Raw genomic sequence first — 43,349 nt, 5'->3', positions numbered from 1 at the left:
ATTGTAGTATTCTGGTTTTGCTTTTGTTGCTGTTACATCTGTTGTTGTCGCTGTTCGAAGCGCGTCTTTGTTTACTTCCTTCGACGCTACTGTTGCTGCATCACTAAAGCTTGAAGCACGAATACCAGGATTAGTATTCATTTCATTATTAATTTCTATAACCGATAAAACAAAATATTTCCCTTCTGCAAGAGGTTTTAAATAGTCTCCGCTTTGTATAGTTACAGTAGTTTTATTTGTTTTCGGATCGACTCTTCCATAAGGAACCTCTACTTTCGCTGTCAATCTAGTTGGTCTAGGATTATGATTTTCCGCCCACTCATCTCCATCATATACTCCTTTATCACGGTCATTATCATGAACCAAATATACTTTCATTTTTGCATATGACGGAAGATTTGGGACCACAGGAACTTCTACATCAATTGTCGGGGTAGTTTTCTGCTTACCTTTTAAATACTCATCAACAGTAGACTCCTTTTGCCCAGTAGGAACTTTAATCGTTGGTTTGCCAAGTGAACGATAAACTCCAATTTGAGCTGTCTTATCTCCTCCTGCAGTTTTTACAGTAAAAGATAAGATAGCATCAGAGACTCCTGTAACATCTGTTTTTGCTTTAACAAAATATGTCGTTGCATTGTTTGGAAATTTATCCATTTTTTCAAGAGTCACACTACGACCTGTACTACTCGTTGCAGTTACACTCGTAATATTTCCACTTTTAGATACAAATTTGAATATTCTAGTATATTGATTAGATGATAATGTATCAAAATATCTATCAGTTCTACTATAATTCCCATCCCTTTGACCATTCGATATTCCAAACTCTACACCTGACACTTCCTCTGGAGTTGCCCTAAACCCACTACCTTCAGATCGAGTAGTCCCATTCATACTATGATTATGTCCTGCAATATTTGTGCCATTTGGTTCAGTATTTTCTGCGTTTATTCCTACTGTTTCTTTACCATTTGTTGTATCTGGTTTAGGAGTGTTATCTTGTGATAATTTTGGAGTTTTTTTCACTACTAATTTGCTATTTTTATAAGTAAATAGCGTTCTCCACGCAGCTTCAACTTCTTCTTTATTTTGAGCTGTTTCAAAGACCTCTTTTGCTTTAGCTAATTCTGTTTTTAACACTTTTACAGATTCTTCTGTATATTTTTCTAAGTTTAATCCTTCAACTTCTTTTATTAACGTTTCTAATTTCGCTTTATTAACAGTAGCTTTAGGTTTTTCTGGCTCTATTTTTCCTTCTTTAGCCGGTGTCGAATTAGATTGAGCTCCTGTAGCTGATTGATTTCCTGTTATTGCTCTTTCTTCACCTTTGGGTACTACAGTTGTATTGCTTTCTCCCGTTAGTACTGATGCACCTGTTTGTTCTCCCGCCATCGCTACCGCACCTGCACCGAAGAACACACTACATCCTATGGCAACAGAAGCTATCCCTACTTTAAATTTTTTAATTGAGTAGGTTTCTACTTTTGTCCCTTGCTTTATTTTTTTTACATACTGATTATTTTTTCCTACCAAAATAATCCCCTCCTTAAATTTCTTTAAATAGAATTATATAATCGACATACAAACTACTATTATTTTATAGCATGTAATAACTAAATCATATTTAACCACAATTCCCTTTTATTTTTGATTAGCTATACAACCTTATAATATTGATAAAAATATAAAATATTTTTTGTATATAAAATTAAACTTATAATGGATTAATAATAATTTATTTATATAGAATACAGTTCGATATATATATATATATATATATTAGCACTTTCTCTAAGATTTTAAAAGTAAAAACTAAAAAAATATACGTTTTTCGCATTTATATTTTATTCGATAAAAATTAAAATATATGTAAACTTTATAAAATGAAAAATATCGTAATACGCAAATTTAAAGTGAAAAAAGAACGATTCAAGAATACCGTTTCATAGAAACTGATTCTATTACTTCGTTATTTGTAATTCATTAGATTCATCAATCACTTTCATAAAAGAATTCATGTGCTAATAACACACCACAAATACCTCTATATAAAAAGAGGTTCTACAAAATTTAGGACTGATGAGAAGGGTCATGAGCTTTAAGCTCATGATTCCTTTTTTTTTTAAATAGATATTAAAAAGATAATTTTTTGATTGAAATTAAGTAGTTATACATTATAAATTAAATTTTAGTTCTTGAATTTTATCTTGTCAAGAAATTATATATTATAAACAATGGATTTAGTTATAAGAATCATATAATTCAGTTTTAAGCAGCTAAATTATCATAATCAATTAGTTGTTTAACATTTCTATCAGTATTAGAATATCCTAGGTTGAATACGATCAAGACTCTAGCTTTCAAACTGAAGAAATTTCTATAACCATAACCTGTACGCTTTATATTTTTAACTTTATTAATGATACCTTCTATTGGTCCATTAGACAGATTATATCTCAATGAGTTTTCAATATATGATTTATTATTAATAAATGTTTTAAAAGCAGCTGAGAATTCTTCAGCGATAGTATCTCTATTTGAATTTATAATATCAAAGAATCCTTTATAATTTCGTGCGTCAAATGCATCATAAAGCATTTGAGTCGTATAGTATGCATCCTTTAATGCTTCATCTTGATTGATGAGATGTCTAACTATCTCTCTACTTGTAATCCATTGTTTAAAATGATCTTTTTTCCCATAATCATCAATAGAAACCTCATCTTCACGTTTTAATAGTAATTTCCAATATGCTTTGAATCGTTTATAAATTTGTTCTTTTTCTTTGATTTTATCTTTAGTATCATCTTTTAAAATAGTATTAAAGCTTTTCATAACACGTATTCTAAGATTATTTAATGAATTATTTAAAGCTTGTATTATATGGAATCTATCAATAATGACAGAGGCATTAGGGAAGATCTCTTTAATCATAGCCATATATCCTGCATTCATATCTGTGCAGACCATTTTTACTTTTAAACGTTCTTTTAGTGGATACCTAGATTTAAAATGATTTACTATAGTGGATTTTCTGTGATTTGTAAGTATATCAATTACTTTATGAGTTAAAGCATCACAATAAATAAAACTTAAATGACCTTCAACATCATTAGTTGACCTAAATTCATCAAGACATAAGTATTCGGGTAATTTAGAAGACGGTCTCTTAGTTACTGATTCAAACAATTCTTTTTGAATATTATAAACAGTCATATCGCTTATATTACATTCTCTAGCGATAGATTTTCTAGATGCTTCTAGTGTTAATCGGTATATAACCTCTCGTTTTAATTCAAGTGAGATAGTAGATTTTCCTTTAGTTATAGATGTTTCAGCTGTAGAGTATTGATTACAATTTCTACAGTAATAACGTTGTTTATCTAAGTGAAGATATGTATTCGAACCTCCACATTTTTGTAGTTTAATGTGGCTAGTTTTACATCCATTTTTAACAACTTTAGAATTGCATTTAGTACCACACTTTTCACACATATGATGTTTGTATTCAAGTTTGGCATAAACGATTTTGAATAAGACTTTAGGAGGAAGAGGACTATCTTCATGTTTTGAACAAGTCACGTCTTCAACTCCATTAATTTTAACATTATTGTCGATTACCCCTAGTAATTTTTTTATATCTATACTATAATTATTCATGACACAAATATTCCTTTCTTTAGTTTTCGTCGATTAAATTATAATGGATATTTGTGTTTTTTTCTATGCTTTTTTCACTTTTGTATATAATTTAATCGGACTGATTTTTTCCATCAGTCCGATTTTTTGATGAGCCTAAAAAGAGAGCGACACGAAACATGATTTCTAAGAAATCACGATTTTCGAATCGCTCTTTTTTTAATTATCTCTAACTTTTAATTTAACCATAAGCATACTTATTAAAGTTATTCCTATGACAATAAGGAAAATAGATTTACTTTGTGTGAAACCAAGTAAGCCATTTTTAACATGTTTAGCTATCCAAACATACACATAATCTCCGTAATAAATACCTAATGCGAAGAATGCTTGATAGATTCCCATACTTACATTACGATATTCTCTATCGAAATATTGCATAGCAAGGGAAATAAGTGCATTATAAGCACCACCATATCCTAATCCATTTAGGATATAACTAAAATAAATAACATACGGATTATTAACATATAATGCTATAATATAGAACGCTAATGAACATCCTAGTAAGAATAATAGAGTTTTTTGAATCCCCCATTTTCTCGTGAAATACACTCCCACAAGAACTCCAGCAATAAGCTGTGGTACAGCAAAGACTGCATCCATATATGCTAGCATTAACGGCGTCATATTTAACTCTGTTTTACCATAAGCTATCATGTTAGCTCCACTTGTAGCAAACTTAATAAATGAAAGCAATAACGCTATTAAACAAATATAGATAAAACTCTTATGTTTAATTACTACCTTCACCTTATCAAATGAAAAATCACTATCGACAGGGCGATAATCTTTCATCATAAATGATAATATAAATGTAATTACCGCAATAATACCAGCTACTATCCACATATAATCAAAGTGTTTATATGTATTCATAGTAAAGACATATTGTATCGGTGCTGCGATAAATTCAGCTAATAACGGTGCAACAGATAGTATCGATACCGATACCGCTGCCTTATCTTTCGAAAAAGTTTCTGAGAAAATAACATTGAATAAAGCAAGCATTGTGGCACTTATCCCCAATGATAAAGAAGATAAGTATAAAGTTATATAGCTACCATTAAATGCTACTAAAAATGAAGTAACTATTAGTAAAAATAGAGAAATTTGAACGAATATTTTACGCCTTTTGAAAATATCGCTCGCTAAAAACATCGGCAACCTCACTATTAAACTCATAAGTCCATATCCGGCTGCTATTTGAGCTGCGAGTACTGGTGTTAAAGAAAGTCCACCTTGCTCTATCGGTGTAATCGCATATAACTTTCTATAAGCACGTATAATACTTATCGCAGACCAGAATAAAACTAATATCCAAAATATAATAATTTGATCCTTATTCAATTCGAATTTCTTAGATAAAAAGATTACCAGGATTAGAATTAATGCGATCATTATAAGTGAAAATAAAATTTTTGTTTTAACCATCTCCTAACTATATAATTTTTATAAATTTTTTATAAAGTATTGAATCTAAAGTTGTATAACTATGTATAAAATTCAACTTTAACATTATACCATAAAATCGTATGTTGTTTAGAAAAAAAACACTCATATTATTTGTTAGGTTACTTTCGATAACGTTAAAAAGCTTATTTTTATATTTGGATAGGATTCTTTTATGGTTTTAGCACATCCCAATAATGTACTTCCACTCGTATATATATCATCTATTATCAAAAGAGTTTCAATACCTTTCAAATCAAGATTATCATTCAAAAAATGATATCTATTTTCCATCCTTTTTTTATGAAGTTTCGATTGTTTTTCTCTATATTCACTACCTAAAATTTTTACAAACTTCACATCACATAACTTACAAACTTGTTCAATATGATTAAATCCTCGAATAATCTCCCTAATCTCGTTTACTGGAACTATCGTTACTAAGGCAAAATTATTTAGAGAAAAAAACTTATCTAGAAGATTTTTAAATTTTACTGCGCAAGCCACATCTCCGAAATATTTTATAGAATAGATTTCATCTTTTAAAAATTCATAGTCAGCAAAATAATACAAAGTATATTCTCCTACTTCCAGGACGTTGATATCAATATGTTCCCTACAGCTATCACAAAGATAAAAATCCTCTTTTTTTGCAAATAATGTATCGAACCCTAACTTTTTCTTTGATTCCAAACTACAAAAACTACACTTCATATCTTACCTCCTATTTAACTTCCTATATCTTGCAAGATTATTCATATACTCAATCTCTTTAATAGCTGCTTTCATATCCCTACTTATATTATCCGCTAAAAATACGACATCACCAGAATTATCATAGTCCTTTCTACCTACTCTGCCTGATATCTGAATTAATGCAGCCTTCGTAAAATTTACATGTTTGGCATCGAAAACCACTACATCTAAATAATCAAATGTCACACCACGTTCTAATATCGTTGTCGTAATAAGAACATCTATTTCTCTATTATAAAACTTCTGGATTTTCTCACTTCTATTTTCATCACCACTATAAACAAAATCTACAATTATTTCCTTGGAAATATATTTTTTAAAATATAGCACAGCAGTCTCACACATACCTATTTCAGGAACAAATATTAAAATTCGTCTCCCTTTCTTTAGTTTTTCTTGAATGAATTTTTCTAGAAATCGTGATTTTTTCGAAAAATCAAACACTTCGGGCTTTTCAATTTTTATTTTCGGAATAGGTAACAAATATCTATGATACCTTATTGGGATTTTTATAACTTCATCAACACTAGATTTAACTATTTCAGATGGCGTAGCTGATAAAAACACAAGAGCACCCTTATCTTTCAAACTTGTTTTAGCTCCATTTTCTAAGCACTCATCACCTGAGTATGGGAAAGCATCGACCTCGTCAATAATAACGACATCAAAATAATTATAATATTTAACGAGTTGATGCGTTGTCATAATATAAAAATTCGACTCTTCTAAAATCTTCTCTTCTCCATGTAAGATACTAATAGGATATCCTTTAAAATCACGAGCAAATCTTTCGGATAATTCTTTTACAACATCTCGTCTAGGAATTGCTAGACAAATATTTTTCTTATCTACAATTGCTCGATATATTGCTTCATAAACTATTTCCGTCTTACCCGCTCCACATACTGCCCAGATTAACGTGCTCTTGCTATTTTCAATATTTCTAACTAAAGTAGTACTTGCTTCTTCTTGAACATCGCTTAACTTAACACTAGGTCTTTCAGGTACTTTTAAATTCGACACTGGGATATTTATATGAAATTTTATAAAGTGGTCATCACTTCTCCCAAAATCTATACATCTTCTACAATATGTAACTTCCTGATTTTTATCAACAAATGTAAAAAATTGTTGCTGATCTTTATTATCACATTGCAAACAGTGGAATTTTCCTTTATCTTGATTTATTGAATACAATTTACTAATATATTGACAATTATCTAAACAATGAAGCTTAATATTCATTTTTAGTAATTTGGATATAGATAAAAGCAGTCCATTATAACTCCTTAAAAAAGTTAAACCACTCTCTTTTAGAGTATAGACTGCCCCTGTCGTTATTTCATTGTATATTTCATCAAAATCTGAATTGATTTCTCCAAAATCATCATAGCTCTTTTTTATTTTTCTATAATTTATATTTTTGTCATTATTATCCATCTTTGAGTAATAAACTATATAAAGCGCCTCTATAAATTCACAGTATTCCCTAAAAAACATTTTCAATTACCCCTTATCTGTAAATTTTTATCAAAATTATTTTCAGTAAATTTCCTCATTTAGTTAACATTTTAAGCTTCTAATATTCCTAGCTAACTACATAACATCTATATTTAATTTAATTTTAACAAAAATATATTTATAAAGCAAAATAAATGTACATTTTATAAAAGTGACATTTTTATGCAAACTATATTGCTAACGTTATCAAAAAGTGGTATAATAAAACTATAAAAGAAGGGGGAACCCCCTATAAAGTAGCTAGACTGCTTTATGAAAGGAGTGCTTTAAAATGTTAAGATATCAAGTACGAGGAGAAAATTTAGAAATTACTCAAGCAATTAGAGAGTATATTGAAAATAAAGTTTCTAAATTAGAAAAATACTTTGCTGACAGTTTAGAAGCAAACGTTTACGCTAATGCTAAAGTATATAAAAATAATAAGAAAAAAATCGAGATAACTGTACCTCTTAAAGGAGTAACACTTCGAGCTGAAGAAACTAACGATGATTTATACGCTGCTGTTGATTTAGTTGTTGACAAACTTGAACGTCAAATGAGAAAACACAAAACTAAAATCAATAGAAAAGGTCGTGAAAAAGGATTCGCTGAAGAAAACATCCTTACTAGCGAGTTAGAAGAAACAGAAGAAACTGCATTAGACCTTGGTAAAGTAAAACAACTTAAAGTTGAAGCTATGACAAGGGAAGAAGCTGTATTCCAAATGGAACTTCTAGGACACGATTTCTTCGCATTCTTAGATAACACTACAAATGAAATTTCTGTAGTATATAAACGCCGTGACACTGGATACGGAGTATTAGAAATTTCTAAATAATTAATATTGAGTTTAAACACAATCAACCATCTTCCGTAGGTGGTTGATTTTTCTTTGCAAATACAATAAAATTAAAATAAAGAAATAAAATAGGTATAGAATTTCTCTTGTATTTTTTTATACTCTTATAGTGGTGAAGGACGGAGCTGACCAAAAAGTACTAGATTTTATAAATAGTTTACATGAAAACTCATAGACGCAGTGGTTTATTGATATCTAAATTCACTTTATAAAAGCTTTTTAGATATCTAATAAACTGTGCGGGGGTGACTCGACAAAATCGATTTCTACGAAATCACGATTTTTGAGTCACTCCCTAGTAAAAGAGCCTACAGTCTCTTTACTCCTTACAAAATTGCTATGCAATTTTGATCTCACCACTATAGAGTACTTTAGAAGAATATTTTAAGAGTAGACTAATTTTATTATATCCAATTAGTTTTTATTTTCCTTACTATTTTATAGTAGCTAAAGTAAAACACAATAGTGTTTTACTGCGAAGAAATAAGACTACAGGCTTATTTCTTAACCGGAATATCCTTTTGCACAACAAAAGATATGGAGGTGTCGCAAGATACATAAAAAAATAGTAAGAAGAGAAAATATAAACTTACAAAATACCTTTTCTATAACTACACACAATACCCATTTGGAGGATTTTTTATGACTAAAAAAGTTGCTTTATTCGTTGAAAATGGAAGTGAAGAATTAGAGTTAATTGCACCACTAGATATACTACGTCGTGCAAATATTCACGTTGATCTAATCTCTGCAAACAACGAAGACTATATAACTAGCTCACATAATGTGAAAATAATAGTAGATAAAAAAATTAATGATATCAATAATATTCTTAATTATGATGCAATAGTAATCCCAGGTGGAATGCCTGGAAGTACCTTACTTCGTGATAATGAGAAAATAATTAAATTTTATCAAGAAATGTATAACGCTGGTAAATTAGTTGCTGCCATCTGCGCGGCTCCTATCGTACTAAGCAAGGCGGGAATTCTAGAAGATAAAGAAGTGACTTCTTACCCTGGATTCTACAAAGAAATAAACTGCAAAACATACAATAACGAAAAAGCGATAATCGTTGATAAAAATGTAATCACTGCTCAAGGACCAGCAGTAGCTATTCTATTCGGTTATGAAATCGTTAATTACCTACTTCAAGATGATACTGCCAAAAATATTAGTGATGGTATGCTAGTTCCAATATTAAAAAACAACTTATAAAACTCAAAAATTAAGACCTCAGATTAAAGCATCCGAGGTCTTTTATCATTTAATTATTTTGTTAATTCTTCTAATTCTTTCATTGCAGCTACTACAACTTCTGGTGTACAAACATCAACCGCAAGTTTAAATGTTTCTTTTTCACTAGCTGCAAACTCAGCAATTTTTTGCATTTTTTCTTCAACATCTTCTGTTACATTAACACAAGCTAAATTATAAGCTAGATCATTAGCTTTATAGAATGGGACAAGTTTCTCAACTTCTTCTCTCTTACCTTCAGCAAGTAATTGAACCAAGATACCATAAGATACTTTTGTTCCATGTAATACAGAATGTGTTTCTTTAACTAAACTCATACCATTGTGCACTGCGTGAGCTCCTGCCATACGTCCGTAGTGAACACCGAAACATCCAACACACCCTGAGATAGCAAATACTGTATCTACAGCATTTTTGAAGCTTTCAGTTACTTCACCTTTTTCCATAGCTTCTAATGCACCGTTAGCATCACGTAAAAGAACATCTCGAGTGATTTTAGCTGCTTCTAATCCCATTCTTACAAATGGATCATTAAACTTGTTATTTCTCTCTACTAATACTACTGCTTCATACCATTTAGCTAAAGTATCACCAATACCAGCTACGAAGTATTCTTTTGGTGATTCTAATAATAAGTCTAAGTCTGCGACACAAGCATATGCTGTACGTTTAAAATATGCTACCTCTCTAAATGTATGGTCTGGGTGATAAACGGCTGCTACAGGTGCATAAGGTGCACAAGTTGCGATTACTGTCGGTACTGTCATGTACTCAACATTTAAGTTTTGCGCTACACCTTTAGCAGTGTCGATAACACGTCCTCCTCCTACTCCAAGAACTACGTCAACACCTTCTCCATATTCATCAGCAATGCGTTGCATGTCTTCAAAAGATGCAGAACCATCATATTTTGCTACTCTAAACTCTCTATTTCCTTTATAAAACTTTGTAAATGCTGCGTAAGATTTTTCCCCAGTAACAATCAAAGGAGTCTTAAACCCTTCTAATCTATTATCAAGTGCAGACAATGCCCCACTTCCTGAAATATATTCACTTACCCCTGGTCTCGCTACATTTGCTAATTCAAACATTTTACATCTCTCCTTTGTTGTTAAAATTTATATTTTTTATTGTGTAATTATGATTATAACATTTCCGAAAACTAAAATCAATAGTAAGTTAAAAATATTTTATTTTCTGACAATTGCTATAAATTCCCAAAGAAAAGCTCCCTTATTTTATACCGGAAGTTACCTTGGAAATATTTTTTTGTTATTTCCTTTTTTCCTAGCTTAACTTCCACTTTGATTTTTTACTGGAACTTACTTTGAGAATTTACCTTTCTAATAATTCTAACAAGAAGCACCTTAAACTTTCATCTATATAATAAGAAAATCAAGGTAATTGATGCAGTAAGTCTTACCACACTCAATTACCTTGATCTTTAGGTTATCTCGGGAAAAATATAGTTCCCTCTTTCTTAGTCTGTCCTTTAGTTATAGATTCCACTATAGTACTAGCTTTTTCTAAGGCTACTATATCACCATTTAGTTTTTCAATTAATATCTTTCTACCTTTATATGGACTATAAACACTTGCTTCTACATTCTCAATCCTTAAATAATAACGCTCATCCAAGTTATTTTCCGTAAGCATATTTTTTATTTGAGCCAGATTTTCTTCATTATAATCCACATACTCAAATAAGTTTCTGTTTTGCAATCTTCTTGCTAGATCAGCAGCAATTTTATCCTCTTTATCTTGAATAAGAGCACAACAATATAATAGTGAATTTTCATCCAATTTAAAATATTCATCTACACTCACTTCAGATTTTTCTAAAAATGGCACCAACACCTTCATATCTTCAAAATAGTCTTTATCTACTTTGAAAATATCCTTCAACCTATTAAATAGTTGAATGAATACCGCCTCATAACTTCTAGCTACAGGATGATAATAAACTTGCCAGTACATTTGATATCTTGCCATAATATAGTCTTCTACACTATGAATACCAGTGTATTTAACGACAATTACCTTTCTTCCCTCAGCTGTTTTTCTTACACGCATTGTACGTAATATTCTTTCAAGATCAAACTGTCCATAACTCGTCGCTGTAAAATAAGAATCACGTAATAAATAATCCATTCTATCAGCATCTAGTTGACCTGAAACAATCTGATTAAGTATATCATTTTCATGAGTATGTTGAATAATAGAGACTATATCTTGTGGCAACTTTTCTGAAACAGCTCTTAAAATAGCATTAAGTTCTGTATTCCCTAATATTATTTTTGCTGTATATTCTTCGTGACTATGATTAGTAATATTCTCAAATGCATGAGAAAACGGACCATGCCCCACATCATGCAGAAGTCCCGCAAGCATCACACAAACTTTCTCATATTCAGTTAATTCAACGCAAAGCGACTTAACTTCAGTAACCATTCTTCTAACAATCTCATAAACTCCTAGAGAATGAGAAAATCTAGAATGTTCAGCTGTTGGATATACTTGAAAATCTCCCCCTAATTGTCTTATACGACGTAATCTTTGAAACTCCTTACTATCCAGACAATTCCAAATTACTTCATAGTGAATATGAATATAACTATGAACTGGATCTTTTAACACTTTAGTTTCGTCTAATTTTTTTAATTCCATCACTTCTTTCCCCCTACTATAATCGATATTTTTTACTATATTTCACCTATTATTATATCAAAGCATAAAAAAAAGACAAGCCTAAGCTCATCTTTTTCACTCTTATTCTTATTTTTCGTCTACTACGTATGGTAAAAGTGCCATGTGTCTAGCTCTTTTAATTGCTGTAGTTAACATTCTTTGGTACTTAGCTGAAGTACCTGTTACACGACGTGGTAAGATTTTTCCACGTTCAGAAATGAATTTTTTAAGTAATTCTACATCTTTGTAGTCGATAAATTCTACGTTATTTTTAGTGAAATAACATACTTTTTTACGACGACGCATGTTGTTACGACGATTGTTAGTTACTGCCATTGTGCATGTCCTCCTATGTAATTTTAGTCTTCTTTAAACGGATTTACTACATCCTGCATGAAGTCATCATCTAGGTTACTTGGGAAGTTTTCCCCAAAATCAGAGAATGATGAACTATCATTAATAAAATCTTGCATAGCTGAATTAGCTTGTCCAAAGTTTTGATTAGTATTGTTGTTATAATAATTTTGATTATTGTTATTATACGCTGGTTGTGATTGAGGTTGATTAAAACTCATTGAGTCAAAACCATTGTTTTGTCTACTATGTGAGCTATTTTTAGATTCAAGGAATTGAACACTATCTGCTACTACTTCAGTAACATACACTGTGTTTCCATCTTTACCTTGATAATTTCTAGTCTGTATTCTACCTTCAACAGAAATCAGACTTCCACGTCCTAAGAAACGTGCCATATTTTCTGCTTGCTTTCTAAAAGTTACACAGTTAATAAAGTCTGCTTGTCTTTGACCATTTTGGTCAGTGAATGTTCTGTTTACAGCTACTGAGAAATAAAGCATTGGAATATTCGAATTAGAATATCTCAATTCTGGATCTTTAGTTAATCTACCTACTAATACTACACGATTTACCATAGTATTTCACCCCTTATTTTTCTAATCTTACTACCATGTGACGGATAATGTCATCGCTAATTTTTGCTAAACGATCGAATTCTTTTGTAGACGCATCTGTTGCTGAAGTTAATTCTACTACATAGTAGTAAGCATCACTGAAGTCTTCGATTTCATAAGCAAGGCGTTTTTTACCTAAATCTTTAACTTCTACTGCTTCTGCACCTTCTGAAAGAATATTTACGAATCTATCAACCACAGCTTTTTTAGCTTCTTCATCGATACGTGGTTGAACAGCAAACATTACTTCATATTTTCTCATGTGTGTGTTACCTCCTTTTGGTCTTTGCGACTCTCTAATCTACTAGAGAGTAAGGAGTAATAAAATTACTCTAGCGACTATTATATCAAGTATAAAAATAAAAATCAACTAATAACTATATTTTTTGGAATTTTTTTTGAATAATTTTTTCAAATCTTCTTCATTATTTAATTACTAAAAAAATCTTCTATTAACTACTCAATACACCCCTACTAAGCAAGAAAAATAAGTATCCCATTAGAAAACTCTAAGGGGATACTTGGAAATTACTCTTTCACTTTAAATGAATACATCAAAACTATAATTAATAATAGTAATAAACTATATAATGCAAATGATGCACTAATAGCGTTAGCGAAAAATAATATTACTGTTGTTCCTATTGGTACTGAAATAGTAATAACAGTACTAAAAATACTATATATTGATGTTTGTTTTTCCTCAGGCACTGATTGTAAAATCAATGCATCTAGTTTTGGATTCGATATTCCAGAAAAGTAACCTATTATTACAGTTAAAATAACAAGTATAAATTTATTTTGAAGTATCAATAGATTTCCTACATACATAATGAATAAAATTATTTCTAATATAGCATTATTTCTCAAACTCATATTTTTATAAAAACTAATTTGGTAGACTCCTCCGATAATTGTACTAACTACTTCCACAATTTCTAATAAAGTAATAGTATACGCTACATTCCCAAATAATAAGCTCTCGTTTTTTACTAAAATTACTAGAAGTAAAGCGAACATCGCAGATGAGTAAAAATTCATCCCTAAAAATAGTATAACAAAATTATATATTTTCTTTATTTCACGAAGTATTTTAAAGTTTTCAATAGTGTCCTTTAAAAATCTTTTAGTACTTACCTTCTCTTTATTATTAATTTTAAAACTGCCAATTTCTGCTTTCATCACGTTTTTATATTTTGCCAGTATTAAAAATGCTATCAAGAATAGCGCTGCATTCAACATACCAAAATATGAATAGTTATAACTTAAAAGACCTAGAATAAATACACCTACAGCCTTTCCACCAAGTGAGATTGTATTGTTTATAGAACTGATAAATGCTAATGCTTCACTTAACTGTTCCTTACGCACTAACCTAGTATTAATCGACATTGATAAATAACCATTATAACCACCTAGAATATCTGCAACTACATTTACAAATACTAATACAATAAAAATCCACCATTGGACTCCATAAATACACACTAAGGCGAATAACGAAAATAATAAAAACTGATAAAATCTTGTCGATAATATTCTGTTGTACTTATCTTTTGCCTGATCTGCGAAATACCCTAGGATAAAAGAGATAATATAAGGTAATGTCGTGGCTATTGACACTATACTCACAGCTAGTTCTGGATTCGGTAAACTCGTCGCATAAATAATAAACGCAATATCAAATAACGTTCTACCAGCATTACCAAATGCCGATGAAATAGTGAATAACCTATAGAGTTTATTTTTCAAGAAAATATTCATAGAATATCACCTCCTATATTATTTTATATTTTACATTGATACAGTTAAATTTTCAATATATTGTATAGTTTTTTTTGAAAATTTAAAACATTTATCATCAAATTTTAAGTTCCTCACGATTAATAAAAAGAGCAACTATTCGGCATTCAGAAATGATTCAAAAATCGTGATTTCGGAGAATCAAGATTTTGTCGAGTCAACTCCAACCTTTTTAGTTACTCTCTATTCATATATATTTCTTATATTCTATCCCTCGTGAAATATTCGTACATATCTTCACGAATTGGTGTCTGTATTTTATAAAAGAACTGAATTACAGTATCTCCGCTTCTTTCTCTAGATACTAATTTAGGTTCTCCTGTCGTCTTCATCTCACCTAGGAAATAAAATATTCGTGCTCCATCCTTATCATCTTTATTTTTCCTCATAAATAGATAAATTTTTGTTTCATCATTATAAAAATAGTCGCACTCTTTCGATTCTAAGTTCCTTCTCGGCTTCGACATTGAAGTAAAACCATTATCTGGTAAAAATCCATGCGTATAATCACGGTTAAATGAATTTTCATCAATATCGTAGTTAATAAATACAGGCAAAGTCTTTGTTCTTTCATCATACTTATAGCCACCTATAGCGAGTGGCACATAGTTAATTCCCCATGAAAATAATTTGCAAATATCCTCGAAACTATATTTCTCATACAATACAAAATTAGTATCTTTGTATAAATTATCTTTGTAATATTTATTATATCTGTAAATTCCATAGTCTACCAAATCTTGTAATAATTCCCTAAAAATCTCTGATTGTAGCTGTTCTTCAAATTCTTTAGACATTCTTATCTCAGCAACATTCTCTTCAATAAATATACAATCATGAAACTTTTTCTTAGTGACACTACTAGTTACGAAATTGTTAGTAAGTATCTTTCTACTAACATCCAACTCATAATCTGCGATAAATTTATTATAATCTTTCAACATAATTTCTTCAAAAGCTGTAAGAATATTACGCTTCTTATCATCTAATAACAAACGTAAAATTATATGTTCTTCTATCTTTTTACTCAATATTAAATTAGTAGAAACGAAATTTAGCATATTCTCTGCGGTCTTCGTCAGTTTTCCACTATATTTAAACTGTTTTTCCTTCTTGGATAAGAATGAATAATAACTTCCAGCCACTTCGAAAATCTTTCTAACATCAATAGCATCATAGTTTTCAAAATCTGAATAAGTAGGTATTCTACCAAGTTTATTTTTTAGCTTATTATATTCATCAGTAACAAATAGCCACGTGTTTAACTTCACATTGTCTATCGCGCTATATATTCTTTGTTTAGAGATTTCATCAAAATGAATAGTCGACATCCCAGGAATATACCTAGTCCCCTGAGATAAAAACTTCCTTACGGTATCTTTATCATAACTATTGTCTCCAGATAGAGCCACAGGTATTAAAAAGTTATTCTTGTAATTGGCAATAAAATCTATTATTACTACAAAATCCTTATTCGCAGATTTTCGCAAACCTCGACCCAACTGCTGAATAAAGATAATAGAACTCTGCGTAGGTCTTAACATAATTACCTGATTAACCTCTGGTATATCTACCCCTTCATTGAAAATATCTACAGTAAATATATAATCTATCATATTGCCATCATTCGCAACTAACTTAGAAATCTCCTGTTCACGTCGTTCCTGACTATCTTCACCTGTTAAGCTAGTAGTATTATAACCACGCCTATTAAATTCTTCACTAAGCACCTTAGCTTCTTGTTTTGACGAACAGAAAACTAGACCCTTTACCCTATCTCCTGAATAACCATAATAATTAATCTTACTTATAATATGCTCAACACGTTCACTAGAAACTAAATTTGAAAAATCACTCAATTCGTCAATAACCTTACCATCAACTTCTAAATCACTAATCCCGAAATAATGAAATGGACATAATAATGAATTTTCCATCGCTTCTTTTAAACGAACTTCATAAACGATATTATTGTTAAATAATTCATAAATATTAAAACTATCCGTTCTATCCGGACTTGCCGTCATCCCTAGATAAAATGTCGGTTTGAAATAATCCATCAATCTAAGATAACTGTCAGCTCCTGCTCTATGTACCTCATCTATTATAATCTCATCAAAATGACTATCGTTAAAACTCTTAAAAACATCTTCTTTAGACATAGTTTGAACAGTAGAAAAAATGAAATCCGCTTCTATATTTTTCTCTTTACCTGTAAGTAAACCATAGCTGCGACTAGTTCCAAAAATAGTCTTGAATGTCTCTAACGCCTGGCGAGCAATCTGTTCTCTATGAACGATAAACAACAATCTCTTAGCACCTATACTCTTCATCGCAAAAGCAGCCGCAAATGTCTTACCAGTTCCTGTCGCAGAAATAAGAAGACCCTTGTTATCTTGATTACGAAGTTTTTCGAAATTTTCTATAAAACTTCTTTGCATCTTATTCGGTTTAATTTCCTCGGAAATAATTTTCTTAGTAACAGTCTCAATCTGATTACTAGCGAATTCTTCAACATACTTAGCTTTTATTTCAAAGTAAGACTTAGATTTATCCCATAAACTATTAAACTCATCTAAGATATCATCTGTTAGCGTCCTATCCCCTTCAATAAAGGTATTCCATTCTTTATTTATTGTCAGTGCTGCACTCGTTAAGTTCGAACTTCCCATCAGCACTTTCCATGAATCACCATATCTAAATAAATAACCTTTAGTGTGGAATCCATGTTTATTTTCTGCACAATCATAAACCTTTAGAGAAATATTTCTGAAATTAGATAATTTCTCTAACACTTTAGGAGTATTAAAATATAAATAATTCGTCGTTAAAATCTTTCCACGGATATTTTTTTCTTCCAAATTCTTCAAAGTCTGAAGTAAACTAGTCAACCCACTTTCTGAAATAAACGCCACGCTGAAAATAAATTCATCACACATTTCTAATTCACTCTCAAGCGTACTAAGAACTTTCTTCGCTTCTAAATGATTGTTATAAACAAATGTATTCTTCATTTTAACCTCCTTTTATTAGATTAGCCATTAATTATTTCATATGTTATTAATGCTTCTTTCATAACTTTTACATTATGAACACGTACCATTCTAGCTCCTCGTTTAACCGCTTCTAATGATAATGTAGCACTTACTATATCTCTATCCTTCGGATTACTATTACCACCTAGCACATAATTTGTAGTTCTCTTTCTACTCACCGCATATAAGATTTCACACCCTAGTGAATTAAGTAACTCTAATTTTCGTGTGATTTCCAAGTTAGCCTCTGCAGTTTTACCGAATCCCATTCCAGGATCGACAATTATGTTTTCTTTCTTCACACCTGCATTTAAACAAATATCAACACTCTCACCTAATTCACGTACAACTTGCTCAATCTCTTGCCCTTCTTCTACACCACCATTGTGAATAATAAAGATAGGAATATCATGTTTAGCAGCGACATTAGCCATAGTACTTCCTTTAGCACCATTGACATCATTTAGTACATCTACTCCTGCTTCAATCATGTATTCAGCTACATTAGGCTTATACGTATCAACGCTAAAGCACACATCAGGGAATGTTTTTCTTAATGTTGGAAATACGATTTGTAATCTAGCAAGTTCATCCTCTTCGCTAACTACAGTAGAACCTGGACCAGTCGATTCAGCACCGATATCAATAATATCCGCACCTTCAGCTACCATCTTACGAATACCTTCTATCGCAGCTTCCACATCATAAAAATCTCCTCCATCCGAAAAAGAATCCGGAGTAAAGTTCAATATTCCCATAATTAAATATTTTTTTTCATTTAATAATTTTTTTAATTTATTCATTCTATCACCTTATAGTTTTATTTTACATACCCTACTATTATATCATGTGAGTATGGGGTTTGCACTAAAAAAAGAAGCAACCCTAAAATTATGATTTTAGAATTACTTCTTAATTTTACTGATTGGGTGTGCCTTCCCAACTTACTATTCACTCTTTTTCTTCAACGAACGAATAACTGGTTCTTTTCTAAATGCATAATATAGCTGAGCAGCCATTATAACCCATAGAATAGGTTCTACAAATATTACTCCTAAATATCCTGCACTTGGAATAATAAATATTACAAATAATATTTTTCCTAGCATTTCTATAATACTTGAAACAAGTGGCATCATCTTTTGCCCTAAACCTTGTAGAGCATTCCTCAATACTAAAAGTATGGCTAAAAATGGATAGAATGCAGAACTAATCTTAAGATATAATGAAGCCTGGTAAATTAATTCTTCATCATTACTTCCTGTAATAAGTTCATTTAAATATGGACCTGCGAAAAATAGCGTAATACAGATGAAGACTGACCAAATTATCGTAACAAGCGCACCCTTACGTAATCCTTCAACTATACGACTATATTGTCTTGCTCCGAAGTTTTGCGATGTAAAAGTCGTTATAGTCGCACTCATAGACCCCACAGGAAGCAGTCCGAACATCATTATTCTTCTAGCACTTGTCTGCGCACTGATAATTACTGGACCTAAGGCATTAATCGATGTTTGTAAGATTACTGTACCAATCGAAACAACAGAAAACATAAGTCCCATCGCCAACCCTTGGCTAAATAAATCAGAATAAAGTTTTTTATTCCATGTAAAATGTTTTTTTGTTGGAATTAGAAATGGTGTTTTTCTACGAATATAGTTAAAACATAATACTGCAGAAATACCTTGTGAGATAATTGTTGCAACTCCAGCCGAACGTACACCCATGTGTAGGTATGCTATAAAATATATATCTAATACAGTGTTAATAATTGCTGAAAAAATTAAGAAATATAATGCAGCCTTACTATCTCCAACTGCTCGAAGTAGTCCCGCACACAAATTATACGTAAGAGTAACACCTACAAATACTACTATAAGATAACTATACTCATAAGATTGATCAATAATATTACTTGGTGTCCCTAGTAATTTCAGTAATGGATATAAAGTAAAATTACCTAATAAGGCAATCACAATACTCAGAACTCCACCTATAACAAACGTGGCAGCTACAGCGCTCTTTAACTTTTCATAGTTCCCAGCACCATAATAACGAGCAATAACTATCCCCATACCATTTCCTATACCTAATGCAAAACCAACTACAAGTTCAAATATCGCAGCAGTAGCTCCAACAGCAGCAAGGGATTCTTCTCCAAGGAATCTACCAACAATCATAATATCTACCGTATTATAGAGTTGCTGAAAAATATTTGCTATCATAATCGGTATCGCAAAAGCAATCATCGCCCGTAAAATCGGACCTTCTAATAAATTTACTGATGTTTTTTTCATAAATAATATTATAGCACTTTGAAATAAAGATTCAAGAAAAAACCTGAAAACTATTCTGAAAATGGAGAAAGGCTCATCGAAAGATGAGCCATATATTATACTGATTCGAAACTAAGAATTTTCTCGTCCTTTCGTCCTAAAAATTCTAGTTTCTGTAGCATGTGTTATTCGTACATTCTATCTGCATCCTTTGGACTTGATAGAATTACGACTAACCGATGAAAAAAATATTATTAAGTTTTGTTATGTTTATATTATATAACCCAAACCTTATATAAACTTAAAGCTATAATTAAAATGAAACTAAAATTGAAAAATTTTGAAAATAAGCCCTAGAAATGGAGAAAGGCTCGTCGAAAGACGAGCCATATATATTATACTGATTCGAAACTAAGAATTTTCTCGTCCTTTCGTCCTAAAAATTCTAGTTTCTGTAGCATGTGTTATTCGTACATTCTATCTGCATCCTTTGGACTTGATAGAATTACGACTAACCGATGAAAAAAATATTATTAAGTTTTGTTATGTTTATATTATATAGCCCAAACCTTATATAAACTTAAAGCTATAATTAAAATAAAACTAAAATTGAAAAATTTTGAAAATAAGCCCTTGAAATGGAGAAAGGCCCATCTTTCGATGAGCCATATATTATGAAAAAAAATATTATTAAGTTTTGGTATGTTTATATTATATCCCACTTACCTTACACGAACTTTAGACTATAATTAAAATGTAATTAAAGTTGAAAAGTTTTGAAAATAAACCCCTAAAATGGAGAAAGGCCCATCTTTCGATGAGCCATTTATATTATGAAAAAAAATATTATTAAGTTTTGGTATGTTTATATTATATCCCACTTACCTTACATGAACTTTATACTATAATTAAAATGAAATTAAAGTTGAAAAATAGATGATTTTCTGAAAAATACTTTATCCTAAAATTTATTTCTCAAATATATCTCTTATATTGATAATACTAAAAATAATGGTATATTTTTATAGTAAGGTGATAATATGCGAAAACACAACATAAATTTTATTACAAATAAAATTTTTTAAAAAACATCTAATTATATTCCAAAAAGTTACAATTCCAGACAAATAAAGAACGATTAGAGGCTAAATTACTACTGATAGGAATTAAAGATATCGAAAATAATAACCTTATTGATGGAGAAAAGATTCTCTTAGATTAAAAAAATAAATATAATAAATAGATATAGTATAAAATTAAGAGTAACTCAAATAATTTTTTTGAGCTACTCTCTTTAGTTTAAACTAATTAAAAACGAACTGATTATTATTCTTAAATTTATAAATCAAAATAACTTCTAAAAGTATCTTTTAATTTTATAACATCTGATTCTTCTAAATCATAAATCTTTCTTCCTAAAAATCTACTTTTATGAATTTCTCTTATTTTTCTAATTTTTATAAATGCCTTCTCATATGTCGGATTTTTTTGATATTTTGTACAATCTATAGTTATTCCACCCCTATATTTCATGCCTTTTTTCTTACTTGTTATAGGCGCTACAATAAGTGTATCATCTTTCTTTGACATCTTACTCATAACAACAGCATAGTGCTTCCCAGAAATTTCCCCACCAATATTTTGTTTGAAATCAATAAGATATACTCCAAAAACATCAAACATCACAATACTACCTCTTATCAAAAAATTAGGCATATCAAATAGATATGCCTTTTGGTATCCTTAACTAATAAGGCTTTCTCTTCTTCAAGTATCTCTCCTTAACTAATAAGGCTCTTGATACAATTTCATAGTATTACAAAATTAGCTTCATGTCAAGTCGGAAACCTATAAATTTTGAAACCTTTAATAGTATGTCTATTACTCCATACAACCAACATGGAGAAAGTCCCATCTTTCGATGAGCCATTTATATTATACTGATTCGAAACTAAGAATTTTCTCGTCCTTTCGTCCTAAAAATTCTAGTTTCTGTAGCATGTGTTATTCGTACATTCTATCTTCATCCTTTGGACTTGATAGAATTACGACTAACCGATGAAAAAAAATATCTATTATCTAAATATTTCAAACTCAAAATCAAAAATTACCCATAAAATGGAGAAAGGCTCATCTTTCGATGAGCCATATATTATGAAAAAAATATTATTAAGTTTTGTTATATTTATATTATATCTCACTTATCTTATATGAACTTTAGACTATAATTAAAATGAAACTAAAATTGAAAAGTTTTGAAAATTATTTTCTAAAATGGAGAAAGGCCCATCTTTCGATGAGCCATTTATATTATGAAAAAAATAATATTAAGTATTGTTATGTTTATATTATATCTCACTTACCTTACATGAACTTTAGACTATAATTAAAATGTAATTAAAGTTGTTAATTTTCATATTTAATTTCAATAATACTGTATAAAATTTAAAATCAATATAACAATAACTAATTTATAAGAATTAATTACAGTTAATTTTTGTTTTAATTCAAACCCTCTCCTGTAAATTCACCAAAATTATATCCTTTACAATTCATCTTTATCATTATAAAATTAAGTGTATATTATTAGAAATGTTGGTGTTTATTTATGAATTTGAATTGTAAAATAAAATTTGAGAAATATTTAAAAGAGAATAATTTAGAAGATAAAAATAATACATTAGAACTTTTCAGTCAGTTAAGTTTAGAACAACTTGCTGAAAAACTTCTGACTTTAGATGAAGATGAAATTGTGAACTATGCAATTGAATGTACTTGCGAAGAACTTCTTATTACTTCATCATATAAAATAGAACGTACTGGGATGAAACTTGGTCTTCACAGAATGGAACATATTCTTGAACTTTTCGATCATCCTGAAAAAAATCTTAAGGTAATTCACGTTGCCGGTACTAATGGTAAAGGTTCTACTTGTTCTTATTTAAAAGATGTCTTAAAAACTAAGTATAGAGTTGGATTATACACAAGTCCTGGTATGCTGAGTTTTAACGATAGAATTCGTGTTAACGATGATTTTATTTCATATAAAGAAGCTTATCGTTTATTCAAACTAGTTCAAGAAACTTATGACCAAAATAATCCAGATCCAAGTGATAAACTATCATTCTTTGAAATTATTACAGGTGTAGCTCTATTGTACTTTAGAGAGCAAAAAACAGATTTCGTAATTATGGAAGTTGGTCTTGGTGGAAGATATGATGGAACAAATATTTTTAAAGAAAAAGTATTATCTATCATTACAAAAATTGGTCTAGATCATACCGCTATTCTTGGAGATACTCTTGAAAAAATTGCTTATGAAAAAGGTGGAATTATCCAAGAAAATGATAATGTTCTAATTTATCCTGCTGGCGAAGGTGTTGTAAATGTAATAAAAGATATCTGCCAAGATAAAAATGCTAGCTTAAGTATTTTAAATGAAAAAGATATTGTCGTAAAAAAAGTTGAAGCTAGAGATAATGAATTTTCGTATAAAGGTGTAGATTATTCTACAAAAATGGTCGGTGCTCACCAAACTTTTAACGCATCTCTAGCTCTAGAGGCATTATCAAATCTGAAAAAACGCAATATTATCGATATAGAAGATAGTGTCATAAAAGAAGCCTTAAGTAAATCAGTTTGGGTAGGACGTTTAGAATGGATTCGTGAAAATATTCTTCTAGACGGCGCCCACAACAATGATGGAATAGATAGTTTAGTAGCATACCTAGATAATCAAAAATTCCCTAAATTGAAAATTCTACTTGGTATTCTTGAAGACAAAGACTACAAAGACATGATTGAAAAATTAAAAACTATCCCCGCTGAATTCTCAGCGACAAAAGTTCCAATCGAGATTAAAGAATCAAATCTTGATAATCTAGTTCAAAGTTTTGGTGATACTCATGTCACTAAATATGAGAATTATGAGGTTGCTTTAAACAGTATTATTCCAAATCTACAAGACAATGAAATTTTTCTAATTACAGGTTCACTTTATCTTATCTCAGCGGTAAGAGGTGAAATATTAGAGAAATACTAGAAAAATACTAAAAAAATTAAAAATCCAGAAGGTAACTTAAAAGTTAGCTCTGGATTTTATTTATTGATTTTAATACATGGGATAGAAAAAAGAACCAGCATCGCTGCCGGTTCTTTTTTCTATTCATAGTTTTCTATAAAATGTTTTATCGCCGCTGCAAAATCTTCTACTACGTGTGTAGCTTGTCCTTTTACTTCTTGTGGCGCGCGATTCATACAGTATGAAACATCAGCTACCTTAAACATATCCACGTCATTTCCTGAGTCTCCTAAAGCTATTACTCTATCATACCCTGAACTGATAGCTTCAATACCACTAGCTTTAGAAATATTTTTTGCTGTGATTTCCATACGTGTTGAACCAGATTTATAAATTTCTACTTCTGGAAATTTCTCTTTCATTACATCGTAATGATAATCTAATTGTTCTTTTGTTGGTCTTACGTTAATCTTATAAATTATTTTTCCTTCTAATATTTCAAAAGGATTTTCGACACAAATTAGCTCCATGTTCCATAATCTATCTTTTTTCTCATGGTCAAAATTACCAATACGCTGTTTCCCATCTAAAGCATCAAATATTAATTTGCTTTCTTTTAGATATTCGAATATTCCAGTTAAATCTTTAGTAGGAATATATTTTTCAAAAAGAACTTCATCTTGTCTTGTTACGACCGCTCCGTTAAACCCTATCATGTGTGTAACATCCATATCATTACCTTGAGCAATGTATTTGATTTCTTCAACAGAACGCCCAGTCGCAACTGAGAAATCCCCGTAATTTTTAGCATCATGATACGCTTTTAAATCTTCTTTTTCGACGAATACTGAATTTTTTACAAATGTTCCGTCTAAGTCTGTAACAAACAAATTCTTCATGAAACTATTCCTCCATACCAAGCATGTCTTGGATTTCCATTTTTAATACATTAGCATGAGATCCATAAATTGATTGCATTTGCATATCACTTTCTGCAAATCCCATAGCTCCAAGTTTCGTTGTAATACGTTCTTGGTCTACTACACTCTTATCTTTAACATTGATTCTTAAACGAGTTATACAAGCATCTACAGCTTCGATGTTATCTGGACCACCATGTGCTTTGATTAGCTCAGTAGCTTGTTTTCTAATTCCTTCTGGTGTTTTTTGTACTGTTTCCATTACTTCATCATCACCAGCAGTTGTTAAATCAGTTGTTTTTGGTTCTTCTTTACCAATTGTAGCGATTTCTACACCAAGTTTAGCACGAGCTTCATTTTTGTTAGATAAACGAACTTCATCACTATCTTCACGACCAGGTGTTTTAAGGTCAAATTTAACAATCATAAATCTGAATACAATGTAGTAGATAAAGAAGTAAACCACACCTACGATTGGTACTAACCACCAAGCTGTTTTAGGACCTTGAAGTACTCCGTAGATTACCCAGTTAATAAATCCGTGTCCAGTTGGAGTAGCAACTCCAGCTCCTAGCATGTGCATTACGAATAATGCTGAACCTGCTAAAAATGCGTGTACTACATAAAGAATTGGCGCTACGAATAAGAATGTAAATTCGATTGGTTCTGTGATACCTGTTAAGAATGAAGTACCAGCTGCTGCGAATAATAATGAACCTACAACTTTACGTTTTTTCTCATCGGCAGTTTTATACATTGCATAAGCTGCACCAGAAAGACCGAACATAAAGTAAACGAATTTACCACCATTGAATCTTGTAATACTTGGATCTACGTGTTGTACATTTGGATCAGCTAGTGATGATAAGTAAGCGTTGATTGTACCAACTACACGTTGTCCACCAATTTCCCAAGCTCCACCTAATTCTGTTGTACGAACTGGCCAGTTCAGACCGTGGTGAAGACCGAATGGTAATAATGCTCTTTCAACTAAACCATATAAGAATGTTCCAATAGGTCCAGATTTAAGGATAAAGATTGATAATACACTGATACCTTTTTGTACTGGAGGCCATACGAAGAATAATCCAGTTGCTACAGCTGACATGATTACGATAGTTGCGATAGGTACGAAACGTGGTCCACTGAAGAATCCAATAACTGTTGGTAGTTGAACTTTAACAGCCCACTTATGAACGAAGTATACTACTATACCTACGATGATACCTCCGAAGACACTAAGGTCCATTGTTTGAATACCAAGAACTTTTGTCTGCATGGCATTAGATAATGCTAATTTGGCTTCATTACTTGATAATTTGCTAGTATCTACTAATTTGTGACTTTGTACTAATAGGAAGTTAAGTACGTAGTGTAATACGATAAATCCTAATAAACCAGAAAGTGCAGCAGAACCTTTTTCACGTTTTGCTAAACCTACAGCTACACCAACCGCAAAAATAATCGGTAAGTTATTAAATGCTGTATCCCCTAATACAATTAGAAATTTCATAATAAACTGAATAATGTCATTTTTTAATACTGGGAACATTTTTAATGTGTTTGAATTACTGAAGGCAGTCCCAATTCCTTTAATAATACCTGCACCAGGAAGTACAGATACTGGTAATAAGAACGAACGTCCGAATTGCTCAAAAGCAGAGACGAATTTATTTTTTTTCTTTGCCATTACCTTTTCTCCTTTTATAATTTTGTCTAGCCATATTATACCAAATTTGAAAACGATTTTTCCTGTTTTGCCTAAAAATTTCTTTCTTTGTAATTAATTACTAATTCAGTAAAATTTTACTAGACTATGTAAATCGCTTTAAAAATAGCTTTTATTTTCTAAATTTTTATGTTATGATACATAATACTGAGTAAAGAAAAGGAAATTGATTAATAAATTTTACTCTCGGAGGCAACTTATGTTTTTTGACAATTTAAAAAATAACTATGATAAACTATCTATTTCAGAACAACAAGCTATAGATTATCTAATGAAACAAGATAATATCGAACACACGACCTTAAAGGAAATTAAACAGACTGTTCTTGTTTCATCTTCTACTGTAATTCGTGCTTGTAAAAAATTAGGTTATAATACCTTTATCGATTTAAAATATGATTTAAAAATGAGTAAGGAACTAGCTAAAAAGAATAAAAACTCAACGGCCTCTACCTTCCTTTCTTTAAAAGAACAGCTTAGCGTTGAATTTTCTAGGACAATGTCTATACTGAATCAAGATGATTTCGATATTTTTGCCAATAAAATAATAAATGCTCGTCGTATATTTTGCGTAGGTAGTGGATCAAGTTACATGGTCATGAGTGATTTTAATAGAAAACTTAAACTAATTAATCTTTGGTCAAATGATTATTTTGAACACTATTCTATTAAAAGAATCCCTGATATTTGCAAAAAGGATGATGTCCTATTGGTATTTTCTCTTAGCGGAGAGACTACGGTTATCAATGATTGTGTTTTAGAAGCTAAACAAAACGGTACAACTATTTTATCAATCACAAGTCTTGCGAACAGTACTCTAGCCAAAATGAGTGATCATTTGATTAAAGTCTATGATGCACCAAAAAACAGAAAAAAAATCCGCTCTCGTCTAATGCTAAGTGTAGTTGGAATTATTTTATTTGAAACTATCGTTAACACTATCAGTCCCGGAGAATATGTAATCGATTAATAAAAAGGTAGTGATTCAAAAATCCTAAATTTTAAAAAAAAGTATATATTATAACTCATAAACACAGTGATTTATTGATATCTAAATTTGCTTTATAAAAGCTTTTTAGATATCTACTAAACTGTGCGGAGGACTCGACAAAATCTTGTTTCTTTGAAATCGTGATTTTTGGGTCACTCCCACTCTCTTATCTTATTTGATTTATGATTTTTTTCATTCATCAAATTTAACAACAAATCACAAAAAGGAGGTGAACTTATCTCACCTCCTTTTCTTATGTTTTAATTAGTCTTTTTACTTTTAACCTTACTTTTAGGAACACGTTTAGCGGAACCTATATTCCAGACAGTTTCCTCTTGTGAAGCTATTTCTTTATATATATTTGCATTATTTTTCACTGCACCGTCTATTTCTTTAGATTCTACTACTTTTTTTTCTACTGATTGCTTTTCAGTTTTTTTTACTTCTGAAGTAGTAGTTTTTACAGGTTCATTAATAGAAAGCCCAGTAGTTGATATACCTACTTGTTTTTTTGAACTTTCTAGCGTATTGCGTGATGCTGAACCATAAACAGATGAATATACTGGTGACGGCTTGAATTTTCCTACGCTACGCGGTTTCGGTGTAATAGTATTTGAACTCATCATTTGTCCAGTTACTGATCTAGTAGATGTTGATAATCCTGATGAAGAATATTTTTCAAAAATAGCATCAAGTATTTTCTGATTATTTTCTATTTTCTCTTTACTTACAGGTCTATAACCGTAATCAACTGTTTTATATTCACCTAGTTTAGCACCATTTCCTTTATCGAAGTATTCAGAAACGTCATTAGTATATAATTTTTCTATATATTCAATTCCACGTTCTTCCTCTTCTTCTTTACTTGCTTCTTCATAAGATTTAATATCCTCTAATCTCTTCTCTGCAACTTCCTTAGGAACAACTTTCTCATCAGTGAACTTATCTACATCATTAGTAACTTTAACAACTTTATTATTTGGTGATACTTCTCTTAATAAGCTATCGATGTTTACTGAATCAACTGACTCTTCAAGGTAATTTTGTTCTTCAAGTTCTTCGATTTCCTCTTCATCTAAATGGTAATCGCTATAACCTGATAATTTATCTTTTTTGACATCTTTGAATTCTTCATACTCCTCTACTTCAATATCTTTTATCTTAGCTGCTTCTTGAACTAAATCTACATAAGACTCTTCTTTTTTATCTTTTCTTAAATCTTCTAGGTTTTCATTCAGTTCTTCAATTTCAGGTAGAGTCTCTTCTTTTTTCGGAGAAATATCTATATTCTCAGTTTCTATTAGTTCATCTAAAGCTGTTTTTTCTTGAATACTTTCAGCCTTTTTACCTTCGTATAAACCTTTTCTGAAGTTTTCTACATCCTCTGTAACCTCTTGACTTTCTTCAAATCTGTCACCCATAAGTTTTTTACTAACTCTATCAATATCATCTTCAAATAAATCTTCAGCACCTTCTAGTATATCATTTACAGAAGTATATTTAAGTTTCTCACGACGACTTCCTTCTGCATCTAGTTCTCTAACTTCAAGTTCAGGAGTTTCTTTTTCATGAGTTTTGTTTTCTTTAGCACGAATTTCATCGAAAATACCGTCTAATTTTTCATTTTTCTTAGCATATAACGGATTGTTTTTTTCGATTTTATCACTTCTTCTCTCAAGAGCATTAAAGTTTTCTTCGAATTCTTGTCTTGCCTCTTTATTCTTAGTGACTCTTTCTTCTTGAACAGAAGCTTCTTCTTTGACTTGCTCTTTAAATTTACCTGCTACTTCTTCTTTCAACTCACTGCTATCTTTACCTAGTACTACACTGTCTCCTAGAGAATCAATTTTATGATCTTGTTTTAATCTCTTAGTTCTAACAGCTGCCAGCGTCGGATGCGTTCTTCTCGGTGGATTTTCATCAAAGATGTCAACATCGCGTATTTCAGAACCTGTTACTCCAAGTTTTTTCAATGCATCACCTAAATCCGTTACTTTAGCCTTTGAGACTACCTCTTCTTTTTCTTCATATTCGGTAATATCAATTTCTTCAAACTTAGGTGTTACTTTCTGTTCTTTTTCTTGTTCTACAAACTCAATTTCAAGTTCATCCTCAGATTCTTCTATTTTTTCTACTTTTGATTGAGCTTTTTTCTTATCAAGATTTTTATCTTCTCCAAAGTCTTCTTCAAAATCATCTAACACGGCATCTAGTTCTTCTTGATCAATTTCATCGTCACTCACATTGAACAATTTATCTTTAAGTCTTGAGAAGAATCCTACTTTTTTCTCATTTTCTTCATAGTCGTCTTCATAGTCTTTTTCTGCTACTCTAGATTTTTGTCTTTGTTCACGTTTCTGACGCTCTAAATATGTTTTATAATCCTCAGCCTCATCATCTTCGTCTTCTTCATCTAGATATTCATCATCTAAGAACTCTTCATCTTCTTTTTTATTAGAACTGAATAATCCTTTAAGTTTAGAAATAAAGCCATTTTCTTTTTTAAATTTTTTCTCTTGCTTCAAATCTTCTTCGTAATCATCTTCATAATCTTCAAAGTCATCATAGTTATCTACTTCGAAATCATCAAGATTAACTTCTTCATAATCTTCAATCTTTTTAGATTCTTTCTCGTCACGTTTTCTAGTACTACGTTGTGAACTAAATTCATCCTCATCAAATGAGTTTTTAGTTTTATTAGAACTAAAATCTATTTCGAAATCCTCATCTTCATCAAGATAAACTCTTTCTTTTCTTCTGTTTTCAGCTCTTTTTTCCCTACGTTCAGCTAAATCGTCTTTTTTCTCTTTTTTAGCTGTGCTTTCTTCGTATATCTCATCTTCGTTTTCTTCTAAAAACCATTTTTTCCAATTTACCATATTTCACACCTCCTAATTAGATTTTATTTAAGATTCAAATCTTTCACGCGAGTTCCTACTTTAGTATCTGCATCTAATACTAAAATACCTCTCGCTTCTTCTTGTGGTAATCCTAGTTCACGTTTTGAACATAGCATACCATTTGATTCAACTCCACGTAGTTTTGATTTTTTAATTAATAGACCACTTGGCATCATTGCTCCACTTAGAGCTACTACTACCTTTTGTCCTGCCTCTACATTTGGAGCACCACATACAATTTGTAGTGTTTCTTCTTCATTAACTTTTACTTCTGTTACTTTTAATTTATCTGCGTCTGGGTGTTTTTCACAACTTAAAACTTCCCCAACTACAAAGAACTCATCATTATTACCTTCTAGGTCAATTTTAATTCCATTTTTTTCTAATCGTTTTTGAAGGATTTCTTTTTGCTCTTCTGTTAAGTCGATACTACCTTCTCCATCTAATTTTAAGTTCTCAACATTAAAAATATTTAATCCTACTAAAGCGCCATTTTCATCTTTAATTAGTGTAATATTCTTCTTATCTTCGTATGTTACCTCTTCCTTACTTTGAATAGTAATTAATAATGTTTCTCCTAACATCTTCTTATTGTAAAAAAATAACATGAATCTCTCTCCTATAATAAATTTTAATTTTAAAATTATTCTACAAAAATAAAATAACTCTCTAGTTCTTTTCCATCGTATTTAAACGTTATTGTTGTTATCGGTACTAGACCTTCTGTGAAAAAATGCACCATCATCTTCTGCAAAATTTCTAGTCCTTGCTTATTCTGTACCTCTGCAATTATCAATGTATCTTGATGAGGTAACCCTACATAGAATGAATCACCTATTTTGTCATAAAAGTAATTCAAGACATTTTTATCGATTATTCTCGCCCCATCGTAACCGTCTTTTGCATTTAGGAAATAGAATTTATTTCCTGCAACTTCATCCACATTATACTTAAGTGGTAGTTTTTCTAAATTATATTTAGCATATCCTAAAAATTCTTCTTCAGTTTTAGAAAATCTACTTAAAAAACTACCATCTAATAATTTATAACCATCTTTAAAATCATAAGCTAAATATATTCTAGTTTCATTTGTATGATAAAAACTAACAAGATTTTTCTCGTTATCTTTGTTAAAACTACTAGCTCGAACCACTGGAAAAATATTTCCCAATAATTCATCCTCAGTTATATCATCTATAGAAAGTTTTTTTTGTGCATTGAAGTTTCCTACTATGTAGTAAACAAATTCTTCTATCTTCTTGTCACTTTCGCTAGTTTTTTTATCTCCTAACTTCCTTATAAAACTATCTATATCAATCTTAGCACGGCGATTTTCATATTCTAAAATAAAAACACTGCTTTCTCTTTCTCGCCTCTCATGAATTTTTAAAGTAGGTAGTTTTTCTATTATTTTTTCAAATATATAATCTCTTGAATAAGACATACTGCCTCCTATTTTGTGTATAATACGGCAACTTAATTATACCATATTCATTCGCATTCAATCAACACAATTAAGCAATATATACAAATATTATTCACTTTTTTACAGTGTATATATTTTATTGCACCTTTAGTTTTATTTTGTTATAATTTTATATATATACTTCGGAGGATTTTTTATGGATATAGAAATAAAAAGAGCCGAATTACAAACAAAATACAATAACTGGATTAATAAGAATACAAGAAGATTAATAGTTGCTTTTATAGCTTATATAGTAATTATCCTTATAAATTTTTTACTATTAAAAAAACCTAAGATCACTCTTTTTTCTAGCTTCTTATTTTTCACATATACAGTTTATGTATTATCATTAATTTGGTTTATAAAAAATAAATTAATCGCAAATATCGACTCTGTTGATTTCGATGTGAAATAAAAGTACTTAAATTAATCATGTAGGATTATTTAAGTACTTTTGTTATTTTCTGTAAGCTATCATATATTCTTTATCATTATAAGACTTGATTTCTTGCTTTGTTTATGCTACTTTATAAGTATAAAGGGATAGCAAAATCTTGTGTATTATATTACCAAGAAATAGATATAACAAATAAAGGGGGAAATTAAAATGTATATTCCAACAATAGTAATAATTTGTATGGTATGTGGCGGTATAGGTGGAGCTCTGGGTTCTTATCTTACAAAAAAGAATAAAAAACAAAAAAATAAAGAAGACGATTAATCGTCTTCTTTTACTTATTTATTACATTCCCCAAGCTGATAAACCTTGTGCTTGATATGCACGAGTTGCTGCATCGATTTGATCTTGAACTGTTGCTGTAGATCCCCATCCAGGCATTGTTTGGAATAATCCACTAGCTCCAGAAGCATTTCTAGCTCCTACTTGACCATTTGATTCACGAGCGATGATGTGTTCCCAAGTTGATGCTGGTACTCCAGTACGACGAGCCATTTCTTGAGCTGCTGCTGCTCCATCTGCACCTGCAGTGTTACCATTTGATAATACAACAGATCCACCTGGTGCTGAATATGATTGAGCTGGTGCTGCGTAAGATTGTTGTGTCGCTACTTCTTGTTGTTGAGCTGCTGGACGTTGTTTAGTTCCTACTACTACAACTTTAGCTGTAGCTTCAGTGATTACTTTCTCAGAAGCAACTTCTCTAGATACTTCTTTACCTTTTTCTCTTACAACGTTGTAAGTAACTTCTTTCTCACCGTTTTTACCTTCAACTTTTGTAACTTTTTCATCTACATATTTAGAATCATCTTTTTCTTCTTTTGTTTCGAATTTGATTACTTCTTTTTTAGTTTCAGTAGTTTTTCCAGTTCTAGCAATTTTAATTGTATCAACTGTAGCTACTTCACTGTTTAATCCTGGTGTAACTTCATCTTTTTCACCAAGGGTAATGTTTAATTCTTTTAAGATATCTTCAACTTTTTTGTAAGTAGTTTTTCTTACCGTAGTTGTATCTCCATCAACGATTGTTACTTCATGAGCTTTATAGATGCTGATAGTTTCCCCACCGCTTACTTTTGTATCTAATCCTGGTTCTACTCTATCGTCTGCACCAAAAGGAATATCGTTAGCGATAAGAATTTCTCTAACTGTTCCTTTTTTAGTTTTTAACTCAATTTTGTTACTATTATCTAAGTTTACGGCGAAAACATTGTGCCCTGTGTATTCTTCCGCTACTACGAAAGCTCCCGATAATAATAATCCCGATGTTGCCGCTGCGGCTATAATTCTACCTAATTTCATGTATTAATCAATCTCCTTTTTATCTTCTAATCCGAACAACGTACATGCATTATTGAATGTTTGTTTTGTTAGTTGTTCATACGACATTTCTTTAAGATCTGCAATTTCTTGTGCTACATAGTGCACATATGCAGGTTCGTTTCTTTTGCCTCTATATGGTGTTGGTGTTAAGTACGGACAATCCGTTTCAATCAATAACTTATCTAATGGACAAGCTTTTGCTACTTCTTTAGGTGTTTTTGCATTTTTAAATGTTACTGGTCCACCTAGTGAAATATAGAAGTTCTCTTTTAGCATAATATTCATGCTTTCTACAGAACCAGAAAAGCTATGCATTATTCCACCAATTTCACTAGCTTTTTCTTCTTGAAGTATTTGTATTGTGTCTGCCATAGCATCACGTGTATGAATTACTATTGGTTTTTTTACTTCTTTTGCTAGTTGAATTTGTCTTCTAAATACTTCTTTTTGAACATCCTTTGGGCTTTTATCCCAGTGATAATCTAGACCAATCTCACCGATGGCTACTACTTTATCATTTGTTAAAGCAATTTTTTTTATCATTTCATATTTTTCTTCTGTAAAGTCAATTGCTTCTACTGGGTGCCAACCTACTGTTAAATATAAAAAGTCATATTTAGCTGTGATTTCTAGTGCTTTTTCTATACTTTTATCATCGAAACCAACTATGTTTATTAATTTTACTCCCGCTTCTTTCGCACGGATAATAGTTTCTTCTAAGTCTTCTAAATAAGCATCATCATTTAGATGCGCATGTGTATCAAATAACATACCACGCCTCCTTACTCTTAAGATTATACCAAAACAACGTTTCATTAAAATATCTAAACTATTTCAATTATGTTACAATACATTTTCAATTAACGTAAATATTGTTACTTTATACGTTTTCAAAAATATTTAGGGAGAATTATTGTCTTTTTTCAACAATTATTTCTAATTTTTTAAGCAACTAACCTAAAAGGTCTATATTTAAAAAAAATTTAAACACATCTGTTTCTTTATATATAATTTCACTTTATAAAAGTACTAATAAACTTTGCGAGGGGACAAGACAAAATCAATTTCTCTGAAAATACGATATTGAATCACTCCCACAAAAGAAAATGTCTTAGAGCATTTAAACACTCTAAGACATCTCTATAAAATGAGTTTATTATATTTAATTTAGTTCTCCATGGTACCAAACACGTACTTTACCATTCCCTATTGGATAAATATCACTGAAGTATAATGTACCTGAAGCCCAACCACTCCCATCATAAAATTGACTATAATTTACACTTGTTGGATATGCTGAACCTACAGGATAGTCATAGGGAATACTTTTAGAAATCTTCTCTCCAGTATTTTCAGAATTATTCACAATTGGACTTTTATCTACTCCAACTGCATTGTTTTTTTGATATATTGTATTTTCTTCATTCGCATTAGTATTTTCACCTGATGAAGAATAGACTGTACCAACTCCTAAGCTTCCTGGAAGCAGTACTAATAATAAACTCATTGCTCCTATTTTAATATTTTTTTTCATAAGTATGCACCTCCCCAACTACTTATTTTACTAATATTATACTCCTTTTTTTTATCGATGCAAACCTTTTCTCGATGTTTTTTATAAAAAATGACTTTAAATATAAATCTGCTCTAAATTTTAGAAAGCACATCACTATTTAAAGTCGTTCTTTTTATATTATTCAGCTTTAAAGTCTATTACTTGAGCGCCGATAAGTTGCTCTAGTACCTCTGGTTTTACTTCTACTTGATGACCTACTTTACCTGCAGAGATAATAATCGTTTCAACTTCACGACATTTTTCATCTACAAAAGTCGGAAATAGTTTTTTCATCGCAAATGGTGAGCAACCACCTTTTACATATCCTGTAATTTTTGTCAGATCTTTAAGTGGTAACATTGATAAACTTTTCACTCCTGCTGCTTTAGCCAGTTTCTTGAAGTTTATACTATCTTCACTCATAAGTACTCCAACTATATAGTTACCTTTACCATCTGTAGTCATAATTGTCTTAAACACTTGATTGTGCTCTCGCCCAATAATATCAGCTACTCCTACACCAGTCTTCGCAGCATCACTTTCTGCATCAAATTCAAAATGATTATATTCTACACCATTCTCATCCAAAAATCTCATCGCATTAGTTTTTAAGTCTTTTTTCTTACTCATATTTGTACCTCATTATTTAACTTCTTCATTAGTTATAAATTATAACTAATATTTTACTCCAAACTTTGCTTACTGTCAAAAACTGTTTTAAATAATTTTCAAAAATACCAATCACAAAATTTAGATTCTCTCACTTATCTACTAGGTTGGTATTCCTATTCTTATTTTAACACAAAGTGTCCTTCTTCAACTTCTTCGAATTTTTCACTACCAGTTATTACTATCTCCTCTGCACTAACTTCAAATTCTTCGAACATCTTTCTAGCTCTTATCGGATCAATAATCGGCATAGAACTTAAAAGACGTTTTGTATAAACGTGCTGCGGATTTTTCATAATCTGTGCTGTTGTTCCTAATTCTACTAGATTACCTCTATACATTACAGCTATTCTATCTGCGATATACTCTACTACACCTAAGTTATGTGAGATGAATAAATATGTTAGAGAAAATTTTTCTTGTAAATCTTTTAATAAATTAATTACCTGTGCTTGTGTTGAAGCATCTAAAGCAGAAGTCGGTTCATCGCATAAAATAAAATCTGGTCTTGTTACAACTGCACGAGCAATACCAATACGTTGACGTTGCCCTCCACTAAAAGCATTTGATAATTTTAACGCATCCTCATTAGAAATCCCTACAAACTCTAATATTTCTAACGCTTTTTTCTTCGCTGTTTCTTTATCCTCTTTGTGTAAAGCTTCCATAACTATATCTAAAGCACTCATTCGCGGATTTAGTGATGAATAAGGATCTTGGAATATAATTTGCATTTTGCTATATACTTCTGCAAGCTCTTTTTTTGACATTTTTGTTAAAGACTTTTCATTACCTTCTACAAAAACTTCTCCTGATATGAATGGATCAATATTTAAAATCCCCTTACCTAGGGTAGTCTTTCCACTTCCAGATTCACCTACTACAGCTAGCGTCTCAGCTTTATAAATATCTAAACTAATATCATTAACAGCTATAGTTTCTTTGACTTCTTTATCCATTCCTTTAGACTTATAAACTTTTCGTACATTTTTTAGTTTTAAATACTCTTTACTCATTACTCCACCTCTTTCAGATACTCATGAGTATCGCTAAGTTTTTGCCAAGTATAGTGTTTGTCATCTTCCTTATAATCAACAGTCAAAAGTTCATTATTAGTATTTTCTAATCTTGCCGCTGCAAGAAGTTGTTTTGTATATGGGTGTTGTGCATTGCTGAAGATTTCTTCAACATTTCCTTTTTCGACAACTCTACCTCTATACATAATATACACATAGTCACACATTCCAGCTATTACGCCAAAATCATGGCTGACTAATGCTACACTAAGTTCTGTTTCTTTTTGTAATTTTTTAATAAGAGATAAAATCTGTGCTTGAACCGTAACGTCTAGAGCAGTTGTAGGTTCATCTGCTACCAATAACTTAGGATTTGCAAGTAATGCCATAGCTATTAATATTCTTTGACGCATACCACCAGATAATTCATGTGGATATTGTTCCATTCTAAGCGGTGCATTAAGAATTCCTACTTTTTCAAGTTGCTCTATTGCTAATTTTTTTGCTTCTTCTTTAGACTTATTTTGGAATCTTTCTATTACTTCTATTAAGTGAAAACCAATCGTTCTAACTGGATCTAATGAAGTCATAGGATTTTGGAAAATCATAGAGATTGGTAACTTTTCACCCTTCTTAACTTCCTTTCTATCAAAGATAAACTTATCATTTTTATCAAAAATATTGTTAGGAAGAATAGACATTATGCTACGCATCAGAATACTTTTTCCACTACCTGATTCACCAACAACACCAGTGATATGACCTTTTCTAAAATTAATATCGATACCGTGTATTAACTGTTTATCTACTTCTTTATTTGGTTTATAATTAACCGTTAGATTTTTTAATTCTACTATATTTGTCATACTATTCTCCCTCCTTTTGAATATATTTTGTAAGTAAGTTACCAATATTATTGAATGAATAAATTGTTAACATTACAAATAATCCAGGGATGATAGCCATATGAGGAGCACGTTGTAGACTTTGTTGTGCATTTTGTAGTAATGTTCCCCAAGAAGTCATAGGTTGTTGAATACCAAGACCTAAGAAACTAAGTGCCGCTTCTGTCATTATTGCGTTAGCTATTGAGGCACTTGCCGCTACTACTAAAGTTGGTATTATAGCTGGAATAATATGTTTCTTTAGAATAGAGATAGTTTTTACACCGCTAAATCTACTATATACTACATAGTCATATTCCTTTGCCGATAGAGTTTCTGCTCGAACTAATCTCGCAAGACGCATCCAAGAAAAACATCCTATTACTATAATTATTGAATCAATTCCCGGTTTTAAAAATACGCTTAGGACGATTACTAATACTAACCATGGAATAGATGATAATACATCGACTAAACGCATAAGTAAACTATCAACAACTCCACCAACATAACCTGCGATAAGCCCTACTATCGTTCCGATTGTTACGGAAGTTACCATCGCTAGTAAACCTACTATAAGAGAAATACGACCTCCATAGATTACACGAATGAAGTAATCACGACCTACCTCATCAGTTCCGAATAAATGTTGTAAACTTGGTGATTGAGATAGATTCGCTACATCAGTAGCCGCTGGATCAATAGGAATTAAAGGAGCAATTAACGAAACAAAAACTAATATTGCTATAAAAATAAGTGAAAAAATATAAATCTTTGAACTTTTAGTAGTTTTAATAAATCTTTTCATCTTACTTACCTCCCCTTCTAATTCTAGGATCTACTATCGAATACAGTATGTCTGAAATTAAATTACCTACTATTACTAATGTAGCTGATAGTAACATTACAGCCATTATTATAGGGTAATCTAACGCTCTAGTTGCTTGTGTAATATATGGTCCAATTCCTGGCCAACTAAATACTGTTTCTGTAATAATCGCTCCAGTTACTAACATCGGCAGTGACATACCTACTTGAGTTATTACCGGAATTAGTACGTTTTTTATAATATGCCTTGTGAAAATTTGAGTTTTTGTCGCTTGAAAAGCTTGTTGAACTACTACATACTCTTCATTTGTTTGACTTAAAGCTGAAGACCTTACATAACGTGTAAGCTCTGCAAAGAATACAATTGTTAAAGTTAGATAAGGCATGATAAAGTGTGATAAGAAATCACCAAAATCGCTCTCTTTACCAATTGTGTGCATTCCTATTATTGGGAATAAGTTTAACTGGTATCCTAAAACATAGATGAATATCATCGCTATCCAAAATGATGGAGTAGCTATTCCAAGTGAAGCTACAGCATCGATAAGTTTATCTTGCCAGTTACCTTTATTTGCAGCCGCTAATAATCCTAATACTATCGCAATCACTAATGCTGTTACATATGCTGGTAATACTAATGATATTGTATTAGGTATTTTCGCTAGAATTTCCTCTCCTACACTATTATGAGTTACTAATGAGTGCCCGAAGTTTCCACTTAATATTTGCCCTAACCAATCCACATACTGAATTAAGAATGGTTTATTAAGCCCACTTTGCTCACGAAGAATATTAATTTCTTCTTGTGACATATTCGACGTTATCTGTGCATCAATAGCATCATATGGTGCTAAATGTATTAAAGTAAATACTATAAACGATATTACTAAAAGTAATGGTACTGCTTGTAATATACGTTTCAAAATATATCGAATCATACATTCTCCTTTAAATTTTAATTACTATATTTCTATGAAATTCATTTATAATTTATCACAAATCTCTTTGTTATAAATTATAAATGAACGTTTCCCTTAAAACTAACAAAGCGAGGGAGATACTATAAAATCTTATTATAAATAGGATTTTATCGTACTCCCCCTCACACTATATTTTATTTTCCACTACTATTACTATTTAAGAGTAATTTTTGATAAATCATCAAATGTGTAGATTGGCACTAACTTAGCATCATTAACATTTCCAACACGTTTATTAACCGCTAAGATTTTTTGGTTATCTACGATTGGGTATAGGTATGCTTGGTTAGCAATTTCTTGTTGAAGGTTTTTGTACACTTCTTTACGTTTAGTTTCATCTAGTTCAGCTGCACCTTGTTTGAATAATCCATCAACTTTTTCACTTCTGTATTGGAAGTAATTTGAAGTACCATTTGATCCAAATAGCTTAGAGTATAAATCAGGATCGTTACCCATGATATATCCACCTAAGAATAGGTTGTAAGCTTTAGAACCAGGTTTTCTTAACTCTGTAAAGATAGCTGTTTCATCTCCACCACGAAGCTCTACATTGATTCCTACTGCCTGTAGTTGTTGTTGGATGAATGTTGCTTGGATAGTATTTGCAGCATCGTTACTTGCATATCCTAAGTTAAGTTTCAAGTTAGAAACTCCAGCTTCTTTTAATAGTGATTTTGCTTTTTCAACATTTTGAGTATATTTCTCTACATCATCAGTATTGAATGGATTTTTCGGTGGTAAGAATGAATAAGGGTTTTGGTAGTATTTACTGTCTAAGTAAGCTGCTTTATTCATATCTTCTTTGTTTAATGCGTATAAAATAGCTTGTCTAACTTTAACATCTTTTAATTCATCTGTGTTTGTGTTTAATCCTAAGTATCCGATACGGTTTTCACTGTAAGGATAAGTATCAATGTTTTTAGAATCTAAATCTTTAATTGCAGCAGGTAATACATATGCTGCATCTACCTCACCTTTTTGTAATGCTACTTTTGTAGTATCAGCACTTTTAATAATACGTAGTACTACATTTTTAACTTTTGGCTTACCATTGTAATAATTTTCATTCGCTTCAAATTTAATGTATTCTCCACGTTTGTTTTCTACTAGTTTGTATGGTCCAGTTCCTACTGGTGTTTCTTTTAATTCTTTAACTGAGAAGTCAGATACATTTCCATAAACGTGTTTTGGAATAATGTAAGTTTCATTTGCAATGTTATTTGCCGCAGCTGCACTTGGTTCTGGGAACTTAAATACTACAGTGTAGTCATCTACTTTCTCAATAGTTATCGGTTTGTCACCAATCCATAAGTTTTTAAAGTTTCCATTTTCTTTTTTAGCTTTTGTTTGATAAGTGAAGACTACATCATCAGCTGTGAATTTTTGTCCATCAGACCATTTTACATCTTTTCTTAAGTTAACTTTTAAACTAAGACCATCTTTTGCAAGTTCAGTAGATTCTGCTAAGGCATATTCTTTTGAACCATCCCCATTAACTTTGATTAATGGTGAGTAAATAATATTAGTCATTGTTAATCCCCAACGGTCACTTACCTTGATTGGGTTAGTTGATGATGGATCATCACTAATAGCATACGTGAAAGTATCTTTATCTTGAGAAGTGGTAATTGTGTTTTGCGTTTTTGAACTACATGCTGTTACAACACTCATTACTAACGCTAGTGCTCCTATAAACAATTTGTTCTTTTTCATTCTTTTTTCCTCCTTGATTTTAAGTCCTATTTTTCAAACTATGAAATATTTTGGTTTCCCTTATTTAATAATGGTTAAATACATTTGCCTATTTGGCAGCGAGAGACTTACATTGCTACTCATGTATTAATTAAATAGACTATATTTTATAATAAGAATAATAAAACCAGATATTATTTAACATTGAACGAATGAAATCAATGCTAGTTTAGTTTACTGTATTATATATAAAGATGTCAATTTAAGTGCTTATTTTTGCTATTTACATTAGTTATATAACTCTTTTGTTGGGAGTGCCTCAAAAATCGGGACTTCGTAGAAACAGGATTTTGTCGAGTCACTTTCCGCAGTGGTTTATTAAATATCTAAAAAGCTTTTATAAAGCGATTTTAGATATCAATAAACCACTGCGTCTATGAGTTCGCATATGAACTTTGTTAAATTTTAGGACTTTTGGTTCAGTACCTAAAGTATTATTAATTTTCTGTGCCCCAAACTTCTTCTACGATTTCTTTTATTAGGGCGATTTTCTTCCATTGATCTTCTTCAGTAATCACGTTTCCTTCTTCTGTAGAAGCAAAACCACATTGTGTACTTAAGTAGATGTTTTCTAATGGTACATATTCGCTAGCTTCTTTAATTCTTGCGATTACTTCTTCTTTATCTTCTAAATCTGCAAATTTAGATGTAATTAATCCTAAAACAACTTTTTTATCTTTTCCAACTTTTGCTAGTGGCTTGAAATCTCCTGCACGATCTGTATCGTATTCTAAGTAGTATGCATCTACGTTTTCTCCCGCAAGTAGCTCATCTTCAACATTTTGATATCCACCTTGAGAAATCCATTTAGAAGCAAAGTTACCACGGCAAACGTGTGTATTGATTGCTAAATCTCCTGGCTTTCCTTCTATTGTTTCATTGTTAAGAGCTAGACAACGTGCTGCATATTCTCTACGAACTTCTTCTAATGGACGTGCGTCACGGAAACGGTTCGCAAATCCATCATCAGCTAATGCTCCCCATGTACAATCATCAAATTGTAATACTCGTAATCCTTCTTTATAAAGGTCTGCGATTACTTGTTTATAAGCTGCTACAATCGCATCTTTTAATTCTTCAAATGTTGGGTAGAATTTTTCATATCCTTTAATGTGATCTTCAGTACGTATTAACTCGAAGTATAATTGTGATGGTGATGGAATTGTTAATTTCACAGTCACATCTTTTTTATCAGCTACTAAGTCTCTTAAGAATTTGTAGTGTGCTACAAATGGATGATTTTCTCCACTGATTTTTCCTGATACTTTTGCTGTATCCGGTTTAGTTTCGATACCTTTGAATGGGTAACCTTTTTCTCCTTGAACATGTTCTACACCGTTAAGTCCCCAAAAGAAGTCTAGGTGCCAGTACGCACGACGGAACTCCCCGTCTGTTACTCCTTTTAGTCCATTTGCTATTTGTTTTTCAACTAATTCTGTAATTACTTTATCTTCTACCCTAGTTAATTCTTCTTGTGATAATTCTCCTTTTGAGAATTTGGCAGTGTCAAGATTTTTGTGTAAACACAATCTGATGTTTTAAATAAAGTTAACT

General features: G+C 30.9%; 35 protein-coding genes and 1 pseudogene. 5 read left to right on the top strand and 31 right to left on the bottom strand.

The genetic code is table 11. From position 1 onward, the window contains the following. The 5 genes from ACO6OL_RS01070 to ACO6OL_RS01050 form a co-directional block, all read right to left on the bottom strand. Positions 1–1,536 (bottom strand): YSIRK-type signal peptide-containing protein (locus ACO6OL_RS01070; protein WP_485501820.1); only part of this gene is annotated, 1,536 nt, incomplete at its 3' end. A gap of 735 nt (positions 1,537–2,271) precedes the next feature. Then, positions 2,272–3,663 (bottom strand): ISL3 family transposase, encoded by a 1,392-nt coding sequence (locus ACO6OL_RS01065; protein WP_485501819.1) that lies wholly within the window; start codon positions 3,661–3,663, stop codon positions 2,272–2,274. 198 nt (positions 3,664–3,861) lie between these two features. Further along, positions 3,862–5,052, bottom strand: coding sequence for an MFS transporter (locus ACO6OL_RS01060; protein ID WP_485501818.1), 1,191 nt, complete (start codon positions 5,050–5,052; stop codon positions 3,862–3,864). A 219-nt stretch (positions 5,053–5,271) separates the two neighbouring features. After that, positions 5,272–5,868 carry a ComF family protein gene (locus ACO6OL_RS01055; protein ID WP_485501817.1) on the bottom strand — a complete coding sequence of 199 codons (597 nt, stop codon included), beginning with the start codon at positions 5,866–5,868 and terminating at the stop codon, positions 5,272–5,274. Positions 5,869–5,871: 3 nt separating this feature from the next. Then, positions 5,872–7,410 carry an ATP-dependent helicase ComFA gene (locus ACO6OL_RS01050; RefSeq protein ID WP_485501816.1) on the bottom strand — a complete coding sequence of 513 codons (1,539 nt, stop codon included), beginning with the start codon at positions 7,408–7,410 and terminating at the stop codon, positions 5,872–5,874. Between the two features lie 292 nt (positions 7,411–7,702). Between ACO6OL_RS01050 and hpf the strand changes: the two genes are divergently transcribed. Together hpf and ACO6OL_RS01040 are read left to right on the top strand one after the other, a co-directional pair. Beyond that, on the top strand, positions 7,703–8,248 hold the full coding sequence (hpf, locus tag ACO6OL_RS01045) for a ribosome hibernation-promoting factor, HPF/YfiA family (RefSeq protein WP_314161240.1): 546 nt from the start codon (positions 7,703–7,705) through the stop codon (positions 8,246–8,248). Between the two features lie 663 nt (positions 8,249–8,911). Next, on the top strand, positions 8,912–9,487 hold the full coding sequence (locus ACO6OL_RS01040; RefSeq protein ID WP_485501815.1) for a DJ-1 family glyoxalase III: 576 nt from the start codon (positions 8,912–8,914) through the stop codon (positions 9,485–9,487). Between the two features lie 53 nt (positions 9,488–9,540). On the opposite strand, the gene ACO6OL_RS01035 is transcribed toward ACO6OL_RS01040, so the two are convergent. From ACO6OL_RS01035 to ACO6OL_RS00990, 10 genes are all read right to left on the bottom strand, one after another. Next, a complete protein-coding gene (locus ACO6OL_RS01035; RefSeq protein ID WP_448912770.1) occupies positions 9,541–10,617 on the bottom strand; it encodes an iron-containing alcohol dehydrogenase family protein in 1,077 nt (358 codons plus the stop codon). Between the two features lie 358 nt (positions 10,618–10,975). After that, a complete protein-coding gene (locus ACO6OL_RS01030; protein ID WP_485490763.1) occupies positions 10,976–12,193 on the bottom strand; it encodes an HD domain-containing protein in 1,218 nt (405 codons plus the stop codon). A gap of 108 nt (positions 12,194–12,301) precedes the next feature. After that, a complete protein-coding gene (gene rpsR, locus ACO6OL_RS01025; protein WP_003144201.1) occupies positions 12,302–12,550 on the bottom strand; it encodes a 30S ribosomal protein S18 in 249 nt (82 codons plus the stop codon). Between the two features lie 23 nt (positions 12,551–12,573). Continuing rightward, positions 12,574–13,146 carry a single-stranded DNA-binding protein gene (locus tag ACO6OL_RS01020; RefSeq protein WP_314161223.1) on the bottom strand — a complete coding sequence of 191 codons (573 nt, stop codon included), beginning with the start codon at positions 13,144–13,146 and terminating at the stop codon, positions 12,574–12,576. Between the two features lie 13 nt (positions 13,147–13,159). Continuing rightward, the gene (rpsF, locus tag ACO6OL_RS01015; RefSeq protein ID WP_003144346.1) at positions 13,160–13,447 is read right to left on the bottom strand and encodes a 30S ribosomal protein S6; all 288 of its coding nucleotides are present in this window, start codon (positions 13,445–13,447) and stop codon (positions 13,160–13,162) included. Between the two features lie 266 nt (positions 13,448–13,713). Then, positions 13,714–14,949, bottom strand: coding sequence for an MFS transporter (locus ACO6OL_RS01010; RefSeq protein ID WP_485501814.1), 1,236 nt, complete (start codon positions 14,947–14,949; stop codon positions 13,714–13,716). A 239-nt stretch (positions 14,950–15,188) separates the two neighbouring features. After that, on the bottom strand, positions 15,189–18,002 hold the full coding sequence (locus tag ACO6OL_RS01005; RefSeq protein ID WP_485501813.1) for a DEAD/DEAH box helicase: 2,814 nt from the start codon (positions 18,000–18,002) through the stop codon (positions 15,189–15,191). Between the two features lie 20 nt (positions 18,003–18,022). Further along, a complete protein-coding gene (gene folP, locus ACO6OL_RS01000) occupies positions 18,023–18,826 on the bottom strand; it encodes a dihydropteroate synthase (RefSeq protein ID WP_485501812.1) in 804 nt (267 codons plus the stop codon). A gap of 144 nt (positions 18,827–18,970) precedes the next feature. Next, a complete protein-coding gene (locus ACO6OL_RS00995) occupies positions 18,971–20,377 on the bottom strand; it encodes an MATE family efflux transporter (protein ID WP_485501919.1) in 1,407 nt (468 codons plus the stop codon). A gap of 1,263 nt (positions 20,378–21,640) precedes the next feature. Continuing rightward, positions 21,641–21,985 (bottom strand): type II toxin-antitoxin system PemK/MazF family toxin, encoded by a 345-nt coding sequence (locus ACO6OL_RS00990; RefSeq protein WP_304095630.1) that lies wholly within the window; start codon positions 21,983–21,985, stop codon positions 21,641–21,643. A gap of 925 nt (positions 21,986–22,910) precedes the next feature. On the opposite strand from ACO6OL_RS00990, the gene ACO6OL_RS00985 reads away from it, so the two are divergent. Continuing rightward, on the top strand, positions 22,911–24,344 hold the full coding sequence (locus ACO6OL_RS00985) for a bifunctional folylpolyglutamate synthase/dihydrofolate synthase (protein ID WP_485501811.1): 1,434 nt from the start codon (positions 22,911–22,913) through the stop codon (positions 24,342–24,344). A gap of 119 nt (positions 24,345–24,463) precedes the next feature. On the opposite strand, the gene ACO6OL_RS00980 is transcribed toward ACO6OL_RS00985, so the two are convergent. Continuing rightward, positions 24,464–25,222 carry a Cof-type HAD-IIB family hydrolase gene (locus ACO6OL_RS00980; protein WP_314160766.1) on the bottom strand — a complete coding sequence of 253 codons (759 nt, stop codon included), beginning with the start codon at positions 25,220–25,222 and terminating at the stop codon, positions 24,464–24,466. A gap of 4 nt (positions 25,223–25,226) precedes the next feature. After that, complete coding sequence (locus tag ACO6OL_RS00975; RefSeq protein ID WP_314160767.1) at positions 25,227–26,933, bottom strand: PTS transporter subunit EIIC; 1,707 nt, start codon at positions 26,931–26,933, stop codon at positions 25,227–25,229. Between the two features lie 238 nt (positions 26,934–27,171). On the opposite strand from ACO6OL_RS00975, the gene ACO6OL_RS00970 reads away from it, so the two are divergent. Further along, a complete protein-coding gene (locus tag ACO6OL_RS00970) occupies positions 27,172–27,942 on the top strand; it encodes a MurR/RpiR family transcriptional regulator (RefSeq protein WP_485501810.1) in 771 nt (256 codons plus the stop codon). 281 nt (positions 27,943–28,223) lie between these two features. On the opposite strand, the gene ACO6OL_RS00965 is transcribed toward ACO6OL_RS00970, so the two are convergent. Genes ACO6OL_RS00965 through ACO6OL_RS00955 form a run of 3 tightly spaced genes read right to left on the bottom strand, consistent with a single transcriptional unit; the run spans position 28,224 to position 32,307 of the window. Then, positions 28,224–30,842 carry a hypothetical protein gene (locus ACO6OL_RS00965; RefSeq protein WP_485501809.1) on the bottom strand — a complete coding sequence of 873 codons (2,619 nt, stop codon included), beginning with the start codon at positions 30,840–30,842 and terminating at the stop codon, positions 28,224–28,226. Positions 30,843–30,865: 23 nt separating this feature from the next. Then, complete coding sequence (ytpR, locus tag ACO6OL_RS00960; RefSeq protein WP_485501808.1) at positions 30,866–31,471, bottom strand: YtpR family tRNA-binding protein; 606 nt, start codon at positions 31,469–31,471, stop codon at positions 30,866–30,868. 35 nt (positions 31,472–31,506) lie between these two features. Then, positions 31,507–32,307: a DUF1444 family protein gene (locus tag ACO6OL_RS00955; protein WP_485501807.1), complete on the bottom strand. Its 801-nt coding sequence runs from the start codon at positions 32,305–32,307 to the stop codon at positions 31,507–31,509. Positions 32,308–32,485: 178 nt separating this feature from the next. Here ACO6OL_RS00955 and ACO6OL_RS00950 point away from each other — a divergent pair, with 178 nt between their 5' ends. Next, on the top strand, positions 32,486–32,746 hold the full coding sequence (locus ACO6OL_RS00950) for a transporter (RefSeq protein WP_314160772.1): 261 nt from the start codon (positions 32,486–32,488) through the stop codon (positions 32,744–32,746). Positions 32,747–33,073: 327 nt separating this feature from the next. Here the strand turns inward: ACO6OL_RS00950 and ACO6OL_RS00945 are convergent, their stop codons facing one another. From ACO6OL_RS00945 to ACO6OL_RS00895, 11 genes and pseudogenes are all read right to left on the bottom strand, one after another. Continuing rightward, positions 33,074–33,667, bottom strand: coding sequence for a G5 domain-containing protein (locus ACO6OL_RS00945; protein WP_485501918.1), 594 nt, complete (start codon positions 33,665–33,667; stop codon positions 33,074–33,076). 42 nt (positions 33,668–33,709) lie between these two features. Further along, positions 33,710–34,090 (bottom strand): annotated as a pseudogene (locus ACO6OL_RS00940) (ubiquitin-like domain-containing protein); the annotation flags it as partial. 3 nt (positions 34,091–34,093) lie between these two features. After that, positions 34,094–34,882 carry a TatD family hydrolase gene (locus ACO6OL_RS00935; RefSeq protein ID WP_485481028.1) on the bottom strand — a complete coding sequence of 263 codons (789 nt, stop codon included), beginning with the start codon at positions 34,880–34,882 and terminating at the stop codon, positions 34,094–34,096. 391 nt (positions 34,883–35,273) lie between these two features. Continuing rightward, positions 35,274–35,645, bottom strand: coding sequence for a hypothetical protein (locus ACO6OL_RS00930; protein WP_485481027.1), 372 nt, complete (start codon positions 35,643–35,645; stop codon positions 35,274–35,276). A gap of 159 nt (positions 35,646–35,804) precedes the next feature. After that, on the bottom strand, positions 35,805–36,296 hold the full coding sequence (gene ybaK / locus ACO6OL_RS00925; RefSeq protein WP_485501806.1) for a Cys-tRNA(Pro) deacylase: 492 nt from the start codon (positions 36,294–36,296) through the stop codon (positions 35,805–35,807). Between the two features lie 161 nt (positions 36,297–36,457). Continuing rightward, the gene (locus ACO6OL_RS00920) at positions 36,458–37,351 is read right to left on the bottom strand and encodes an ATP-binding cassette domain-containing protein (RefSeq protein ID WP_485501805.1); all 894 of its coding nucleotides are present in this window, start codon (positions 37,349–37,351) and stop codon (positions 36,458–36,460) included. Beyond that, complete coding sequence (locus ACO6OL_RS00915; RefSeq protein ID WP_485501804.1) at positions 37,351–38,217, bottom strand: ABC transporter ATP-binding protein; 867 nt, start codon at positions 38,215–38,217, stop codon at positions 37,351–37,353. Before ACO6OL_RS00915 ends, ACO6OL_RS00920 begins: the two co-directional genes overlap by 1 nt. A 1-nt stretch (position 38,218) precedes the next feature. Further along, positions 38,219–39,043 (bottom strand): ABC transporter permease, encoded by an 825-nt coding sequence (locus ACO6OL_RS00910; protein ID WP_485501803.1) that lies wholly within the window; start codon positions 39,041–39,043, stop codon positions 38,219–38,221. 1 nt (position 39,044) lies between these two features. Further along, positions 39,045–40,001, bottom strand: a complete 957-nt coding sequence (locus ACO6OL_RS00905) for an ABC transporter permease (protein WP_485501802.1) — start codon at positions 39,999–40,001, stop codon at positions 39,045–39,047. A 195-nt stretch (positions 40,002–40,196) separates the two neighbouring features. Then, positions 40,197–41,756 carry an ABC transporter substrate-binding protein gene (locus ACO6OL_RS00900; RefSeq protein ID WP_485501801.1) on the bottom strand — a complete coding sequence of 520 codons (1,560 nt, stop codon included), beginning with the start codon at positions 41,754–41,756 and terminating at the stop codon, positions 40,197–40,199. Positions 41,757–42,232: 476 nt separating this feature from the next. After that, positions 42,233–43,324 (bottom strand): 5-methyltetrahydropteroyltriglutamate--homocysteine S-methyltransferase, encoded by a 1,092-nt coding sequence (locus tag ACO6OL_RS00895; RefSeq protein WP_485501800.1) that lies wholly within the window; start codon positions 43,322–43,324, stop codon positions 42,233–42,235. Between the last annotated feature and the right edge of the window lie 25 nt (positions 43,325–43,349).

It is taken from the genome of Gemella sp. (assembly GCF_057272915.1).
The sequence above is the reverse complement of the archived record's forward strand: the minus strand, read 5'-3'. Positions and strand labels throughout refer to the sequence as shown.

Bases quoted from the DNA above. Each gene is read 5' to 3' on its own strand.
- ACO6OL_RS01065 (WP_485501819.1), bottom strand. From the start codon at position 3,663: ATGAATAATTATAGTATAGATATAAAAAAATTACTAGGGGTAATCGAC.
- ACO6OL_RS01055 (WP_485501817.1), bottom strand. From the start codon at position 5,868: ATGAAGTGTAGTTTTTGTAGTTTGGAATCAAAGAAAAAGTTAGGGTTC.
- ACO6OL_RS01050 (WP_485501816.1), bottom strand. From the start codon at position 7,410: ATGTTTTTTAGGGAATACTGTGAATTTATAGAGGCGCTTTATATAGTT.
- hpf (WP_314161240.1), top strand. From the start codon at position 7,703: ATGTTAAGATATCAAGTACGAGGAGAAAATTTAGAAATTACTCAAGCA.
- ACO6OL_RS01040 (WP_485501815.1), top strand. From the start codon at position 8,912: ATGACTAAAAAAGTTGCTTTATTCGTTGAAAATGGAAGTGAAGAATTA.
- ACO6OL_RS01035 (WP_448912770.1), bottom strand. From the start codon at position 10,617: ATGTTTGAATTAGCAAATGTAGCGAGACCAGGGGTAAGTGAATATATT.
- ACO6OL_RS01030 (WP_485490763.1), bottom strand. From the start codon at position 12,193: ATGGAATTAAAAAAATTAGACGAAACTAAAGTGTTAAAAGATCCAGTT.
- rpsR (WP_003144201.1), bottom strand. From the start codon at position 12,550: ATGGCAGTAACTAACAATCGTCGTAACAACATGCGTCGTCGTAAAAAA.
- ACO6OL_RS01020 (WP_314161223.1), bottom strand. From the start codon at position 13,146: ATGGTAAATCGTGTAGTATTAGTAGGTAGATTAACTAAAGATCCAGAA.
- rpsF (WP_003144346.1), bottom strand. From the start codon at position 13,447: ATGAGAAAATATGAAGTAATGTTTGCTGTTCAACCACGTATCGATGAA.
- ACO6OL_RS01010 (WP_485501814.1), bottom strand. From the start codon at position 14,949: ATGAATATTTTCTTGAAAAATAAACTCTATAGGTTATTCACTATTTCA.
- ACO6OL_RS01005 (WP_485501813.1), bottom strand. From the start codon at position 18,002: ATGAAGAATACATTTGTTTATAACAATCATTTAGAAGCGAAGAAAGTT.
- folP (WP_485501812.1), bottom strand. From the start codon at position 18,826: ATGAATAAATTAAAAAAATTATTAAATGAAAAAAAATATTTAATTATG.
- ACO6OL_RS00990 (WP_304095630.1), bottom strand. From the start codon at position 21,985: ATGTTTGATGTTTTTGGAGTATATCTTATTGATTTCAAACAAAATATT.
- ACO6OL_RS00985 (WP_485501811.1), top strand. From the start codon at position 22,911: ATGAATTTGAATTGTAAAATAAAATTTGAGAAATATTTAAAAGAGAAT.
- ACO6OL_RS00980 (WP_314160766.1), bottom strand. From the start codon at position 25,222: ATGAAGAATTTGTTTGTTACAGACTTAGACGGAACATTTGTAAAAAAT.
- ACO6OL_RS00975 (WP_314160767.1), bottom strand. From the start codon at position 26,933: ATGGCAAAGAAAAAAAATAAATTCGTCTCTGCTTTTGAGCAATTCGGA.
- ACO6OL_RS00970 (WP_485501810.1), top strand. From the start codon at position 27,172: ATGTTTTTTGACAATTTAAAAAATAACTATGATAAACTATCTATTTCA.
- ACO6OL_RS00965 (WP_485501809.1), bottom strand. From the start codon at position 30,842: ATGGTAAATTGGAAAAAATGGTTTTTAGAAGAAAACGAAGATGAGATA.
- ytpR (WP_485501808.1), bottom strand. From the start codon at position 31,471: ATGTTATTTTTTTACAATAAGAAGATGTTAGGAGAAACATTATTAATT.
- ACO6OL_RS00955 (WP_485501807.1), bottom strand. From the start codon at position 32,307: ATGTCTTATTCAAGAGATTATATATTTGAAAAAATAATAGAAAAACTA.
- ACO6OL_RS00950 (WP_314160772.1), top strand. From the start codon at position 32,486: ATGGATATAGAAATAAAAAGAGCCGAATTACAAACAAAATACAATAAC.
- ACO6OL_RS00935 (WP_485481028.1), bottom strand. From the start codon at position 34,882: ATGTTATTTGATACACATGCGCATCTAAATGATGATGCTTATTTAGAA.
- ACO6OL_RS00930 (WP_485481027.1), bottom strand. From the start codon at position 35,645: ATGAAAAAAAATATTAAAATAGGAGCAATGAGTTTATTATTAGTACTG.
- ybaK (WP_485501806.1), bottom strand. From the start codon at position 36,296: ATGAGTAAGAAAAAAGACTTAAAAACTAATGCGATGAGATTTTTGGAT.
- ACO6OL_RS00920 (WP_485501805.1), bottom strand. From the start codon at position 37,351: ATGAGTAAAGAGTATTTAAAACTAAAAAATGTACGAAAAGTTTATAAG.
- ACO6OL_RS00915 (WP_485501804.1), bottom strand. From the start codon at position 38,217: ATGACAAATATAGTAGAATTAAAAAATCTAACGGTTAATTATAAACCA.
- ACO6OL_RS00910 (WP_485501803.1), bottom strand. From the start codon at position 39,043: ATGAAAAGATTTATTAAAACTACTAAAAGTTCAAAGATTTATATTTTT.
- ACO6OL_RS00905 (WP_485501802.1), bottom strand. From the start codon at position 40,001: ATGATTCGATATATTTTGAAACGTATATTACAAGCAGTACCATTACTT.
- ACO6OL_RS00900 (WP_485501801.1), bottom strand. From the start codon at position 41,756: ATGAAAAAGAACAAATTGTTTATAGGAGCACTAGCGTTAGTAATGAGT.